Origin of the sequence: Enterococcus sp. DIV1411a (genome assembly GCF_050531945.1) — a bacterium.
GTDB classification, from domain to species: Bacteria; Bacillota; Bacilli; order Lactobacillales; family Enterococcaceae; genus Enterococcus_B; species Enterococcus_B faecium.
In genome coordinates this window covers 560,344-618,014 of sequence record NZ_CP172892.1, presented here as the reverse complement: position 1 = coordinate 618,014, position 57,671 = coordinate 560,344, and the positions used below count along the sequence as shown (strand labels likewise).

44 protein-coding genes, 8 pseudogenes, 1 riboswitch and 2 other annotated features (2 of these 55 only partly in view) are annotated in these 57,671 nt (G+C 38.3%); of the genes and pseudogenes, 16 read left to right on the top strand and 36 right to left on the bottom strand.

The features are described 5' to 3' along the window. The 5 genes and pseudogenes from IGJ87_RS02900 to IGJ87_RS02880 form a co-directional block, all read left to right on the top strand. On the top strand, positions 1–214 hold the 3' portion of the coding sequence (locus IGJ87_RS02900; RefSeq protein ID WP_002287086.1) for a DMT family transporter. 107 nt of this gene lie to the left of the window's left edge; only the last 214 of its 321 coding nucleotides appear in the window; its start codon lies off the left edge, out of view; it ends in the stop codon at positions 212–214. Positions 215–367: 153 nt separating this feature from the next. Continuing rightward, positions 368–562: pseudogene (locus tag IGJ87_RS02895) on the top strand (ATP-binding cassette domain-containing protein); the annotation flags it as partial. A 60-nt stretch (positions 563–622) separates the two neighbouring features. Beyond that, a protein-coding gene (locus IGJ87_RS02890) for an IS3 family transposase (RefSeq protein WP_086956687.1) occupies positions 623–1,785 on the top strand; the annotation gives its coding sequence in 2 pieces (ribosomal slippage) (positions 623–899 and positions 899–1,785; 1,164 coding nt in all). A 47-nt stretch (positions 1,786–1,832) separates the two neighbouring features. Next, a complete protein-coding gene (locus tag IGJ87_RS02885; RefSeq protein WP_372656281.1) occupies positions 1,833–2,642 on the top strand; it encodes an ATP-binding cassette domain-containing protein in 810 nt (269 codons plus the stop codon). Further along, positions 2,639–3,412 carry an ABC transporter permease subunit gene (locus tag IGJ87_RS02880; protein ID WP_089030385.1) on the top strand — a complete coding sequence of 258 codons (774 nt, stop codon included), beginning with the start codon at positions 2,639–2,641 and terminating at the stop codon, positions 3,410–3,412. Before IGJ87_RS02885 ends, IGJ87_RS02880 begins: the two co-directional genes overlap by 4 nt. Positions 3,413–3,592: 180 nt before the next feature. Here the strand turns inward: IGJ87_RS02880 and IGJ87_RS02875 are convergent, their stop codons facing one another. Then, complete coding sequence (locus IGJ87_RS02875) at positions 3,593–5,017, bottom strand: basic amino acid/polyamine antiporter (protein WP_002287090.1); 1,425 nt, start codon at positions 5,015–5,017, stop codon at positions 3,593–3,595. A gap of 214 nt (positions 5,018–5,231) precedes the next feature. Between IGJ87_RS02875 and IGJ87_RS02870 the strand changes: the two genes are divergently transcribed. Together IGJ87_RS02870 and nrdI are read left to right on the top strand one after the other, a co-directional pair. After that, positions 5,232–6,551 (top strand): IS1380-like element IS1678 family transposase, encoded by a 1,320-nt coding sequence (locus tag IGJ87_RS02870; RefSeq protein ID WP_000202380.1) that lies wholly within the window; start codon positions 5,232–5,234, stop codon positions 6,549–6,551. A 360-nt stretch (positions 6,552–6,911) separates the two neighbouring features. Then, positions 6,912–7,358, top strand: coding sequence for a class Ib ribonucleoside-diphosphate reductase assembly flavoprotein NrdI (nrdI, locus tag IGJ87_RS02865; protein WP_002287091.1), 447 nt, complete (start codon positions 6,912–6,914; stop codon positions 7,356–7,358). Between the two features lie 64 nt (positions 7,359–7,422). Here nrdI and IGJ87_RS02860 read toward each other — a convergent pair whose 3' ends face one another. From IGJ87_RS02860 to IGJ87_RS02835, 6 genes are all read right to left on the bottom strand, one after another. Continuing rightward, a complete protein-coding gene (locus IGJ87_RS02860) occupies positions 7,423–9,405 on the bottom strand; it encodes a glucose PTS transporter subunit IIA (RefSeq protein WP_221685656.1) in 1,983 nt (660 codons plus the stop codon). Positions 9,406–9,418: 13 nt separating this feature from the next. Then, positions 9,419–10,315 (bottom strand): N-acetylmuramic acid 6-phosphate etherase, encoded by an 897-nt coding sequence (murQ, locus tag IGJ87_RS02855; protein WP_002287094.1) that lies wholly within the window; start codon positions 10,313–10,315, stop codon positions 9,419–9,421. 2 nt (positions 10,316–10,317) lie between these two features. After that, positions 10,318–11,379 (bottom strand): DUF871 domain-containing protein, encoded by a 1,062-nt coding sequence (locus tag IGJ87_RS02850; RefSeq protein WP_002291589.1) that lies wholly within the window; start codon positions 11,377–11,379, stop codon positions 10,318–10,320. A gap of 210 nt (positions 11,380–11,589) precedes the next feature. Further along, complete coding sequence (locus IGJ87_RS02845; protein WP_002296174.1) at positions 11,590–12,117, bottom strand: histidine phosphatase family protein; 528 nt, start codon at positions 12,115–12,117, stop codon at positions 11,590–11,592. 66 nt (positions 12,118–12,183) lie between these two features. Then, entirely contained in the window at positions 12,184–13,686 is a 1,503-nt protein-coding gene (eat(A), locus tag IGJ87_RS02840; protein ID WP_002291593.1) for an ABC-F type ribosomal protection-like protein Eat(A), read from the bottom strand. Positions 13,687–13,943: 257 nt separating this feature from the next. After that, positions 13,944–15,065, bottom strand: a complete 1,122-nt coding sequence (locus tag IGJ87_RS02835) for a glycerate kinase family protein (protein ID WP_002291594.1) — start codon at positions 15,063–15,065, stop codon at positions 13,944–13,946. A gap of 125 nt (positions 15,066–15,190) precedes the next feature. Here IGJ87_RS02835 and IGJ87_RS02830 point away from each other — a divergent pair, with 125 nt between their 5' ends. Beyond that, complete coding sequence (locus IGJ87_RS02830; protein WP_002323721.1) at positions 15,191–16,132, top strand: 2-dehydropantoate 2-reductase; 942 nt, start codon at positions 15,191–15,193, stop codon at positions 16,130–16,132. A 149-nt stretch (positions 16,133–16,281) separates the two neighbouring features. On the opposite strand, the gene IGJ87_RS02825 is transcribed toward IGJ87_RS02830, so the two are convergent. After that, on the bottom strand, positions 16,282–17,178 hold the full coding sequence (locus IGJ87_RS02825) for a hypothetical protein (RefSeq protein WP_002323722.1): 897 nt from the start codon (positions 17,176–17,178) through the stop codon (positions 16,282–16,284). 268 nt (positions 17,179–17,446) lie between these two features. Here IGJ87_RS02825 and IGJ87_RS02820 point away from each other — a divergent pair, with 268 nt between their 5' ends. Both IGJ87_RS02820 and IGJ87_RS02815 read left to right on the top strand, forming a co-directional pair. Beyond that, a complete protein-coding gene (locus IGJ87_RS02820) occupies positions 17,447–18,787 on the top strand; it encodes an amino acid permease (protein WP_002296179.1) in 1,341 nt (446 codons plus the stop codon). 215 nt (positions 18,788–19,002) lie between these two features. After that, complete coding sequence (locus IGJ87_RS02815; protein WP_002299975.1) at positions 19,003–19,446, top strand: DUF305 domain-containing protein; 444 nt, start codon at positions 19,003–19,005, stop codon at positions 19,444–19,446. Positions 19,447–19,953: 507 nt separating this feature from the next. Here the strand turns inward: IGJ87_RS02815 and nhaC are convergent. The 7 genes and pseudogenes from nhaC to mgtA form a co-directional block, all read right to left on the bottom strand. Continuing rightward, complete coding sequence (gene nhaC / locus IGJ87_RS02810; protein ID WP_002293307.1) at positions 19,954–21,372, bottom strand: Na+/H+ antiporter NhaC; 1,419 nt, start codon at positions 21,370–21,372, stop codon at positions 19,954–19,956. 402 nt (positions 21,373–21,774) lie between these two features. Next, positions 21,775–22,998 (bottom strand): M20 family metallopeptidase, encoded by a 1,224-nt coding sequence (locus IGJ87_RS02805; RefSeq protein ID WP_002323356.1) that lies wholly within the window; start codon positions 22,996–22,998, stop codon positions 21,775–21,777. Between the two features lie 30 nt (positions 22,999–23,028). After that, positions 23,029–23,868, bottom strand: coding sequence for a MetQ/NlpA family ABC transporter substrate-binding protein (locus IGJ87_RS02800; RefSeq protein ID WP_002306089.1), 840 nt, complete (start codon positions 23,866–23,868; stop codon positions 23,029–23,031). Positions 23,869–23,884: 16 nt separating this feature from the next. Further along, on the bottom strand, positions 23,885–24,565 hold the full coding sequence (locus IGJ87_RS02795; RefSeq protein WP_002293786.1) for a methionine ABC transporter permease: 681 nt from the start codon (positions 24,563–24,565) through the stop codon (positions 23,885–23,887). Between the two features lies 1 nt (position 24,566). Further along, entirely contained in the window at positions 24,567–25,640 is a 1,074-nt protein-coding gene (locus IGJ87_RS02790; RefSeq protein WP_002323358.1) for a methionine ABC transporter ATP-binding protein, read from the bottom strand. 55 nt (positions 25,641–25,695) lie between these two features. After that, positions 25,696–25,934, bottom strand: a binding site (T-box leader). 43 nt (positions 25,935–25,977) lie between these two features. After that, positions 25,978–26,211, bottom strand: a binding site (T-box leader). Positions 26,212–26,287: 76 nt separating this feature from the next. Beyond that, positions 26,288–26,959: pseudogene (locus IGJ87_RS02785) on the bottom strand (HAD family hydrolase). 86 nt (positions 26,960–27,045) lie between these two features. After that, positions 27,046–29,694, bottom strand: a complete 2,649-nt coding sequence (mgtA, locus tag IGJ87_RS02780) for a magnesium-translocating P-type ATPase (protein ID WP_002323359.1) — start codon at positions 29,692–29,694, stop codon at positions 27,046–27,048. Between the two features lie 341 nt (positions 29,695–30,035). Then, positions 30,036–30,210, bottom strand: a riboswitch (M-box (ykoK) riboswitch). A gap of 172 nt (positions 30,211–30,382) precedes the next feature. Between mgtA and ndk the strand changes: the two genes are divergently transcribed. After that, the gene (gene ndk, locus IGJ87_RS02775) at positions 30,383–30,820 is read left to right on the top strand and encodes a nucleoside-diphosphate kinase (protein ID WP_002293327.1); all 438 of its coding nucleotides are present in this window, start codon (positions 30,383–30,385) and stop codon (positions 30,818–30,820) included. Positions 30,821–30,841: 21 nt separating this feature from the next. On the opposite strand, the pseudogene IGJ87_RS02770 reads toward ndk, so the two are convergent. Then, positions 30,842–31,189 (bottom strand): annotated as a pseudogene (locus IGJ87_RS02770) (hypothetical protein); the annotation flags it as partial. Between the two features lie 95 nt (positions 31,190–31,284). Between IGJ87_RS02770 and IGJ87_RS02765 the strand changes: the two are divergent. After that, positions 31,285–32,238: an IS30 family transposase gene (locus tag IGJ87_RS02765; protein ID WP_002325884.1), complete on the top strand. Its 954-nt coding sequence runs from the start codon at positions 31,285–31,287 to the stop codon at positions 32,236–32,238. A 12-nt stretch (positions 32,239–32,250) separates the two neighbouring features. Here IGJ87_RS02765 and IGJ87_RS02760 read toward each other — a convergent pair. The 5 genes and pseudogenes from IGJ87_RS02760 to IGJ87_RS02740 all read right to left on the bottom strand — a co-directional run. Further along, positions 32,251–32,775: pseudogene (locus tag IGJ87_RS02760) on the bottom strand (helix-turn-helix domain-containing protein); the annotation flags it as partial. Between the two features lie 159 nt (positions 32,776–32,934). After that, positions 32,935–35,028: an LTA synthase family protein gene (locus IGJ87_RS02755; protein ID WP_002323772.1), complete on the bottom strand. Its 2,094-nt coding sequence runs from the start codon at positions 35,026–35,028 to the stop codon at positions 32,935–32,937. 475 nt (positions 35,029–35,503) lie between these two features. Next, positions 35,504–36,127 (bottom strand): hypothetical protein, encoded by a 624-nt coding sequence (locus IGJ87_RS02750; RefSeq protein ID WP_002293828.1) that lies wholly within the window; start codon positions 36,125–36,127, stop codon positions 35,504–35,506. Between the two features lie 158 nt (positions 36,128–36,285). Further along, positions 36,286–37,683, bottom strand: coding sequence for a glycoside hydrolase family 1 protein (locus tag IGJ87_RS02745; protein WP_002306082.1), 1,398 nt, complete (start codon positions 37,681–37,683; stop codon positions 36,286–36,288). 31 nt (positions 37,684–37,714) lie between these two features. Further along, positions 37,715–38,686: a LacI family DNA-binding transcriptional regulator gene (locus IGJ87_RS02740; RefSeq protein ID WP_002299983.1), complete on the bottom strand. Its 972-nt coding sequence runs from the start codon at positions 38,684–38,686 to the stop codon at positions 37,715–37,717. Positions 38,687–39,059: 373 nt separating this feature from the next. Here IGJ87_RS02740 and IGJ87_RS02735 point away from each other — a divergent pair, with 373 nt between their 5' ends. Continuing rightward, the gene (locus IGJ87_RS02735) at positions 39,060–39,485 is read left to right on the top strand and encodes a hypothetical protein (RefSeq protein ID WP_002299985.1); all 426 of its coding nucleotides are present in this window, start codon (positions 39,060–39,062) and stop codon (positions 39,483–39,485) included. 487 nt (positions 39,486–39,972) lie between these two features. Here the strand turns inward: IGJ87_RS02735 and IGJ87_RS02730 are convergent, their stop codons facing one another. The 3 genes from IGJ87_RS02730 to IGJ87_RS02720 are packed head-to-tail and all read right to left on the bottom strand — an operon-like array spanning position 39,973 to position 41,705. Next, a complete protein-coding gene (locus IGJ87_RS02730; RefSeq protein WP_002293834.1) occupies positions 39,973–40,674 on the bottom strand; it encodes a deoxynucleoside kinase in 702 nt (233 codons plus the stop codon). A gap of 15 nt (positions 40,675–40,689) precedes the next feature. Beyond that, a complete protein-coding gene (locus IGJ87_RS02725; protein WP_002293607.1) occupies positions 40,690–41,130 on the bottom strand; it encodes a nucleoside 2-deoxyribosyltransferase in 441 nt (146 codons plus the stop codon). Then, on the bottom strand, positions 41,130–41,705 hold the full coding sequence (locus tag IGJ87_RS02720) for a TIGR00730 family Rossman fold protein (protein ID WP_002293608.1): 576 nt from the start codon (positions 41,703–41,705) through the stop codon (positions 41,130–41,132). The genes IGJ87_RS02725 and IGJ87_RS02720 overlap by 1 nt, the downstream gene beginning before the upstream one ends. Positions 41,706–42,129: 424 nt before the next feature. Here IGJ87_RS02720 and IGJ87_RS02715 point away from each other — a divergent pair, with 424 nt between their 5' ends. After that, positions 42,130–43,449, top strand: coding sequence for an IS1380-like element IS1678 family transposase (locus IGJ87_RS02715; RefSeq protein ID WP_000202380.1), 1,320 nt, complete (start codon positions 42,130–42,132; stop codon positions 43,447–43,449). 189 nt (positions 43,450–43,638) lie between these two features. Beyond that, complete coding sequence (locus IGJ87_RS02710; RefSeq protein WP_080117030.1) at positions 43,639–43,839, top strand: hypothetical protein; 201 nt, start codon at positions 43,639–43,641, stop codon at positions 43,837–43,839. Between the two features lie 397 nt (positions 43,840–44,236). Here IGJ87_RS02710 and IGJ87_RS02705 read toward each other — a convergent pair. The 4 genes and pseudogenes from IGJ87_RS02705 to IGJ87_RS02690 all read right to left on the bottom strand — a co-directional run. Next, positions 44,237–44,713: pseudogene (locus tag IGJ87_RS02705) on the bottom strand (PTS fructose transporter subunit IIC); the annotation flags it as partial. Between the two features lie 161 nt (positions 44,714–44,874). Then, the gene (locus tag IGJ87_RS02700) at positions 44,875–45,576 is read right to left on the bottom strand and encodes a GntR family transcriptional regulator (RefSeq protein ID WP_002325857.1); all 702 of its coding nucleotides are present in this window, start codon (positions 45,574–45,576) and stop codon (positions 44,875–44,877) included. 107 nt (positions 45,577–45,683) lie between these two features. Continuing rightward, positions 45,684–47,126 carry a glycoside hydrolase family 1 protein gene (locus tag IGJ87_RS02695; protein ID WP_002325858.1) on the bottom strand — a complete coding sequence of 481 codons (1,443 nt, stop codon included), beginning with the start codon at positions 47,124–47,126 and terminating at the stop codon, positions 45,684–45,686. A 13-nt stretch (positions 47,127–47,139) separates the two neighbouring features. Then, positions 47,140–49,005, bottom strand: a complete 1,866-nt coding sequence (locus IGJ87_RS02690; protein WP_002318720.1) for a beta-glucoside-specific PTS transporter subunit IIABC — start codon at positions 49,003–49,005, stop codon at positions 47,140–47,142. A gap of 120 nt (positions 49,006–49,125) precedes the next feature. On the opposite strand from IGJ87_RS02690, the gene IGJ87_RS02685 reads away from it, so the two are divergent. After that, positions 49,126–50,079: an IS30 family transposase gene (locus IGJ87_RS02685; protein ID WP_002325884.1), complete on the top strand. Its 954-nt coding sequence runs from the start codon at positions 49,126–49,128 to the stop codon at positions 50,077–50,079. A gap of 134 nt (positions 50,080–50,213) precedes the next feature. Here IGJ87_RS02685 and licT read toward each other — a convergent pair whose 3' ends face one another. From licT to IGJ87_RS02645, 8 genes and pseudogenes are all read right to left on the bottom strand, one after another. Continuing rightward, complete coding sequence (licT, locus tag IGJ87_RS02680) at positions 50,214–51,044, bottom strand: BglG family transcription antiterminator LicT (RefSeq protein WP_002325860.1); 831 nt, start codon at positions 51,042–51,044, stop codon at positions 50,214–50,216. 309 nt (positions 51,045–51,353) lie between these two features. Beyond that, positions 51,354–52,067 (bottom strand): class A sortase, encoded by a 714-nt coding sequence (locus IGJ87_RS02675; RefSeq protein WP_002318718.1) that lies wholly within the window; start codon positions 52,065–52,067, stop codon positions 51,354–51,356. 67 nt (positions 52,068–52,134) lie between these two features. Continuing rightward, entirely contained in the window at positions 52,135–52,461 is a 327-nt protein-coding gene (locus IGJ87_RS02670; protein ID WP_002318717.1) for a nucleotide pyrophosphohydrolase, read from the bottom strand. A gap of 121 nt (positions 52,462–52,582) precedes the next feature. Then, positions 52,583–52,837: pseudogene (locus tag IGJ87_RS02665) on the bottom strand (winged helix-turn-helix transcriptional regulator); the annotation flags it as partial. A gap of 354 nt (positions 52,838–53,191) precedes the next feature. Further along, positions 53,192–54,385 carry a GHKL domain-containing protein gene (locus IGJ87_RS02660; RefSeq protein ID WP_430609803.1) on the bottom strand — a complete coding sequence of 398 codons (1,194 nt, stop codon included), beginning with the start codon at positions 54,383–54,385 and terminating at the stop codon, positions 53,192–53,194. Positions 54,386–54,521: 136 nt separating this feature from the next. Further along, a complete protein-coding gene (locus IGJ87_RS02655; RefSeq protein ID WP_002325863.1) occupies positions 54,522–54,899 on the bottom strand; it encodes a DUF3324 domain-containing protein in 378 nt (125 codons plus the stop codon). Next, positions 54,882–55,423 (bottom strand): annotated as a pseudogene (locus IGJ87_RS02650) (DUF916 domain-containing protein); the annotation flags it as partial. The pseudogene IGJ87_RS02650 and the gene IGJ87_RS02655, both read right to left, overlap by 18 nt. 19 nt (positions 55,424–55,442) lie before the next feature. After that, a pseudogene (locus tag IGJ87_RS02645) lies at positions 55,443–57,671 on the bottom strand (Ig-like domain-containing protein) (it continues 941 nt past the right edge of the window).

Sequence of the window (57,671 nt, the reverse complement as noted above, 5' to 3'; positions counted from 1 at the left end):
GATTGGAATGATTGCTAGTTTTTACTTTTTGTCAAAGGCAATCAAAAGTTTGCCGATGAGTCTCTCTTATCCTATCTGGACAGGGATTGGCGCAGTTGGTTCGGTCATAATTGGTGTGGTCTTGTTTCATGATAAGCTGAATCTTTCCACTTGGTTCTTTGTGGGGATGCTACTCATCAGTATCATTGGCATCAAGATTACTAGCGGCCACTAGACACTTGGAATAAGTACTGATCAGAAAAAATAAGCCTTTTTATTTAATATTCAATTTTTTTATGAACAAATAAGAAATAAGACTCATGACCTAGCGACTTCTCCACTCATCAGGTGTATGCTTGTACTATCTATAGAAAAGGAGTGAATATTTTTGAAAAGTCTTTCGGTCCAAGAATTATCCAAGAACTTTGGTCACAAACAAGCCCTCAGCGATGTCAGTTTTAGCTTATCCCCTGGCAAAATCGTTGGATTAGTAGGTCCTAATGGCGCTGGAAAAGCAACGATCATGAAAGCTATTTTAGGACTGATCCATTACTCAGATGGAACAATCTGGATAGGCTACAATTAACTAGACAGAAAAATTAAGGTGTGTAGACTAGAAGAAAACATACCAGGAGGAATTTTTATGTCTAAGAGAACACGAAGAACTTTTTCACAAGAATTCAAGCAACAAATCGTCAATCTTTACTTAGCTGGAAAGCCACGTGTAGAAATCATTCGAGAATATGAACTAACGGCTTCAGCATTTGACAAATGGGTAAAGCAATCTAAAACGAGTGGTTCATTCAAAGAAAAAGATAATCTTACGCCTGAACAAAAAGAATTGTTAGAACTACGTAAAAGAAACCAGCAATTAGAAATGGAAAATGATATTTTAAAGCAAGCAGCGCTGATATTCGGACGAAGAGACAAGTAATCGATGCGAATAAGCATCTTTACCCTATATCAGCGATGTGCAGAATATTAGGTCTATCACGTCAGTCCTATTATTATCAATCAAAACCAAAGAAAGACGAATCAGAACTTGAAGAAGTAGTCGCTGAAGAATTTATCCGCAGCCGAAAGGCCTACGGCTCAAGAAAAATAAAAAAAGCCTTATCAAAACGAGGCATTCAGATCAGCCGACGAAAAATTAGTAGAATCATGAAAAATAGAGGATTAAAATCGAGCTATACTGTTGCTTATTTTAAAGTACATCATTCTACTTGCAATGAAGCCAAAACGACAAACGTATTGAATCGTAAATTCTTAAGAGACAACCCATTAGAAGCGATCGTAACAGACTTGACTTATGTACGAGTCGGGAAAAAATGGAATTATGTCTGTTTCATTTTGGATCTGTTCAATCGAGAAATTCTCGGCTATTCTTGTGGAGAACATAAAGATGCCGTTCTAGTAAAAAAAGCATTTAGCCGTATCAAACAACCTCTGACAGAGGTTGAGATTTTTCATACTGATCGTGGAAAAGAGTTTGATAACCAAGCTATTGATGAATTATTAACAACTTTTGACATCAATCGATCATTGAGTCATAAAGGCTGTCCTTTTGATAATGCCGTAGCTGAATCAACTTATAAGTCGTTGAAAGTAGAATTTGTCTATCAATACACATTTGAAACCTTACAACAATTGGATTTGGAGTTATTTGACTATGTCAATTGGTGGAACCACCTTCGGTTGCACGGTACACTTGGCTACGAGACACCGGTTGGTTACCGTAACCAGAGATTGGCGCAGCGAATCCTTGATAATGAGCTCGGATGTGCTAACGCTAGCGAGGCAGTCTAACTTTAACTGTTAGCTCCTGCCGAAGATCGTCACATCCGAGGAGGCTCATTGTCAAGGACAATCGGAATAGCATACGGAAAGAAGTTCTGCACCTTATAAAATTTGTCAAAAAAACTGTTGCCATTCCAATCTGTATTGGTGAAAATGAGATTTCTCCCTCTAGTCATAAAGGGTTGGAACAAGTAGGAGCATTGATCGAATACCCGGGTATCTATCCATTCTTAACAGGCTATGATCATCTGAAGTTATTCTCTGAAACCAACGATGTATCTGCTATCGACACTATCGTGAATCAGCTCAAGATGGAAAAGTACATTCACAAAAAAGCGAAATCCTACTCGTTGGGAATGAAACAAAAATTGGGAATTGCTCTTGCCTTACTGAACCATCCGTCTATAGTTATTTTAGATGAGCCGATGAACGGTTTGGATCCACAAGCAACAAGAGATGTGCGAAAAATCATTACCGACTTGGCTACTCAGGGCACCTCTTTCTTGATCTCCAGTCACTTACTCAGCGAGCTTGAAAAAATGGTCGATGAGCTGATCCTGATCAATCAAGGAAAGATCATCAAACAATGTACAATGGCTGAATTGAACCAAACAGCGCAAGATTTCATCGTTATCTCTACAACAAATGATCAAGCTGCTCGAACGATCTTGACAGACGCTGGATATCCCTTGGAAGATTCTGATAAAATCAAGCTTCTAAAAGAAAACGAAGAATTATTAGGAACTGTGATCCAGTTATTGTCTGCAGAAAATATCCATGTGACAGACGTCCAGCATCTGACGAATGATTTGGAATCTTCTCTATTGGAAATTCTGGATTCAGTAAAGGGGGAAGAAGAAAAATGACATTGCTTGTAAAACAAGAATTATTTAAATTGATCAAGAAAAAGTCAACTGCTGTTTTATCTGTTCTATTAGTTGTTTTGCTCATAGGAACAGCACTTCTAGCCAAAAAATACACGACGATCATTGATCCAGTTGAAATGACTGCTCAGCTTTTTAGTGCCACATCTTGGATTGTCTTTATCATGATTGCAGCTGCAAGCACGATCATTTCGATGGAAGTACAATATGGTACATTGAAAAATCTCCTTTATCGAAAGTATTCTCGAGGAGAAATATTAGTAAGCAAATGGATCACATTAGTTATTTATTCTGTTTATTTATACCTTTTAGCTATTATTGTCACTGTGTTGATGAAACTGATTCTTTTCCCTTCGATTTCCTTCACGGAGAAGGTTTCTACTGGTCAAACACTGATCCAAAGCTTGTTCACTTATACTTTGGGTAGTTATATCGGTTTATGGCTGATTTTAAGTTTAGTGTTGATGATTGCTTGCTTTATCAATAGTTCCGGTGCATCCATCTCAGCAGGAATCGTCTTTTATTTTGCTTCGTCAATCATATCTGGTATCCTTATCGCACTCATCCAAAAATGGGAGTGGATCAAATGGAATCCGATCAGTATGTTGAATCTGCAAAACCAAATTGGAAACGAAGAGATCATGAAGCAATTGACTCATCTTTCTACTAATCAAATGCTGTTCGGTAATTTAGCTTACATCGTTTTGTTCTTAGCATTAGGATATCTCGTATTTAAGCGAAAAAATGTATGATGACTCATCAAAAAAGAGGTTGTGAAAGAGACGTTCAGCCTTATTGCCGATTGGCTGTCTCTTAAACACCGTTTATTCTGAAAAAGGAGCTGTGACAACATTTGTGTCACAGCTCCTTTCCTAGTATGTTTTTGAATAAACGACAGGCTCACAACCTCTCTTTATACTTCTTTTATACTTCTATACGTGAAGCATCCCAGTGGCAAATAAAACCATTGCAATCACTCCGACCATCGTCACACCTATAAGTAAAATCTTATCTAAGTGGATATGTTGTACAGGCTCGTTTTGCTCCTTACGTGCTTTGAGGTAAAAATAAATGCCTGGCAAGAAAAGAACAAGAACAAGCATTACTTCATTAAAGGCTACGACTAGCATAGCCCATACTTGAAAGGCACTTGCTAAAAGCCCTACTAAAAATTGGACCCATTCTTTCCGCTGATAAGAAAGTTTCATTTGGTACAATCCTAAGAAAAGCCACGTGAAGAAAATAGCTGCTGTACCAAGTGTGTAAGCAAAGTTATAAGCACTGTCAGTGAATAATAATGAAAGTAAAAAGACATTCGTACATAACGTCGTCAATACGATAGCATAAGTTGGTGCCCCATTTTTGTTGAGTTTTCCCCATGCTTTAGGCAAAAGTCCGTCTTCAGCCATGTTTCCCATTGTTTCAATCGGTAAGATCGTCCATGAGAGCCAAACACCAACTAAAGAAATGATCAAACCGCCGTTGATCACGACTGCTCCCCATTTACCAACCATCATTTCAAACACATAGCCCATAGCAGGCTGCGCCTTGATCGTTTGCAGCTGATTCATCGTCATTGTCCCATATGGAAGCATGGAAACCAAGACGTAAATAATAATCAAGCCGAATATCCCTAGAATCGTTGCTTTCCCAACATCTGATTGTTTTTTTGCTCGTGAACCTACGACAGAGGCTCCTTCAATACCAACAAATACCCAAAGCATCACCATGATGCAACTCAATACTTGACTGGAAAACGGGATCGGCTGTCCATTCGCATTCAATATAATGTCGCTAGAAAAGTTATCAATGAATTGTTGGATCGAAAACGTGCTGATAGCTACTACAATAAATAAAAATAATGGCACTAATTTACAGAATGTGACGATAGCATTGACGAAACTAGCATTTTCGACTCCCCGATTCACTAGCCATGCATATCCCCATAAAAAGACTGTACTCATCACGATCGATGCCAGATTTTGCCCACCTTCAAATACTGGGAAGAAATATCCTAATGCGCTCATCAACAATGTTGCAAAAGCTACGTTGCCTAACCAGCATGTGAGCCAGTAACCCCAACCGCTGATAAAACCAGCGAAACGGCCAAAACCTTCTTCTGCGTAACTAAAGATCCCGCCTTTTAAATCTGGACGTTTTTTATTGATATTATTGATCGACAAGGAGAGCATCAACATTGCTGTTCCTACGAGTACCCAACTGAAAATAGCTGGGCCGCCAGCCGATCCGGAGATGTCCGTCATAATACCAAATACGCCACCTCCAATCGCTGAACCAATTACTAAGGCAGCAAGTGGAATTAAACCAATTCCTTTTTTCTGTTGCTCTGTATCCATGTAAGCATCCTCCAAAATAAAACCGCTTTTATCAAAAAGTATAACAAACCTTTTTTATTCCTGAATAATTCATACTTTTAATTAAAACCATGTGAAACTGCCTCACGGCAGCTTACAATTACTTTTTCATCTTCACCCGTTAAGTGATGAAAAAAGAACCCCTTTCTGCTATGGTTAAAGTGACTAAACCAACCAAAAGAAAGGAGTTCTTTTCATGACTAGCTTACACAAAAACCAAGTAAAATTCAATTCAAATATCACTATTTCTCATACAGGTGGTCAATTATCGAGTGATTCGGGTCTCGTCCTAGTGAAAGAGCTGATGAACATCTTTGGTTTTTCTGAACTGGCTAAGCAACACATTCACATTGAAGACGAACGAGCGTATTTTACTCATGACAACTTATCCATACTTGAGCAGTTCATTATGCAATTAATTGCTGGTTACTCAGCTGATTCTGCAGCTAATCTCCTGAGACAAGATCCTGTGTTTAAAGCTGTTTTAGATAGGAAAGAACTCGCTTCTCAATCTTCACTTTCCCGATTTTTAGATCGACTATCTGAGGAGAATATCCATGAACTTCAAGCTTTGAACCAAGAACTTATCGATAAAGCACGCCTCATCCGTAATGATACGGAATTAATCATTGATTTAGATTCGACCCATTCAGATACATTTGGTCACCAAGAACAAACGAATTATAATACACACTACCAAACCTATGGTTACCATCCATTGGTAGCTTTTGACGGATTGACTGGTGACTTCTTAAAAGCTGAACTACGTTCAGGAAATCAATATACATCAAAAGGCGTAAAGGAGTTTCTCACACCTTTATTAGAGCACTATAATCACTCTCTACCAAACACTGACATCTTGGTTCGTGGAGACAGCGGGTTCGCTACACCTGGTGTGTATGATTCGTGTGAATCAAAAAAGAGTCATTATGTTATTCGACTGAAGAATAATCGTAGACTAGGTCAAATAGCTGAGAAATCAGTACTTTATGGCGATAATCAAAAGTGGGAAGAACGAGAAGTTCAGTACTTCTCGACCACTTATCAAGCACAATCCTGGTCACAAAGTCGTCGCGTGTGTATACGCTCAACACGTGAAGCGGGCGAACTACTCTTTCGACATGAATTTATCGTGACGAATCTATCAGAAAATGTTTCTCCTGATACCATCTTTTCTATCTATGCCAAACGTGGCACAATGGAGAACTTCATTAAAGAAGCGAAAGCTGGCTTTTACTTTGACAAAACAGACAGTCCTCGCTTTTTGGAGAATCATGTCCGAATGATGCTCAGCTTGATAGCTTACAACTTAGTCAACTTCTTAAGAACGATTGGCTTTGAAGAAGTCCAAAAGGGAATGACCATTCATTCTATTCGATTGAAGTTTCTGAAAGTTGCTGGGAAATTAGTCCAAACGGGTAGACGAGTCTATCTCAAATTATCTAGTTATCATGTGTATCAGAATGAATTCTACAGGGTCTTTGCTCGCCTGAGGCGAGCCAGTCAATGGATCTAATCCAACAATCTAACGATTTTTTTACTGGGAAGTTATCCAGGGAGAAGTATGCTCAAAATGCCTTACACCCAAAATTTATTCCTCAATATTTTTGAACAGTGAATGTTTGAAGTAACTTTTTAGTCAAAATCAGTTGATAGGGATATTAGTGATACATATTTCAATAAAATGTGCCAAAGAATTAAAGCTATGAATTATTCAGGTTTATTTTTACTTAATTAATAAAAACTTTAATAGAAATATAATTCTACCGGCTTTTTTCTCATTATACAAGCAAAGCGCCTAGTCCCTTTCCAAATTACACCACCAAAAAACTTAAAAAAGATGCTATACTAAAAGGAAAGAATTGGGGGATGATCCATGAACATTTTATATATATCGATTTCAGGAAATACGCGTGCCTTTGCCAAACATCTAGCAGAATATGCTGAAAAAATGCATGCAGAAGATCCTGTCAATCCTGAAGTTACTTTAAAAGAAATCCATGAAAATAGTGATTTTACGAAAGAAACAGAACCATTTTTTACTTTCGTTCCTACTTATTTAGACGGCGGAAATGGTTTAGATAACGGTGATACAGAAATCTTGACCGAAACGATGCGTGAATATCTGGAACATGAAGACAATCATAAACTTTGTCTTGGTGTAGTCGGTAGCGGGAATAAAAACTTCAATAATCAGTATTGTCTAACAGCCAAACAATATGCACAAACATTTGGCTTTCCTTTCTTGGCAGATTATGAATTACGGGGAACACCATCTGATGTGACACGAATTTATCAGATTTTAGCAGAAAACAATAAATAATAAAAAAGAAGAAGCTGAAAAATAGATTTCAGCTTCTTCTTTCGTTTCTATTGTTTCTATCATATTAAGCTTTGACATCCATCACAGGTGCTTTTGCTTTTGCTTTACCTGTTTTTTCCAAGACAAAGTTTTTTACACGATCCATATTGGTTACCAAGACGATCATGGATGTTTCTTTGCCTACTGCTTTGATCGCTTCTAAGTCAGCTTCTGCTACAAGCGTATCAGGTGTCACTTGCTGCCCTTCTGTTACTTTCACATCAAATGGCGTACCGCCTAAGTCAACTGTGTTGATTCCCATATGAAGCAAGATTTCTAAACCATTTGGCGTTGTGATCCCAATAGCGTGTTTCGTTGGGAAGACAGAACTGACTACCCCAGTAACTGGAGAATGGATATGTCCGTTTTCTGGTTCTACAAAGTAGCCTTCACCCATCATCTTTTGTGCAAAAACTGGATCACTTGCTTTATCTAAAGAAACAACTGTTCCGTCAGCAACTGATGAGAGGATAGTCACACTTTCAGCTGAAGTTTGAGGTACTGCTTTTTCAGGCACTTCATTTACTGTGGCTGTTTCAGTCGCTAATTCTTCTTTTTCTAAACGGTCTTTAGGAATACCGAAGAAGAATGTAGCAACGAAGCCACCAGCATAAGCTGCCAATAATCCAAGGATGTAGCCTAACCATTTACCGTCAGAGATCAATGGGATCAAAGCGGCTCCTGAAGGTCCAATAGCGATAGCCCCGACATTTCCGATCATTCCGATCACTGCCCCGCCGATACCTCCACCGATACAAGCAGTAATAAATGGGCGTCCTAGAGGTAATGTTACTCCGTAAATCAATGGTTCGCCGATTCCTAGGATCCCGACTGGTAAAGCTCCTTTGATCATTTCTGTTAATTCTTTATCTTTTTTGCAGCGAATCCATAATGCCAATGCTGCACCCACTTGTCCTGCACCAGCCATCGCAAGAATTGGAAGCAATAGCGTACGACCAGTTTCATCAATCATTTGCACATGGATTGGAGTCAAAATTTGATGCAGTCCGAACATAACCATCGGCAAGAATAATGTGCCTAGAACGAAGCCGGCAAATGCTCCACCAACGCCAAGTACCCAGTTGATCCCACCGACCATGCCATCAGAAATGAAACCTGCTAAAGGCATGATGAAGAAAATTTCAATCAGACCGATGGCAATCAATGAAAGAGTTGGTGTAACGATGATATCTACCGCATCAGGTACTACTTTATGCAGTTTTTTCTCAACGATTGACAATAGCCAAACAGCGAAGATGACACCTAAGATCCCACCTTGTCCAGCTGCAAGAGCTTCACCAGTAAATAAGTTTTTCAGTGGTGCTTCCGGATTCATCCCTGTCAGCATCACAACGGCCCCGATAACTCCACCAAGAGTTGGTGTTGCACCAAAAACTTGTGCAGCATTGATACCTGTATAGATAACTAGGTAGCTAAACATCCCGTTTTTCAAGATGTTCATCACATCGATATATTGTTGCCATGTTGCTGCATCAAGTGTTCCGGCTGTGACTAAGTTTGCTAAAACTGCGGCAATCCCTGCCACGATCCCAGTACCGACAAATGCAGGAATCATTGGCACAAAGATATTAGAAATGTCTTTTAATACCGATTTGATTTTAGATGGTTTTTGTTTCGATTTTTGTGCCGCTTTCATTTCTTGTGCCCGTTCGTTTACACGGTCTTTTCCAGATGCTGATGAATTTGCTGTAGCTGCACTTACAGAAGGAAGTTTTTCTCCTAATTTCACGCCTGCCAAATCAACCATTTGCTGTGCTACTTTGTTCACTTTCCCAGGTCCGATGATGACTTGAAGCTGTTCATCTTCTACTACACCAAGCACTCCTGGAATCGCTTTTAATTCAGAGACATTTACAAGATCATCATTGATGATCTTCATACGCACACGAGTCATGCAGTGGACAATGCTTTCTACATTGCCCATGCCGCCTGCCCCTTTATAAATTTGTTTTGCCAGTTCTTCCAAAGTCAGTTCGTTTTTTGCCATGGTCTTTTCCCCCTCATAAGGTCCCTTTTACAAATCCGTTTGCTTCAGCTAATTTTGCTTGAGCTTCCTCTTTATCACTATTTGTCAAAATCATGACGATAGCCAGCTTAACATTTTGATCTGCTTCTTCAAAGTACTTTTCAGCTGTTTCGTAATCAGCTTCTGTCGCTTGCATGATGATTCGTTTTGAGCGTTCGATTAGTTTTTCATTTGTTGGTTTGACATCGACCATCAAGTTATTGAATACTTTACCTATACCAATCATACTGATAGTAGAAATCATATTCAAGATCAGTTTTTGTGCTGTTCCTGACTTCAATCGAGTAGAGCCTGTCAAAAATTCTGGACCTGCATCGACTTCGATTGGGAAATCCGCGTGTTTACTGATTTCGGCTTGTTTATTGCAAGAAATCGTTCCTGTGACAGCACCGATCGATTTTGCGTAATCTAATCCACCGATCACATATGGTGTACGACCGCTAGCTGCGATACCAATAACTATATCATTTTTTGTCAAATTCAGCTTGATTAGATCTTCTTGCCCTAGCTCATAAGAATCCTCGGCCCCTTCGACAGCTACAGTCATTGCTTCTTCTCCACCAGCAATTAGACCTATGACCATTTCCGGTTCTACACCGAATGTCGGTACGCATTCAGCAGCATCTAACACACCTAGTCTTCCACTTGTTCCGGCTCCCATATAAATCAGGCGTCCACCTTTTTTAAAGGATTCAATCGTGTTAGCAATCACTGGTTCGATACTTGTCAGTTCTTTTTCAACCGCAGCGGCCACTTTCTGATCTTCTTTGTTCATTAGTTGAACGGCTTGAGAAATACTCATCTCATCTAATCCAAAAGTTTCTTGGTTTCTGCGTTCCGTTGTTAGGTTCTCTAAATTGATTTTGCTCATTTTTATCTTCCTTCTTTTCTTATAAATTGATAGTTCATACCAGCTTTGATTTGGTTGATCAATGGTAGCTCTTCTTTGATAACTTTGGCTACTACATTCACTTTTTCATCCGCTGGCAAATCATATTTAGTTAATTGGATCTCACCCATATAGCGCAAATACTTTTCGTTATCTAAAGTAATAGACCCTTTCATACGCGTAGCTGTATTTCTTGCTGGGATAGGCGGAATCTCTCGAAAACGTGCATCTGCGCTTCGTATGACATCTCTTGCATCGTCTTGCCGATTCGTATGCTTCCCTAATATATATTCGTAAAATTCTTCATCTACAGGTTCCGTATGGAGCAAGACTGTCTGTTCTTTTTGGAAAGAAGCAAATTGCTCCTGAACGTTTTCTGACAGACCTGCATCTCCGATGTAAACAATATCCGTGTTACTTGCTAATAGATCTAGAGCGCCTGCAAGAGGATGGACCCCGCGATGTTCTTCCAAAGTCGGCAATCCTTGATATAGTGGGCCTCTCAACTCTGTATCTCCTGGTACAAAACCTTGGACAAGGAGACCTTGAATTTTGAGCCATTGATTTTTTTTCTGATACCATTCTTTGTCCAGCCCTGTTTCGGGACGTGGATAATAATTATGCCAAGCTTCAATCTGTGAGAAATCAGCTTCTGCTTCTTTCAATTCATCGATATCTTTAGGCGTGATCGTGCTAGCATTCAAACTGATTTTCAATTGATGTGACCAGTCGGCAATCTGCTGATTGGAAATATGATAATCCATTCTTAAACCTGTTACACCAATTGCTTTCAAAGGCGTGAGATCTTCTAATGAAAAACCAGCTCGTTCCAATGCCTCTCCTGAAATATCGACCATCAATTCTAGTTTATTCTTTTTCGCTTCGCTTCCTAGTTCGATCAATCGCTTTTGATATGCCGAAACATCATCTTCTGGTATATGCATGGAAGTGAAAATACCGACAAAGCCATTGGATGCCATTTGGCGGATATACTGTTTCTTCTCTTCTGACAAAGAATCGTTCATAAATATTGAAAAGCCAAACATATTATCCCTCTTTTTCTGTATCCGTCTTCATTTCTATGACTAGAGTATATATCTAAAGAAATAAAATTTCAACACTTTTATTAAAATAATTAAATTTCGTTTCTAAAGGTTGAGTTTATATTACCAAAAGAATTGTCATAACCTAAAAAAGGCACTGCTAAGCAAAAGCAGTGCCTTGAAATATTTTATTTAAATAACACAAACACATAATTACTCATAAGAAACCAATTCTGTATTATCTACCATGAATGTAAAGAACCCCTCATTAGGCATCGGATGAAAATAAGCATTGATCACTCTTATCAAGGCATTATGGCAAACTAACAGATAGACATTTTCTTCGTCTTCGATGCATTCTTTCAATAAAGGAACGATCCGTGCATACACATCTAAGACTGACTCCCCATTTGGGAATCGTACAGCGAACGCTAAACGTGCTTTTTGAAAGTTCTCATCTTTGCTTGGCAGTCCATCATAATCCCCAAAATCCATTTCTACCAATCGTTCATCAACGGTCAGCGGCAAGCTGAGACGATCAGCAACTGCTTGTGCTGTATCTCTTGCTCGTTGAAGAGGGGAATGGATGATTTTCGTGATTGGAACAGGCAAATCTACTACCTTTTCTGCTAGTTTCTGTGCCTGCATCTGTCCTTTTTCAGTCAGCGGCACATCTGCCCGTCCGCAAACTAATCCTTGTGCGTTCCAAGTTGTTTCTCCGTGTCTCGTTACATAAAGCATGTGATTCTCTCCTTCGTTGGCAAAGTTCCCCTTAACCATACCTTGTTGTTCTTGAGATTACAAGGGTTAGATTTTCTCAAGAGAAATAATCTCAGTAGATACTTTATCCAGGAAGGTTTGATCATGTTCCACTAGTAACATGGCAGGTTTCACGTTCAAGATCAGTTGTTCTAATTGTTCTTGATTGAAGACATCCAAATAATTCAATGGTTCATCCCATATATATAGTTCAGCTGGCTGTGATAAAGATTTAGCCAATTCCACTTTTTTCCGTTGGCCCATACTCATCTGCTCGATCTTGTTATGAAAAACATCTCTTTCCATCCCAAGCTTTCGGAGGTTGTTCAAAAATGCTTGGTAGTCTACTTGGTTTTTCTCTGCAAATTCCGCCAACGTTCCTCGATTGTCTTCATAATTTTGGCGTACATAACTAATGCTCAGATGTTTTGGCTGGGATTTTTCTCCTATAACCTTGCCGTTGAATGCCCCCAGAAGATAATGGATAATGGATGACTTTCCTGCACCGTTAGGTCCTGAAATCGCCACCCGCTGATGAGGCTCGATTGTAAAATGAATTGGCTCGAATAACAGATTTTCATACCCTAATTGAAGATCTTCTACGCTTAAAAGTCGCTTATGGTGAGACGCTTGGCTATTCATCGTCAAAGAATCGATATATTCGATATCTTTTAATAGTTTTTCTTTCTCGCTGATCTGGGTCTCCATCCGATTCACGATTGCTTTGGATCGTTTCATCGTCCGTGCAGCATCAGCACCCACTGCTCCTTTATTCACTCGTCTAGATTCAGTATCGATGAATCCGACTTGTTTCTTTGTTTTATCTCCTTCTCGGGAACGAGACCATTCGGCTTTTTCAGCTGCTGTTTTCTTTAGCCTACTGACTTCTTTTTTCAATTTTTCATTTTGAGCCATTTCAAATTCATCACGAAGTTTTTTCTGTTCTTCATAGATAGAGAAATTCCCTTGATAAAGTTCCAGTTGACTTTTTTCGATTGCTAAAACATGGTCCACTACTTCATCGATAAATCCCCGGTCATGGCTGACCACGATGAAGCCTTGTTTTTTCTTTTTCAAATAAGCCGCTACTTGTTTTCTACCAGAGATATCCAAATGATTCGTTGGTTCATCGATTAACGGGAAATGAGTGTCATCCACAAATAAAAGTGCCAGTAGGACTTTTGTCTTCTCTCCCCCTGATAGTGTGCTGAATTCTCTCCATAAGATTTCAGGATCTGTTTGCATCAATTGGAGCTCTCTTTCGATTTCCCATATCTCAAAATCCGTAATATCATTTAACACGTAATAGGTTAAACGTTCTTTATCTTTTGTCTGTTGCGGGAAATAGACAAATTCTTGCTGATGGATTACTTGCCCTTGATAAGGTAGTTTGTTTTGTAGAATATTCAGTAAAGTTGTCTTTCCTCGACCGTTTCGTCCGATAAGTCCTAGTTTCCATTGTGTGTCAAAATTTAGATTTGCTTGTTCAAATAATAATGTGCCTTGGCTGTCGTAGCCGAATGTCAGATTTTTTATTTCGATTTTAGACATTTTCCATCACCTCGCAAAAAAAGACCAGTCCTATTTTCAGAACTGGCTAAAGAGGATGCAAGGGTTGGGTACACACAAAAAGACCCATACATCGAAAAAACCAAGCCAATCCCGAAAATCTGCACACTGCTCCCTTGTCTCCACAAGGTACAGTCTGAATGCAGCTTTCATCAATCGACTTAATTTTTCAATGCACGGATCCCTCACTTTGTCCTATATTTGAAATTACGATAGCATAAAGAAAATGATTTTGTCAACTACTTCGGGAGGATGGTGAAAAATCTGCTAAGTGTCTGTCCTAAGATTTTTGTTTTTTCTAATGTTTGCCTGTGTTCCATTGCTTCTTCTAAACCTATTGGACCCAAATGAATACTTAAGACAATTGGGAGAAAATCAGAGAGTCCTTCTAGCTCTTGGTCTCTACTTCCGCAAATAGCGATGATTGGTTTTCGATATTTTTTTGCAAGCACTGCTACACCGTATGGAACTTTTCCGTGGATCGTTTGCTGATCGATCCGCCCTTCTCCTGTAATGATGACATCTGCTTGTTCGATCTTTTTTTCCAATCCAGTGATTTGGCTGACTAAATCGAAACCAGAAACCATCTTCGCTCCCAACAAAAAAAGGGCTCCACCAATACCGCCTGCTGCTCCACTTCCTGGAATATCATCTAAATCCACCTCCCAGAAATCTTTTATTTGCTGAGCAATCTTTCCTGCTTGTTTATCTAAGAAAGCTAGCGTCGTATCTATTCCTCCTTTTTGTCTTCCAAATTGCCAAGCAGCTCCTTGTTGACCTGTATATGGATTGGTAACATCTGCAGCGATAATCAATTTTACTTTAGAAACAAGAACGTTTCTTCGATCAAAATGAAGTTTTTTAGTAGATAATAAAGGATTTCCTTCTGTGTACCCTTCTAAAGAAGCACCCAAGGATTGGAGTAATCCTAGACCACCATCGCTACACCCGCTTCCTCCTAAAGTGACAATAATTTGTTCTACTTCTTGAAGCAGTGCATCTTTGATAAGTTCTCCTAAGGCATAACTGGAAGCAAGTCGGATAGTTTGATCCGTTGGTTTATCAAGTAGATCTAACCCCAATGCTTGTGCAGATTCGATGACTGCGGTATTTTTTCCTTGCCAAGTTGTCAATAAATAGCTGATTTTTCGCTGACGGAATAAGAGATCCATCCCATCAATGGTACGCCATGTTCCCCCGAGCGCGTAATAGATTGCTTCTGCAGTATTTTCTCCGCCATCTGCAATCGGCACATTGATTTTTCTTCCTTTACGATCTTCCCAGCCATTTAGAACTGCCTGATTTAGTTCAAATGAAGAAGCACTTCCTTTAAATGAATCAATTGCCGCCAAAATATCCATCTGTATCCCTCACTTTCTTCTTAAGTAAGACACTTTTTTTCATTTTTTTCAAACAAAACAATGCTATTTTCTTCCATCTTTCTATATACTAAAAGGGAACTCATTGAATAAAGGAGAGAAAAAACATGAAAATCGCAATAGCTGGGGCCGGAGCAATGGGCAGCCGAATCGGATTGATGCTACATCAAAGCGGAAATGAGGTCCTCTTGATCGATCGTTGGCCTGCTCACATTGAAGCCATTCGTACAAATGGGTTGATTGCTGACTTTAACGGTAAAGAAGTGGTCGCAAAACTGCCAATCTATTCACCAGAAGAAATCATCGAAAGCAACGAACACGTGGACTTGATCGTAGCATTAACAAAAGCGAATCAATTAGATGATATGTTTCGTTCGATCCAATCCATTATTACTGACAATACTTATGTTTTGTGTTTACTAAATGGATTAGGTCATGAAGATGTACTGGAAAAATATGTGCCAAAGAAAAATATCTTATTTGGGATCACGATGTGGACAGCTGGTCTGGCTGGTCCCGGAAAAGTCACATTGTTAGGTGATGGAGAAATCGAACTAGAGAACTTGGAACCAGAAGGCGAAGCATTTACAAAAGAAGTTGTAGAAGTCTTTCAAGAAGCAAAATTAAATCCGATCTATAGCCATAATGTTCGTTATTCCATTTGGCGAAAAGCTTGTGTAAATGGAACATTGAATGGTTTATGCACGATTTTGGATTGTAATATTGCTGAACTAGGCGCGCAAAAAGCGGCAGAGAGCATGGTTCGAACAATCGTATCTGAATTTGCTTCTATCGCAGCAAAAGAAGGAATCATACTAGATCAAGAAGAAGTGTACCAACATATTGCTTCTACTTATGATCCTGACAACATCGGGTTGCATTACCCATCTATGTACCAAGACCTGATCAAAAACCATCGTTTGACTGAAATCGACTACATCGATGGTGCCGTTTGGCGAAAAGGACAAAAATATGATATTGCTACACCATATTGTGCCTTTTTGACCCAATTAGTCCATGCAAAAGAAGGAATCCTTGGCGCAGAATAAAAGGCTCTCTGATGAGAATCAGCTGAATCAGCAGCTGGTTCTCTTTTTTTAAGCCCAATGAAAGATCAAAAAGAAAACACAACTCTCATGATGCCATAAGAATTGTGCTTGTTTGTTTCGGTACATAATATCTTCAAAATGTAGGTTTTTTATTTATTTTCAACAGAGGAGAGGTCATATTCGTATTGCTCATAAATAGTGGAATCGTTAGTGATAAATCGTTTTGCCCAATTTTCTGCATCATAAAATTCCAATAGCTCTGATGGGATTGGCTTAAAAGGTGTATGCAGAAATTCCGGTAATTCATCTAAATCACGTTCTCGAAGCAAAAAAATATTTTCAGGACGATAAAAATGATAATGAGCAATCGCTTGATTATCCGTTACTAGTTTCTTTTGAAAATACATAGATTCAAATGTCCGCAAAGTCACTCCTTGCTGACCCTCCCGCAACAGTTCCAGAATCCCGCGCGATTCCCCTGTTTTTTTCAGGTACTCTTCATAAGTAAGATATCCAGGTTGTTCATTCCCTCGATGTGGAAGAATGAAATAGTTGGTCGTAACATCTCTTTTTATAAATTCCTGCTTATAGCTTTCTGCTCGTTCTTTTCTCCCATTATTCGTTGCACCAAAAAATAGATCCGTCTTTGGTTCGCTAGAAGAAAAATCCATATGTTTCGAATAAAATGAACTATTATGTTTCAGCCCAAGTTCTTTTGCTTCCAAAAAATCAAAATGATAAATCTCATCGATTGCCGGTTCATCTTGTGCCTGCTTCAGCATCGCCTCGTGTTCTGCTTTGAAGTGATTCCAAAAAAATAACACAATTTTTGCATTGGTAAATGGGCGCACGCGTCGAGCCATCTCCATATCAAATCCATAATCTAAAAAAACGATCAGCTGATAATTTGCCAACTGTTGTCTAGCTGATTTAATGAATTCCGACTGTAGTAAATCTTTTCCGGACCAAACATCTAAAGAGCGGATGGAAGGCAAAAAATAAAGTGATTTATTTTTTGCAACTAGCAGTACGTCATTTTTGTTCATCTTTTCCGCCTCACTTTCTCTGTCACTTTTTCCTATGATAGCCTGTTTAAATAGTAAAAAGCCAGTAAAACGCTTCCTATATTTGTATGAAAATTTAACATTTGTATGAAAATATGATGAAATAAATCATTCTTCTATTAAAATTCGCCTAAAAGTTTTCTGAATAGTTGTAATTGTCTGAAAATTTGTTATCATTAGTCATTGTTAAATATTGCTATTTATTCTTAATATAAATTTTGATTGTGAATTTAAAAGAAAGAGGTCATTTATGGAAGATAAAAAATTGAAAAAACAACTTAGCTCCAGACATATCACCATGTTAGCTTTAGGTGGAGCAATCGGTGCAGGTCTATTTAAAGGAAGTGGCGAAGCGATTGGAATCGCCGGCCCTTCTGTATTGATTGCTTTTTTGATTGGTGGACTGATTTTATATATCGTGATGAAAGGTCTGGGAAAAATCGTTTTAAGCGGTGGCGACACGCATCACGGATTATCCGGTTTGATACGCCCTTATCTAGGTGCTCATTCTGCTGATTTTACTGATTGGGTCTACTGGTCTATGTGGATTATCAATATCATCGCTGAAGCTGTTGCAGCTGCTTCCTTTTTGCAGTTGTGGTTCCCGCACATTCCAGCCTGGGTATTTGTTTTTATGTTGGCTGTTTTGACTACGATCATCAATCTTTATTCGGTACGGTTATTCGCAGAAACAGAATATTGGCTGGCTTTTGCTAAAATCAGTGTCATTATCTTACTGATCATTTTTGCTACTTATCTTGTCGGTCAGCAAATGTTGGGCACAGGCGTTTTCCCTACCCTTCAGCAATTGACTGACCATGGTGGGTTTACTCCTCATGGTATGAAGGGAATCATCAGTTCTTTGCTTGTAGTTATCTATTCTTACGGCGGTTCTGAACTGATTGCTATCACGGTAAGCGAAGCAGATGATCCTAAACGTGCGATTCCTAAAGCCATCAAAGGTGTCATGGGAAGAATCATTTCCTTTTACATCATTCCTTTGTTTTTGCTTTTGATTCTTTTTCCTTGGAATACTTTAGCAGGTACGAATGTCAGTCCTTTTGTGATGGTATTTGAAAAAATGAATATCCCATTTGCAGCGGATATCGTCAATTTTGTTATTGTCCTTGCTTTGTTCTCATCTATCAATTCGGGTGTGTATGCATCTTCAAGAATTTTGTTCTTCCGTTTGAAGGATCGAAAAGGTTCCTCTAGAAAACTAGCTGTTTTAAACAAGCATCAAGTACCGCAACGTGCTGTTTTATTTTGTACCAGTGTTCTTTATCTTGGTGTAGCTCTTTCTTATTTTGTCGGTGACAAATTATTTGGCTATCTGGCAGGTTCCCTTTCGTATACAGTATTATTGATCTGGATCATTATCAGTGCGGCATCCTTTGTACTGGCACTAAGGAAAGGAACGTTATGGGACAAAGGAATCAGCTTTTTTGCATTAGCTGTCTTAGGGTTGATTTTCCTCGGTATCCTATTCACGAACTCCATTGGGGTAACTGTATTGACCGGTTTGCTTTACCTGTTCATTTATTTCAGTTATCAAAAAAAGAATGATGCGTTCGTCTTGACGAATGAATGAAACCAATAGAGAATTTTATTCTATTTATATTGAATAGCTAGAGCTATTGAAAAAAGGAGCTGCGACAAAAATTGTTGCAGTTCCTTTTTCCGAATAAACAGTCTCACGACCTCTTGGTAAACGGTGTTCAAAAACCCTCTGTGCAAAATAATTGATTGTTCTCCATGCTCATGACATGATAGAAGAAAGGAATGAAAAAAAGGAGTTTGTTTTAAATGAAAAAGTATTGGAAGTTTTTGTTGATGATCGGTGTTTCAACGGTAGTTATGTTTGGTATGATGTACTTGAATGTCTATGCGCTCGATCATATCTTCTTCAGTCGTACACGAGTATTCATGGCGTTGATGATGGGTGCAGTCATGGCAGTCATCATGCTGTTGTTCATGTGGAAAATGTATGAAAACAAAAAGATAAATGTTATGATCTTAGCCGCTAGTCTTCTTGTTTTTGCCGGTTCCTTGTTTATGGTACGAAGCCAAACTACTGTCAACGACACAGCTTGGATGAAGGCCATGATTCCTCATCATTCTATCGCTATCCTGACAAGTAAACGAGCTGATTTAAAAGATCCTGAAGTAAAAAAATTAGCGGAAGAAATCATTCAGGCACAAGAAGAAGAGATCGACAAAATGAAAAAAATGATCAAAGAAATGGAATGACCATTATCCGTCCAAATAAAAAAAGAGGATGTTCCAGAAGTGATCAGCTTCAAGAAATAAGAAGAAGCTACTTCTGGAACACCGTGAATAAGGGGTTGTGAAAAAGCTGCCCTGCATCAAGTAATAAGAACAGCCAAACAAAAATAGCTTCTCCTATTTTTCGTTTGGTTAGGCTTATTACCGCAGATGCAAGCTTTTGAACACCGTTTTATTAAGAGGTTGTAAAATCAGCGTTCTGACCTGAGTATTAGAGAAACAAATGGCAAAATAGTTCCTCATATTTTGCCATTTTTTGAGCTAATACCGAGGGTCAGCTGATTGAACACCGTTTAGTGGAGAGGTTGTGAAAAAGTCGCTTAGTTTCGCGTATTAAGAAAAATTTTGTGAAAATGGCTTTCCACATTTTTGTATAAATTTGGCTTAATACCGAGAAACTGGCTTTTGAATACCGTTTATTCGTAAAAAGGGATTGTGACAAAAGTCTTGTCACAATCCCTTTTTATGTTTTTATTGTTCTAATTGCGCTGTCTTGCTTACTGCTTCTTGCGGTTTCACAAATTTTTTTGAGATTCCCCAACCTGTGAAGGCACTGACCATCGAAAACACAGGAGAAAGCAAACTGAAAAATACGAATGGCAAGTAAGTGAGTGTAGGAATACCAAATGTACTTGCTACGAAACTTCCGGCAATTCCCCAAGGCACTAAGTAGTTGATTACTGTTCCACCATCTTCTAGCGTTCTACCTAATACAGTTGGATCAAATCCTGCTTTTTCATAAGTTTCTTTAAATGCATTACCAGGCAGAATAACAGATAGGAATTGTTCACCAATAAAAATATTTACTCCGATACTTGTCATCAATGTTGTAAAAATCAATTTTGGTGTGTTCGTCATCTTTCTTGATACTCGTTCCATCACGGTTGAGATCAAGCCAAATTCGATCAACAATCCACCTAATGACAAAGTTAGAATAATCAATGACACAGTAGGCATCATACTTTCGATTCCTCCGCGGCTAAGCAGTGAATCGATTTGTTGGTTTCCAGTATTTGAAACAAACCCTGATTCGATGACCCCAGCCAACTTCGTTAAGGAAGTTTGTGGGTTTTGAATAAAAATCATTCCTACTGCTACAGCGATATTCAACAAAATCGTCAAAATTGCCGGCACCTTTTTCCATGCACACAGTAACATTAAAAATAAAGGAATCAGTGACCAGATTGAAATAGTAAAGTTTGCTTCTAGAACATCAGTCACTTCACGAATAGATGAAAGACTTGCGGCTTTACTTGTGTGTCCTAAAATCATGAATAAAAAGAAAGAAACAACAAATGCCGGAACAGTTGACCACATCATATGCTTGATGTGTTTGAACAAATCGGCATCAACAATAGCTGCTGCTAGATTTGTTGATTCGGATAATGGAGACATCTTATCTCCAAAAACGGCACCTGAAACAATAGCTCCAACAACCAGCGCTGGATTTAGGCCTAGTGTTGTCCCAATACCGAAAAATGCAATCCCAATCGTTGACATAACAGTAAAGGCACTCCCTACAGCGCTACCTACGATTGCACACACAACAAATACAGAAGGGACAAACCACTGGACACTGATCAATTTGAACCCAATGACCATTAGAGTTGGAATGATCCCTGCTTGTATCCATACAGCAATCAATGAACCGACTAAAATAAAAATAAAGATTGGGATGATTCCTGGTTTGATGCCATTGATGATTCCTTCGTGCAGCCAATCTGTCGGATATCTTTTTATCACTGCATACAACATGACCATTCCGATCGCTGCTAAGATCGTGATATTAGGTGAGACCTTTAATCCGACAACGCCAATCGCAATGCCTAAAACAATAACCATTAATACAAGTGTTGCTTCTAAAAAACTTGGTGTTCCTTTTTTTCCCATGATAATCTCTCCTTTTTTAGTTGTTCTTATGTTCTAAAAAAGTTAAGATATCGGATTACTCCGCCGCAATTCATCCGCGATTCCTCCTTTATAAAAATAAAAAGACCTGTTTTAAACTAAGGACGAATGACTCCGCGGTACCACCTTAATTAAAAACAGATCTGTTTTTCACTTTCAAACTTTTATTCAAATGTATGGACTTTCCATGTAATTCGTCAATTAGGCTTGATCGGTTCACAGCGACCACCGACTTTCTGAACAAAACACCTAACCGCTACTGCGTGAAAAGTTGACTTGTATGAAGTTTACCTTCCATAAGATCATTTGTCAATGAAAAAGAAAATATTTTTTCATTTTTCTGAAAATTATTTTTATAACTTTCACACACAAGTTTATTTTTTACTAGAAAGTAGCACCCTCTTGTTTTTTTCTTGCTACTATTTCTTGATGTTCTTGCTTGATTCTTTCTAATAGCTTTGGCTCTTTCAACAGATCAAGAGCTGTATTGGCGAGTAGTTCTGCTGCAATCGCAATAGAAGCAAGGCCTTTGTCACTTTTAGCAGCAGCTTTGAATTCTTCTGTGTGTCCGGCAATATATGTCTCAGAGATTGCTACCGTAGGCTGGATTGTTGGTATGACTTGGCTGACATTTCCTACATCAGAAGAACCGAGACTTGTTCTTTGTTCCGTTTCTATTTCTTCATCTGGAACACCTGCTTCTTTTGCATGCTGGAAGAATAAGTCATCAAAAGAAGGAGTAACGATGACATCATCAACTGCATTTTGGAACAATCCAAACTCAAAAGTCGTGCCCGTACTTATCGCAGCACCTCGTACGATATTTTCCACTTTTTCATATACCTTATCTAATGTTTGCCGATTTCCTGCACGTAAATAGAAACGTCCAGCAGCGTAATCTGGAATGACGTTGGCAGCTACTCCTCCGTCTGTAATGATCCCATGGATATTGACATCTTTTGGCAATTGCAAGCGTAGAGCGTTGATTCCATTAAACACTTGGATCAATGCTTCCAAAGCATTTACTCCTTTTTCAGGTGCTGCTGCTGCATGGGAAGCGACACCGTAAAATTTGATGTCGACTGGATCATTCGCTAAAGATTCTGTCGTTTTCCCATAACGAAAAGCTGGATGGACGCATAACGCTACATCGACATCCTCAAAAAAACCTTCTCGAACAAAGCTGCCTTTAGCTGATCCGTTCTCGCCCCCTTCTTCCCCTGGGGTGCCATATACACGGATTTCTCCACCAGTTTCATCAATAAATTGCTTCACTATGCTGGCGGCTAATACGGAGTAAGTACCAAACAAATTATGCCCGCATGCATGACCAATACCTGGTAAAGCATCGAATTCTGCCAAAAAGGCAATTGTGGGACCGGGTTTATTGGAAATATAACGTGCATCAAAGGCTGTTCGGTGTCCAGCTATTTCTTTTTCTACCCAAAACCCTTCTTTTTCTAATTGTTTAATCAACGCTGCTGAGGAATAAAACTCATAGTTACTTACTTCAGGATGTTCGTGGATATCTAGAGCAAGTGCTTGATATTCTGGTAAACGATATTGGATTAGATCCTTCAATTGGTTTGTTGAGATTGTTGTTGTCATAAAAAATTCCTCCTATGCTAGTCATTTTTCTTATTTTCTCCCGAATGTTTCCCATGCAGGCACGCTTGATCCTTTTGATGTTTTCTCGATTACTTTGACTGTGTCTTCTGTTTGATAAGCGTCTACTATTTTTTGATACGTTTTATTTTTTTCATCTTCTTTTCTTGCAACGATGATATTCACATAAGGACGTGCATGGTCATCCACTGGTTCTAAGAAGATGGCATCAGAAGCAGGATTAAATCCAGCATCTACAGCTACACCGCTATTGATCACTGAAATGTCTACATCCGACAAAGCACGTGCTGTTTGTGAAGCATCTAATTCAGAAATGTCTAGATTTTTTTTATTCTCGGTAATATCAGAAACAGTGGGCGCTTGTCCTTTTGCCTTATCCACTTTGATCAATCCAGCAGTTTGCAATAACAGAAGAGCTCTGCCGCCATTTGTGACATCATTAGGAATTGCTACTTTTGCTCCGTCTTTGATATCAGCTACATCCTTCAAAGTGTTAGAATAAATTCCCAGCGGTGCATTGACAGTATTTCCGATCGATACTAAATCAGTTCCGTGTTCTTTATTGTAATTGTCTAAAAAGAATTGATGTTGGAAAGAATTCAAATCAATCGATCCATCTGCTAAAGCCGCATTTGGTTGATTGTAATCTGTAAATTTCACGTATTCCAAATTAATGTTCTCCTTTTTCAAACGGTCTTTCACGTTGTCCCATACATCTGTATCTTCTCCAATAATCCCTAGTTTTACGGTAGTTTCTTTTTTGTCAGTTGTATCTGCTTTTCCTTGGCTACACCCTGCCAACCAAATAATTGCTACAAATGTAATGACTACAAAACGAATAATTTTTTTCATTTTTTCTCCTCCACTTTCAATGTGTAATTTTTTTAATCAGTTGATTACTGATAAATTGACTTAAAAAAACTAAGATTAGAATCAATAATGTAGCCACAATCGTTACATCTGTTTGGAATCGATTATACCCTCTCGATATAGCAAGATTCCCTAATCCGCCTGCACCTACTGCTCCAGCCATGGTAGTCAGTCCGATCACGTTGATGATAGTCAACGCCGAGACCCGAATGATACCAGGCAAACCTTCTAACAAATACACACGTAAAATAATACCGATTGGACTGGTTCCCATCGCTTCTGCCGCTTCGATCACCCCAGGATCAACTTCTAGCAGTGCGTTCTCGATTTGACGAGCAAAAAACGGAACAACTCCAAAAATCAATGGCACTAAAGCTGCTTTCGCACCAATCGTCGTTCCAACTAAGAAACGAGTAGTCAATGCTAAAAGAGAAAGCAAGATAATGAAAGGGATGGAACGAATGATATTGATCAGCTTATCAAGTATTTCAAATAGCAGACGGTTAGCTAGTAATCCATTAGGGCGTGTCACTACTAACGTCACACCTAAGATGATTCCGATCATCCCGCCAATGAATGCTGTCCAAAAAGACATATATAGTGTTTGCTTCGTCGCTTCGACAAATTCATCCGGAATCAAATAAACATTGGGCAAATATGTTTTAAAGAAATCAGTCATTTTATCTTCCTCCTTCGATCACTTTGATACGACTATCTAATTCGTTTTTTTGTAAAATATTTATTTTTACACCAGATTTGATCAAATAATCCAATGCTTTTTGCCGCTGTTTGGTTTCTCCAGCTAAAGTAACGATCAAACTCCCTAACGGCGTTTCTTGTAATAACTCTACATTGCCATATAAAATATTCGCTGTTACTTGATATTTGCTGTACAGATGAGCGATTAGAGGTTCGTTCGTCTGATTTCCAATATAACTTAATTCCAACAGCCATTTATTGGCGATCTGATCGGCAAAAGCAGAATGGGCAATGATCGTTTCTAATGCTTGGTCAAGATGAGTAGCTGTTCGAATAAAATCTTTGGTCAATTCTTCTTCAGGATTGCTGAAGATCTGGATGCTGCTACCTTTTTCAATGATTCTTCCATCTTCCATAACCGCTACCTTGTTGCAGATTTCTTTGACAACTTGCATCTCATGAGTGATCAGGACGATTGTTAAACCTAACTGGCGATTCAATTTTTTTAACAATGCAAGGATCTGAAGGGTCGTTTTCGGATCAAGTGCACTGGTTGCTTCATCACATAATAATACCTTAGGTTCATTCGCCAAAGCTCGTGCGATTGCTACTCGTTGTTTTTGTCCCCCCGACAGTTGTTTAGGATAAGCAGATGCTTTTTCTTCCAAACCGACAAGTTCCAGTAGTTCATTCACTTTTTGACGACGTTCCTGTTTCGATTTTCCAGAATACTTTAAAGAAAAATCAACGTTGTCAAAAATAGTTCGGCTTTCCATTAGATTGAAATGCTGAAAGATCATACCGATGGCCTTTCTTTCTTTTCGCAATTCTTTGGGAGAGAGCTGACTCAAATTCGTCTGATTGACAATGACTTCTCCTGCTGTTGGTTTCTGCAGCAAATTCATCACACGAACTAACGTACTTTTCCCTGCACCTGAGTAACCGACGATTCCATAAACATCGCCTTTTTCAATCGTTAAATCTACAGAATCTACTGCCTGTATCTCTTTTTCTTTTTGTTTGAAACATACAGAAACATCTCGCAATTCAATCATTAAAATTCCTCCTTATCTAAAAAAAGCGTCCTCAAGAAAATGAAAATGTCATTTTCTTGAGGACGCTTTTTTGCGTGTTACCACCTCATGTTCAAGCTGTGTTCACACACAACTCCTCTTCAAGTACGATCATACTCTAGCAAGATATCGGTCGCAGCCGTCATCGCCTTACATCTATGCTCGGGATGAATTGCTCGATGGCCATTTTCCAATAGTCGTTCCTTGCTTCTTCTCAGCTACCGAAGCTCTCTGTCAAAGGTTCTTCTATCGTACTTACCATTTCAATGCAAATAATATTCAAAAAAAAAAATCCTTTTACTAACATAAACTATGTCAGTAAAAGGACGACGTATCGCGGTACCACCTTTTTTCGGAAGTTTCCTTCCCTCAAGCCCAACATCTCAAAAAGAGAGATTGGCGTTCGTTTTAACGGTCGAACAGTTCCGAATTTGCCTACTTATCGACAAATTATTCTCCAAGGCCATTTTCAGCTTTTCTTACTTGACTCTTCTCACCAGCCAGAGCCTCTCTGCAAAGTTTCCAAACTTACTTTCCTTTTCAACGAAATCGATATTTTGTTGTTGGGATTAATCTACATGAGGAAAACTGAAAAGTCAAGTACGAAATTCAAATTATTTTTTCTATATTTATTTTTCTGTTTTTTTATTTAACATTTCAATAACAGTTCGAAGATCTTTTCCTTCCGCAAGAAGTTTCAATTTTTCCTTTTCTTCGACGGTATAATTTCGGACAAAACTGGAATCAGGTATCAAAACAACGCCTAATCCTGCTCGTGAAGCAGCTGTTGCTCCTACTAAAGAATCTTCCACTGCAAAGGCTGAACTAGCTTCTAATCCTGTTCGTTCCAAAGCTGTCAGATAAGGAATCGGTGAAGGCTTGTTCTCCGACACTTCGTCTCCGAATGTAAACGTGTCAAAGTAATCAGCTAATTTAAAGTGATCCAAGATATCTGTTGCTCTTTTCGTAACAGTGGTCGTAGCAATGCCTAGTTTCATATGACGTTCTTTTAAGTCTGCCAATATTTCTTTTGCATATGGTTTTAAGTGGATGGCTCCGCTTGTCAGCTGTTGATAAAAATATTCTTCACGCTTCGCTCGGACTTCCTGTACTTTTTCAGGGCTACCTGCTGCTTTCACTAAAATATCAAAACTTTATTTCCAGTTTTTTCCGCCCCAAGCGTCAACGATTTCTTTTGGGATATGGATATCAAATTGCTGAAATCCCCAAAGCCAGCCATCACGATACGTTTTTTCTGTGTCAACTAACAAACCATCTAAATCAAATATTGCACCTTTCATCTATACATTAATCCTTTCCAAAACAATACACATAGTTTAGCACGACTGGTCCAAAAAGAACAGAAGCAAAGAACCATCCTTCTCGTTTATAAGAGTTCTTGGAATCGACGGATATAGATTTTCTTCACAGCTGTCACAAGCGCCAGATAAGCGATGACTGTAGCAAATAACCATAACCAGTAATTGCCAGGAAGTGGCATCAAGCCTAATTCAGTACCAAAACTTGTAAAAGGAAGGACAGAACCGACAATAATTCCTAATGTAGTGATAACAAACATGGCAAATGTTGCATTGCTTTGGATAAATGGTACTTTCGGTGTACGCAGTGCATGGAGCACTAAGGTTTGTGTCCATAGTGATTCGACAAACCATCCTGCATGGAATAATGCGATGAAAATCACTTGCTGTGAACTATCCAATGTATGGAAACTTCCGCCCACTACAGCAGGACAAATAACAAAATACATCAACAAGTAAGTAGTAATATCAAATATCGAACTTGTTGGGCCAAAGTAAACCATGAATTTCCCAATACTAGATGCATTCCATTTTTTTGGCTCGTCCAAATATTCTTTATCCATCCGATCCCATGGCAAGGAAATGCAGGAAACATCATAGATCAGATTCAAAAACAGAAGTTGTAAAGGCAGCATTGGTAAAAATGGCAGGAACGTACTTGCAATCAGCACGGAAAACATATTGCCAAAATTAGAACTTGCTGTAGCCTTGATATATTTCATGATATTCCCAAAAGTTTCTCGTCCAGAAAGAAGGCCTCTTTCCAAAATCGTCAAATCTTTTTCTAAAAGGATCACGTCTGCAGATTCTTTCGCAATATCCACAGCTGTATCTACAGAAATACCGATATCAGCCACTTTCATTGCAGGAGCGTCATTGATACCATCTCCTAAAAATCCGACAGTATGACCATTTTTACGTAAAGCTGTCGTCAAACGTGCTTTTTGCTGAGGATTCAATTTTACGAATACTTCATGGTCTTCAGCTACTTGTGCTAATTCATGATCACTCATTTCCGAGATTTTCTCACCGGTAACCAATTCATTGATCTCTAGACCTACTTGACGGCACACTGAACGTGTAACTAATTCGTTGTCCCCAGTCAGAACTTTTACAGCTACACCATGTTCTTTCAGAGCTTTCAACGCTTGTTTCGTTGTTTCTTTTGGTGGATCAAGGAAAGCAAGATAACCAATCAAAACCATGTCTGACTCATCTTTGACTGAAAATTCTCCAACGACGCTTGGATTGGTCTTTTGTGCGACACCAATCACTCGTAAGCCATCTTCATTAAGTGACTGTACTTTTGCAAGTACGGCTTCTTTTCGTTCTTTTGTTAATGGTGTAACAGTACCGCCAAGATCAATAAATTTAGAAATGTTCAGCATTTCTTCAATCGCGCCTTTTGTGATCATTTGTGTTTTACCAGCTGGATCAGCAACCACAACACTCATACGGCGACGTTCAAAATCAAAAGGAATTTCATCCACTTTTTGATAATTGATCTTATCTGTATCTAAAGTTTCTGTTGCTTCATCAATGATAGCCACATCTAACAAATTTTTCAGCCCTGTTTGATAGTAGCTATTTAGATACGCATGGCGCAAAACACGATCATCTTCATTTCCTTCACAATCCATATGATATTCAAGAATGATTTTATCTTGTGTCAATGTCCCCGTTTTATCCGTACATAACACATCGATTGCACCAAAGTTCTGGATGGCATTCAAATTTTTGATCACTGTTCCTTTTTTGGCCATCACACTTGCTCCTTTGACCAAATTCGTCGTAACGATCATTGGAAGCATTTCAGGTGTTAGACCAACTGCTACAGATAGTCCAAAAAGAAAAGCTTCTAGCCAATCCCCTTTTGTAAGCCCATTGATGACGATAACTGCTGGAGCCATCAATGACATAAATTTGATCAGTAGCATGGATGTTTTATGGATGCCTAATTCAAAGCTTGATTGAATTGGTTTTTCAGATAGCGTTTCTGCTACATGACCAAATAGTGTTTCATTTCCAACAGAAACAATGATTCCTTCCGCACTTCCACTGATGACATTACTTCCCATAAAGACAAGATTTTCGTAACTTGTTTCGCTTTGCTGATCGTCTTCACATACTTTCGCATGCTTTTCTACTGGATAGCTTTCCCCTGTCAATGCTGCTTGGGAAATGAATAAATCCTTTGCGGACAATAAACGCATATCCGCTGGTATCATATCCCCTGCTGAAAGCCGAACAAGATCTCCACAGACGATTTCTTCCATAGGAATCTCTGTGTACTTTCCATTACGTTTTACAGCTGCCGTTACTTTCACAAGTGATTTCAGTTTTTCAGCCGCTTGATTGGAACGTACGGACTGAATCAACGTCATTGTCCCGCTGACGATAACCATAGTGAAGATAATGGCTACACCGAAAAGATCTTTATCCCCAGGAGCTGCTAATACATATTCCGTGATGAATGAAATAATTCCTAATGCGATCAACACTAATGTAAATGGCGTGATGTATGCTTTCAATATTTCTACGATGAATGGTGTTTTTTTGCCATATGAAATCGCATTTTCACCGTAATTTTCTCTTGAACGTTCGATTTGTTCTTCTGTCAATCCATTTGCTGATGCATGGAATAGTTCAAATAATTCTTGTTTCGTTTTTCCAGCAAAAGCTGCATAGATTTTTTGTGTATCTTTCTTTTTTTCCATCTCAATCTCTCCTTTGTGTCCAAAAGACAGCTGTTCTCGCTGCTTTTGGTCTTTAGCTATTCATCGGATCGATAGAGAAAAAACTGAAAGGGGCTGAGAACAGATAGATAATAGCCCTGGCCTTTCCTCTAGATCCTTGTTTTTCGAATGACTGTCATCCATTTGTTCTCATCTCCTTTACTAAGTAATTTTAATTCATGACTTCCAATCATTTTTCGAATAGTTATTTTCCCAATTAGACCACCTCCTTTTTATTTTTCACCGATGGGGATTTGCGGCAACAAAAAAACCTCTCGCCAAATACTCAGCGAAAGGTTTGAAAAAGCATATTAAAAAAAGCTTCTCAGATCTCATCGTTGAGTTTTGACACTGTACAACGTAAAAAGCAGATACCTGCTTTTAGCTACCTTATGAAAAGCCTTATCTCGACAATTCCTGTTCTACCCATTGGCGTCTCTCGACGTTTTTGGGCAGTAGCCTATGTTTGTATAGGAGCCTCACCTAACAAATCTTATTCGGTTTTCCTTCGTTAATATAACAACTAAAAAAGAGGATGTCAAATCAATTTTCCATGTTTTTCATACTTTTTTTAAAATACACGCGTTATATTCCTGTCTCACGCGGTTTTATTTGTCTCATTTTCCACCTCCCGCTATAATAGAAATATAGTAGGAAACGAGGTGCTGTTATGGAAAGAACACTTGTTATTATCAAGCCAGACGGCGTGAGACGCCATTTAGTCGGAAGCATCATCCAACGTTTTGAAGCAAAGGGACTGGCCATTGCTGAAATGAAGTTTGAAACTATGACTCCTGAATTAGCAAAAGAACATTATCAGCACTTGACTGAGCGCAGTTTTTTTGATGAACTGATCGATTACATGACTTCCGGTCCTGTCGTTTATCTTGTCCTGGTCGGCGAGGAAGTGATCGATATCGTCCGTAAGATGGTTGGAGCAACAAAAGCTGCCGATGCTGTTCCAGGTACGATCCGAGGAGACTACGCGCTGCCGGGGACTGAAAACATTATTCACGCTTCTGATTCCCGTGATGCTGCGGTAAAAGAGATCGCCCGCTTTTTCCCGCCATTCGATATAAACAAACCGTCTGAAAAAGCGGCGAAGTGATACAAATTCTAAACTGCTGGTCTAGTTGCTGGGTTCAGCAATGGCCAGCAGTTTTTTCTCTAAGGACCTCCGTTGATTCTTTCCTAACATATATTCGAGCACTGTGAAGAATTCTTGGTAGTCTTTCGTCTTTTTTTCCCCTAAAGCAGCAGAAATCAATCTTTGATAATAATCTGCCATCAATGTTTCATAGATCACTGTACTTCTTTCTTTATGTGCTAAGCTCCGTTTCATATCTTCATTCACACTACGTGCCTTTTTCAACCGACCATTTTCTATATAAAACGAAGTCAGGTTCATTAAAAAAGTAAAGAGATACTGCTCATGATTGTTCAACTGTGCTAATCGTCGCATTCTTTTTTTGATTTCGCCGTTTGTATAATTAAGCGAGACAAATAAAAAAGCCATTTATGTTACACTCAAATTGTAATACCCGCTAAAGCATACAAGGAGAGTGAACACAAATGACTTATACCCATCTTACACCAAACGAGCTTGTAATGATAGAAGCATATTTTCATCAAGAAACTCCGGTTGCTATCGTTGCGAAGCAGCTTAAACGTGGACGCCAAACAATTTACAATGTCTATAACTTTCTCAAATGTGGTGGAACAGCACTTGAATACTTTGAACAATACAAAGAAAATAAGCGACGTTGTGGGAGAACCGAAATCATTTTTCCTGCTGAGGAAAAAGAATACATTGCAAAAAGATCAACTGAAGGTTGGACCCCAGACGTCATTATTGGCCGTGCAGAGCGAACCTTCTCTTGTTCAGTAAGTACCCTCTATCGCCGGTTTAAGACGGGAGAATTCAATGTTTTACATTTACCGATGCAAGGAAAACGAAAACCAAATGGTTATAAGGAAAAACGTGGAAAACAGGCATTCAAAAGAAATATTTCTGAGCGTAAAAAAGATTATGTCGTTTTCGAAGAAGAATTTGGACATTTAGAGGGTGATACGATTGTCGGCATCCACCATAAAAGTGCCGTCATCACACTCGTTGAGCGACTTTCAAAAGCCATTATCGCCTTGAAACCAGAAGGCCGTAAGGCAGTTGATATTGAAAATTCGATTAATGAATGGCTTCAATCCGTACCCAAAAATCTTTTCAAATCAATTACCTTTGATTGTGGAAAAGAATTCTCTAATTGGAAAAGTATTAGTAATACGAATGATATTGATATTTATTTCGCAGACCCAGGAACGCCTTCCCAACGGGGATTAAATGAACATTCAAACGGACTCCTCCGAAAAGATGGACTACCAAAAGAAATGGACTTCAACCAAGTCAATCAAGGATTCATCTCATCCGTTGCGTCCAAAAGAAACCATATCCCTAGAAAATCACTAAATTACCAAACACCATTAGAAGTTTTTTTGAGTTACGTAAATGGAAAGTTTTGTCTCGCTTAATTTGACAAATAATATTTTCAAATAATTGTTCTCAATGAACCGATCACTGAATATCCAAGGAAAATCAGCTAGAATAGATAGTTCAAATTGACCATAGTCTGGTATCTGCATCAAGTATTCTTCAATGATTCGGCATTCATAACGTAAAAATTCAAATTCTGTCTCAGATACTTCTGTTTTTTCGACCATGTGAAGATTCAAAACCAAATAATACAGATCTTCTGTTTTCTTAAAATGCCTACGGTTATTGCTGATCTCTTTATAAGGATCAAAGCTGTCTTCTTGTACCCGATCTAGCATTCGTCTTTTTTTCTTTAACTTTATTGGTTCATCCAGCTGGTTTCGCATCCATTCATATTCTGCAAGTGTCATGTTCATTCGCTCTAAAAATGATCTCAATGTTACAAATGACATTTTTTTCACTGAATTTGTCTCAATCCAGACTAGAGAAGTCTTAGAACAGATTCCTTCCGCTAATTGGGACTGTGTCAACTTCTTGTTGACTCGAAGTTTCTTGATCAATTCACCATCATACATAATAGTTCTCCTTTTTAATTTAAATTTTTCCACATTCAATAAATAGATACGTTAAAAAGGAAAAATACACGAAAAAAATAAAAAAATGTTTTTTTCATAAAAAATACCAACCTTCAAGCATTAGAATGTTGTCTAACTACTGAAGGTTGGTTTGATTGTTTATTGATTATCTTTTTGCTGTTCAACGTCTGTTCTTGTTACTGGATATAAGTTGGTTGTTGTTTTATTGCCATTTTTTGAAAAGACACTTGTCGAATGTTCGCCTTTTTGCTTTTCGATGGCTATGTTACGTTCTGCTTCATTTTTATAGTCATATTTTTTCGGATCGATCGTTTCAAATCCGTTTGGCACATAAAAACGCAAGAGATTTTCTTGATTCAGCTTATCTGAAAGACTTAAAGCAGACTTGACTTTTTCCTGATCTTTGGAAATTTCCTCGTCGATTCCTGCTGCTTTCGTATCGATGATTTCTCCTGTTTGGTTATTGTAAGCTTTTCCTCCTAAGATGGTGTATTTGGGTGTCACGAAGTTCCCATTTCGAAAAGCCACTACTTGATCATGCTGAGGAGATAATAAATCCGTACCAAAATGGAGATAGTCTTTATCATCGATTCCCAAGAGATGAAGTAATGTCGGCAAAACATCGATTTCTCCACCGTATTCGTGATTGACTGACCCTTTAGTATAACCAGGCATATGAATCATTAATGGCACACGCTGCATTTGTGCGTTGTCAAATTCATTCCATGTATCTGGGTCTTTTCCAAGAGCACTTGCTAAGTCTTTATTATCTGTATTTGAGATGCCAAAATGATCCCCATAAATCACAAAGATCGAATTTTGGTAAATAGCGGATTTTTTCAGGTACGTAAAAAATTGTTCCAATGACTGATCCAAATAATGTGCCGTTCGAACATAGTTATCTACTGTGCTATTTCCAGTGTTCAAAGATGGAAAATCGAAATTCTTATCATCCGTATAATAAGGCGTGTGATTGGTTACGGAAAGGAATTTCGTGTAGAACGGCTGTTGTAGATGTTCAAGATATTGGGCAGATTCACTGAATAAATCTTTATCTAATATTCCATAACCTAGCGTTTCATCTGATTCATCAAAATAAGATCGATCAAAGAAATTGTCATAACCTAAGTTTTTATATACATGATCTCTATTCCAAAAACTAGCTACATTCCCATGGAAAACAGCGCTTGTATAGCCTTGCTTTTGTCCAAGGATCGCTGGTGCGGCTTGAAAGACATTATCTGACCCAAGTTCTGTGAATAATGAGCCTTGAGGTAAACCAAATGTGCCAGTTTCCAACATATTTTCAGCATCACTTGTCTTTCCCTGTCCTACTTCATGAAAAAAATTATCAAAGCTGATCGTTGCTTGATTCTGGAAAATACTATTTAAAAACGGTGTGACTTCTTGTCCGTCTACCTTCATATTAATCAAAAACTGCTGGAAACTTTCTAAATGGAGAACGATCACATTTTTCCCTTTAGCGATCCCAAATGTTTCGGGATTTGGCTCTGCATAATGTTTCTTTGTATAATCTAAAACTTCATCAATCCCATTACTGCTTGCATGCGCGCGAACACTGCTAGTCATTCCTGTTTTGATTCCATCATAAATAGTATACGCATCGATTCCTAGATATTTGACAATATATGAACGGTCAAATGTTCGCTGCAGCAATTGTGGACGGTTGGCTTCGCTCAGCGCTAGATTTCCTGAAAAAATAAGCCCTGAAAGACAGGTCACAGCGATAGCCATCGGTTTGCTGACAGGTTGACTTTTGATAGGTATTTTCTTGATCGTCAACCAAACCAGTATCCCAATGAACGTAGCAATATCCAGCCAGTAGAGGACATCATGGGGTTTCATCAAAGAAAAGGAGCTTCCTGATAACCCTTGCGACACTTTCGAAAATCCCAATACAGATTTGACTGTAATGAAATCTGTGAATTCCCGATAAAAAATAATGTTCAAGTACAACAAAAGCGTGTTTAAAATATCAATGATCAAAAGAATGGCTAATGCTGGCTTTGGCTTTTTAATATACAAAGAAAGGCCAAAAAACAATAAGGTAGTTGCAATCGGGTTGATCCACAAGATAAAGTACTGGATCGTACCTTCCACACCTAACGAAAAATCTGCATAGTAAGCAATAATCGTCTTCATCCAGAAAAAGAAAACAGCTGTCAAAACGATTGCTAAACGATTTTGGCACAATTTTTTAAGTTGTGTCACGTATATCACTTCTCTCTATTCACATTTTTCCTTATTTTGCTCCTGAAAAATGAAAATTCCCTAAAAAAGTTGTTATCTTAAGTTTTTTTTATTCTTTCTAAAGATTATTCCGTGCACTTTTCACAGCATAAAACCGCTGTGATATAAGCGATTGAAACAGTAAGGTGATAAAAGTCTTGTCGCAGCTCCTGTTTAGTTGATGCAGGACAGCTTTTTCACAACTTCTTCTTTAAACGGTGTTCTCCTGCCAACTCCTCGGCCACAAGTCACAATATTTATAAAACATGAGAAGCTGTTTTTTGAAATTGTTCCTTGTGGCTCAGAGTTAAACGGCAAGCTCAAGACCTCTTGATACACGGTGTTCAATCAGCTGACCTTCGGTATTAGCTCAAAAAACGGCAAAATATGAGGAACTATTTTGCCGTTTGTTTCTCTAATACTCAGGTCAAAACGCTGATTTCACAACCTCTGTTTTTCATTGTCCATAGGATTGATATTGTCCTTGTGATGACTCATTCGTAATAATTGAGGCTTGATTTTCTTCACTTCCCGTTATCGTTTGTCCACTGCCAGAATCTGAAGGACTTGTTCCTGTCGACTCGTTTTTTTGAGAAGAGACAGTTGTTTTCTTGACTTGTTCATTTGTCTTTTTCCATTCCGCTAAACGATCGGCGACCACTTTTTTGTCTACTTTTTCAGAATAAGCGGTGATCACTTTTCCATTTTTCAAACGGGCTACTTTGTCGCCATCATGAGTCAAAAGCAAAACGGTCAAATGCTTGTCTTTAAATTGATATTGTCTGAGAGAAATCGCACTAAGTACGTCATCGATATTAATAAATTGATTTTCTTCTTTTCCTTTTGGCAAATAGATGTCCAATTCGCCTTTTTCGTAATTGGCAGTTATTTTATACTCCGCCCACCAATAAGTTGAGAATTCTTTTTTGAAATTATCTACTGATTCTTTGCTTGCTACGATTTTTTCTGTTTCTTTCTGAGCAAGATCTGCTGTCATTTTTCCTGAAAATGCTGCGGATAAAATAAGCAGTAAGAAAAAACCGAATAACCAAAAGAGAAGAAACGGTCTTTTTTTCCTCATGCTTTCCTCCACTCCTATTTAATTTTGACTATTCTATTATATACAAAAAATGAAATAGAAAGACAAAAAAGTTGAAAAAGATCGTAAATAATTGAACTTCTTTTTCACAAAATGGTAAGAATGGAGAATTTCACGCATTTGCTCTCAACTATTCTTTCTTAAGCCTCAAATCCGTTTTTATCTGATACGTCTTTGAACCAGTGACCCGATTTTTTGATTGTTCTTTTTCCATCTTGTGCTAAGTCTACTGAAATAAAGCCATATCGATTCTTATATGCATTGGTCCATGACCAGTTATCCATACATGTCCACATATGATAGCCTAAACAATTGGCACCTTCTTGAATTGCTTGATGAACATATTTCAGATGAGATTGGACAAATTCGATCCGATAATCATCGTGGATCATGCCATCTTCTTTGATAAATCGTGCTTCGTTTTCTACACCCATACCGTTTTCAGAAATAAAGCAGTCGATATTTCCATAATGATCTCGTACATTGATCAAAATATCATAGATTCCTTGTTCATAGATCTCCCATCCGCGATAAGGATTCATTTTACGACCAGGCATTTCATAATTGTCGAAATAATCCTCAGGCATTGGACCGTTTTTAGTATCGATTGGTGTTTCTTTTGCTTTTACCCGGCGTGGCTGGTAATAATTGATACCTAAAAGATCTACTGTATTTTCTTTGATGACCGTCAAATCCTCTGGATGGATCACAGGCATGAGATCAAGTTCTTTTACTATCTCAATCAATTCACTTGGGAACTCGCCTTTTACAGCTGGATCAAGGAATGAACGATTGAAGAACGCATCTGCTATTTGCGCTGCTTTAACATCTTCAGGGTTTGATTCGTCTCTTGGATAGCTTGGTGTCAGATTCAAGATGATACCAATAACACCACCTTGCTCCATTTCATGGTAAGATTTGATGGCTAACGCTGAGGCCAACGCTTCATGATAGCCAACTTGGATCGCTTTTTTCATATCTGACTCTTCTGGATAATGCCATCGATATAAATAACCTGCTTCGACTGGAACGATTGGTTCATTATGAGTAAACCATTTTTTTACTTTCGAACCGAACAATTCAAAACAACTTTTGGCATATTTTTCATAGGCTTCAACCGTTTCTCGGTTCAACCATCCGCCTTTTTCTTGCAGATACATCGGCATATCGAAATGATACAGATTCACAAAGGGTTCGATACCGTTTTCAATCAACTCATCAAAATAACGATGATAGAAACGAACGGCTTCTTCGTTGATTGTTCCAGATTCATCAGGTATCAAGCGGCTCCATTGGATAGATGTTCGAAATGAATTATGCCCAGTCTGTTTCATCAACTGTACATCCTCTTGATACTTCGTATAAACTTGTGAAGTTTTTTCAGGTCCTACTTGGTCAAAGAACTTTTGCGGTTCTTTTTTGTACCAATAATCAAAAATGTTCTCTCCTTTTCCATCACCTGAAATCCTTCCTTCTGTTTGTGGGCCACTTGCTGCAGAACCCCACCAAAAATTTGCTGGAAATTGATATTTTTTCATCAAAGCACCTCTTTTTCTTTTTTAGTTCGTTTTAGTTGATTCCATGTATGATATTTTCCATCACAATTACTTTTTCATTTTCTTCCTCTTCTTTTTTGATTCGTTTCAACAGCTGTTCTGCGGCTTGTTCCCCGATTTTATCTGTTGGTGGTGTAATCGTGATTTTCGGAAGGATGCTCAAATCGTTTTTATCCAAATAATCATAATGACTAAACGCAATATCCTTCCCGATTCTGATACCTTCTTGATTGAAACATTCGATAGCACCGATCGACATATTATAATTGCTGACAAAAATCGCTGTTACTCCTTTTTCTAATAATTCTTTTGCCCCATAATAGCCACTTTTTCTAGAATAGTCTCCTGTAAAGACCTCTAATTGGATCGATGGATCATTTTGTACCGCTTCTTTTGCTCCTGCTAAACGTTCTCTTGCTACGTAGTCTGTTTGAGTGGCAGCAATAAATCCGATTTTTTTATGTCCTTGTTCACCATGATGAGCGATCACTTTTGCTACACTTTCTCGATCATTCACTAATATTGTATCAATACCTGCTGGTCCTTCTGGGCAATTCAATGCGATAACTGGAATACTCATTTTTGTGAGCATTTCAAATCCAGACCACTCTTCTTCGGATAAGAAGACAATCAGCCCATCGATCACATGCTTCATCAGGTATTCAATTTTTTGTTCAATTTTTTCTGGCTGATCGGCAAACCCGCTTAATAATAAGCTATACCCATTTTCTTCAGCTACTCTTTCGATCCCTGAGACAACTTCCGACCCAAAACGGCTGGAAATCCCGTTTATCAAAAGTCCAATAGAGAAGCTTCGATTATTCTTCAACCCTTTAGCAATGATGTTTTCTTTATAGTCCAACGCTGAAATCGCTTCTGCTATTTTTTTCATGTTCTTTTCCTTCAGTTGCTGACCATTCAAGTAACGGGAAACTGTTCCCACTGAAACACCAGCCATCTTAGCCACGTCACGGATCGATGCCATACATTCTCACTCCTGCCAGTTACATTTGATTTCTCTTTCTTGTTGTTCGATTATGATGACCGCTTTCTTTGCATAGTGTTGCTTGTCATCAATATCCATATAACTAAAGTCTTCAGTAGAGCAACTTCCTCTCACTATTAATTATACTTAAACAAGTATTTGAACCGGTTCATTTTTAATATAGCATTTTTTTAAAAGATTGCAACACTTTTTTAAAACGCTTTCCGAAAATGGCGAATTTTTTGCCTTTTTAAAATTTTATTCTAAAATTTACTCTATTTGTGGGTGTTTTGTGCGTTTTTCTCTTCCATCCGTTTGAAGTTTTACTTTCCAATGGTATAATTTCTTTATCCTATCAAATGGGGGAAGTATTTTGAAGAAATTAATCGTACTATTTATTTTGTCTGCGGGACTTTTGACATTGACTGGCTGTAATTTGTTTGGCGGCTCTGACCAATCCTCGGATGAAACAACCGATTCTTCTGTCTTAAAAGCGGAAAAAGCAGATATCACTAACAGTGTATATACGCTAAAAGTACGTAAAGATATGGATTTATCCGCGGGACAGTTGACATTTACAGATAAAAAAATGGAATGGACACGCACGTATCAGACACAAGAAACTGATTCTTCTGAATCATCTGAAGAAAAAACAGTGCTGACAGACATCAAGATTACTACCAAAGATGACGAATATATTATTTCAGGAAAAGAAAATAAAAAAGAAGCAACCATCACATTTACCAAAATCGGTAATTACCGTTTGAAGGATGAGGATGGCAACATCTACAGTCTATAGTGCCGTCTGTTGGATCTTCTTTTGTTTCTCCCCTTCTTTTCTGCTATAGTAAAGAAGCAAGATGATTGTAAAGGAGACGAAATGGATGATCGATAGTCCTGATTATTGTACATGTAATAACAACAAAAATATCCATACAGAATTTAATGACCAAGGAAGCTTGAGCATATGCGACAACTGTCACAAACTAGTCAAAGATTCATTTAAAACATTTGAATCTTATCCTGTTCAAAATTATGTAAAAAGTAGAAGAAGATAAACAAATCCAAGCAAAACTCACTATGGCTGATTTTTATGAACTTCAAACTCAGCTTCTTCCTTTGATCAAGCTTCATCAGTAAAACAAACAGTGGATCATTTCAGTTTACAAATCAAAGAGTAAAGATTTATTTATTTCAAATATTTGAATATAAAATAACCAAACGATAGAAAGGCTTATTCTACATCACGTAGTAATTTTTCTTTCCCGTCGTTTGGTTTTTTATTTTTAGCCTAATTCTTGACCTTTTGCATGCTGATTATCCGTAAAATATTTTCCAGCAGGCTTTCCTTCCAATTCAGCTAATTTTTCTTGGATCTGACGGATCACCTTTTTTGCATCTTCTGGATTTTCTACAAAATCGAATTTATCCCCATCCACTTGTATTTTAGGACATACATCAAAATCTTCATACCATTGATTATAGCGGGTGTTCAACGTTTCGTAATAGGTATATAACGTTTCATCGCTTTCTAGCTGTTCATAGTCACGCCCACGTTTTTTGATACGTTCTAGCATCGTGTCCAAAGAAACTTTGATATGGACCATCAAATCAGGCCGTTTTTTTGGAGCAACATCATCTAACTCGTTTAGCATCGTATCTAATAAGCTATCGTACTGCTGTACTTCGATATCCGTTACCCGACCTAAATCAGCGTTTAGATGGAACAACAGGCTATCTTCATAGATGGATCGGTCTAGCACATTGTCATCGTTCACTAAAGCATTTTTCATTGCTAAAAATCGCTTGTTCAAAAAGAAGATTTGCAATAAAAAAGCGTACTGCTCAGGATTTGAATAAAAGAGCGGCAATACTTCGTTATCTTCGACATTTTCATAAAATGGTTTAGAATCAATCTCTTTTGCAAGCATATCCGTCAAACTGCTCTTACCTGCACCAATCGTTCCTGAAATCAAAATCACTGACATACAACCCTTCCTCTTCTATAAGTACTCGCCTACGTAAGTTTCAACAGGCAATGTTTCAAAATCATATTCACGTACAGCTTGGTCTGATTTTAAATACGTATGGAGACTTTGTGTAATCATCAAGTTCGTAGGTACCGTCTCTTCTTGTACAATGATCATCGGTTTTTTCAACATAGTTGCCACACCTAATTCGTAAGCCGTTCCTGGATCGATTGTTTGATGCTCAAAGTCAAGGATAGCAACAACAAATTCTGCATTTGTCAGTTCTTCCATATCTTTTTCGTATACTTCCTGCGCCCATCCAGCGCTGAATAGTTCATAATTGCTTTCTTGGTGATGACGTGGAGAGTAGAAACTTGTGACTGTTTTGTTTTCCTCCAACGCTTTTTCGATACGACTTACTCGATCGATTTGCTCCTCTGAAAAAAATGGTCCTGCTAAATATATTTGACTCATTATTTTGCCTCCTTCAATAATAACTGATTTTTAATAGATACTGCTCGTAATTCATTGACCAGTTCCAATGGATTGTTGGAAAAGATTACTTGATCCAACCATTTTTTATCCATAAAATCCTCTTTTGCAAAAGTTTCTAATAATTGTTGCAAGCCGCTGTAATAACCGCCAATATTCAATATTCCGATTGGCTTGTCAGGCGTCAGACCGATTGCTATCCAAGAAAGAAGTTGTGAGAATTCCTCCAATGTACCTAGACCTCCAGGGAAAACGAGGACAGCATCTCCCTTTTCAAATAATAATACCTTTCTTTCATCGATCGTTTCTGTAGGAATAAATGTAGTAACATCTTTTCCAGGCAATTCAGTTTCAAAAAGCCCATTCGGATAGATACCTGTGACTTTTCCGTTATTTTCCAGTACTGTTTTACTAATCACTCCCATAATCCCGGAGTATGAACCACCGTAAACCAGTTCGATTTCTTCTTGTGCCATGTATTTTCCTAACGTTTGCGCAATAAATTTGTAACTTTCTTTATTACCAAAACGGGAACCGCAAAAAACAGTAAGTTTCATAAAAAAACACTCCCTAACTCAAAAGTCTATCTTCATTCTACACGTGTTTTTTTAAAATAAAAGACTAGATTTTGTAGTTTTTTAGTGGTATATAGGATAGACACCACTATATATAGTATTTAGAAAAAAATCATTTTTCAGCTATTTTATAGATAAAACAAAAATAAATAACGTGTTTTCATCGATATGAAATGACTTACTTATAGAAGATACTGGGATTTCGTCCTATATGCCAATAACGTGTATTATTTTAAACAACAAATACTTGTCCTGAATAATTCATACTTTTAATTAAAACCATGTGAAACTGCCTCACGGCAGCTTACAATTACTTTTTCATCTTCACCCGTTAAGTGATGAAAAAAGAACCCCTTTCTGCTATGGTTAAAGTGACTAAACCAACCAAAAGAAAGGAGTTCTTTTCATGACTAGCTTACACAAAAACCAAGTAAAATTCAATTCAAATATCACTATTTCTCATACAGGTGGTCAATTATCGAGTGATTCGGGTCTCGTCCTAGTGAAAGAGCTGATGAACATCTTTGGTTTTTCTGAACTGGCTAAGCAACACATTCACATTGAAGACGAACGAGCGTATTTTACTCATGACAACTTATCCATACTTGAGCAGTTCATTATGCAATTAATTGCTGGTTACTCAGCTGATTCTGCAGCTAATCTCCTGAGACAAGATCCTGTGTTTAAAGCTGTTTTAGATAGGAAAGAACTCGCTTCTCAATCTTCACTTTCCCGATTTTTAGATCGACTATCTGAGGAGAATATCCATGAACTTCAAGCTTTGAACCAAGAACTTATCGATAAAGCACGCCTCATCCGTAATGATACGGAATTAATCATTGATTTAGATTCGACCCATTCAGATACATTTGGTCACCAAGAACAAACGAATTATAATACACACTACCAAACCTATGGTTACCATCCATTGGTAGCTTTTGACGGATTGACTGGTGACTTCTTAAAAGCTGAACTACGTTCAGGAAATCAATATACATCAAAAGGCGTAAAGGAGTTTCTCACACCTTTATTAGAGCACTATAATCACTCTCTACCAAACACTGACATCTTGGTTCGTGGAGACAGCGGGTTCGCTACACCTGGTGTGTATGATTCGTGTGAATCAAAAAAGAGTCATTATGTTATTCGACTGAAGAATAATCGTAGACTAGGTCAAATAGCTGAGAAATCAGTACTTTATGGCGATAATCAAAAGTGGGAAGAACGAGAAGTTCAGTACTTCTCGACCACTTATCAAGCACAATCCTGGTCACAAAGTCGTCGCGTGTGTATACGCTCAACACGTGAAGCGGGCGAACTACTCTTTCGACATGAATTTATCGTGACGAATCTATCAGAAAATGTTTCTCCTGATACCATCTTTTCTATCTATGCCAAACGTGGCACAATGGAGAACTTCATTAAAGAAGCGAAAGCTGGCTTTTACTTTGACAAAACAGACAGTCCTCGCTTTTTGGAGAATCATGTCCGAATGATGCTCAGCTTGATAGCTTACAACTTAGTCAACTTCTTAAGAACGATTGGCTTTGAAGAAGTCCAAAAGGGAATGACCATTCATTCTATTCGATTGAAGTTTCTGAAAGTTGCTGGGAAATTAGTCCAAACGGGTAGACGAGTCTATCTCAAATTATCTAGTTATCATGTGTATCAGAATGAATTCTACAGGGTCTTTGCTCGCCTGAGGCGAGCCAGTCAATGGATCTAATCCAACAATCTAACGATTTTTTTACTGGGAAGTTATCCAGGGAGAAGTATGCTCAAAATGCCTTACACCCAAAATTTATTCCTCAATATTTTTGAACAGTGAATGTTTGAAGTAACTTTTTAGTCAAAATCAGTTGATAGGGATATTAGTGATACATATTTCAATAAAATGTGCCAAAGAATTAAAGCTATGAATTATTCAGGACTTGTTTCTTTTATTAACGAAAAAATCATTTTGTTCTCGTGTTATGTTTCACTGATAAATGATGTTTCTCTAAATAAAAAAGCCGACGAACTAAACGATCAAAATTTGATCATTTTTGTTCATCGGCTTCTCCTAAAAATCTTTTTGTTAACGATAAATAGCTGGATTTGTAAAAATATCACTTGAATCGTCACTGCTGGAAGAAAATTCAGTGATAACCGCACCTGTTACGCCTGCCTGGAACTAGTGTTTGATATTGGGCTCGAACGTGTACTGATCTCTAGCATGAAGAATAATTTCTTTTTTTACTGTATAATAACTTTCTTTCCTTTTTGGAATAGTACAGGAAAGTTTTTTTGTTTCCTTTCCTTCGACATAAGGTATACCAGACCTTTTCGACAACGAAAGGTTCTCATTTTTCCTTCATCGTCATTTCAAGGAGGGTGCCGATGCTCTGGACAGTTTCGATCGCTCCTAAACCAAAATCTGTATATTCGATTCTTTCTAACTCTGATTCTTTCATACCATTCCTGCCTCAAGGTACATCTATTGTACTTTTTTCTTGTAATCCATTCTGCCTCTCCTAACTAATTGTCAAATCATCCCAAGATATGTCTTCTTCCTCTTTTTCTTCTTGGATGATTTCTGCATTCGGATCTACTGGTTTTTTCAATAATAAAATGGTTATTCCTGTGACAAAAGAACCAGCTAACAATGCACCAATGAATGCCCATGGTCTGGTCATCGTAGCGACTGCAAACATTCCCGATGCCGGAATACGGCTATCTGCGCCCCAAAACATGCTTAATCCGCCACCTACTGCCCCACCGACTCCCGTTGCTATGACATTGCGTGCCAAGTCGTTCAATACGATAGGGAAACATCCCTCTGTGATCTGACAGATCCCCATAGGAAAAGCGGTCTTCAATGTATCGATTTCTTGACGATTGAGTATATTTTTACGAATGATTTTCCCTAAGAAATAAGCGATCGTCAAGCCGAATGGGGTTACCATCGAAGCTAAAATCAATACAGTGATTGGTTCATAGATTCCTTCTGAAAATCGTGCCACACCCCCTTATCCAGAATAAATGGTAATCCAGAAACAGCCGTGTATCTGCGGTAATAAGCCTAACCAAACGAAAAATATGAGAAGCTATTTTTGTTTGGCTGTTCTTATTACTTGATGCAGGGCAGCTTTTTCACAACCTCTTTTTTTATTTATGTTTCATAATCAATATGGTAAGGATGCAGCTCCGTATGGTAGACCGCCTCCGAATATTCAATCATTTCCCCAATTTGCGTAGACGATTTCCGTATCCGTTTGATGCCGATCTGTGCGTCTGTTTTCAGAATTCCTTGTTCTTCTTCTGTTAAAAATACTGCCGATAAATCATCAGAAAATGAGTCAATAGTATATCCTTTTTTCGTCAGCAAACGATACAAAGATTCTTTGCCAAATTCTTCTCTGCTGAATTGCATCATTTCTTGTGGAAGATAATGAACAAAATAAATATAAGGCTGATTGTTCAAATAATATAAGCGCTTAAAACAAACAGCTTGCTCACCGAAAAAGGAAAACAAAGGATCTTCCTTCTTTATATGGACCAATTGCAAATCCAGCGTTTCTTTCCGGACTTCATATCGGGAGTTCTCCAAGATTTGCGTAAAGCTTGCCGCTTTGGATAATCGATTGTAAGGACGATTGCTTAGAACCGTCGTCCCACGACCACTTTTCTTTGCGACATATTCATCTGATGCCAGCAGTTCGATTGCCTTTCGGACAGTGATTTTGCTGACTTGAAACAGTTCTTCTAATTCACTTTCTGTCGGCAACATCGAACCGACTGGATATTTTCCTGAGAAAATATCTTCTTTAATTTTATCTGCGACTTCCAAGTATAGTACACGTGTCCTTTTCATAACGTCACCCTTTGCTTTACTATTACTAAAAGAATAGCACATAAAAAATAAAAAAAGAACACAAATCACATGTGAGAAGTGTGTTCTTTTTCATTCAGCTGCTTTAATTACAAGTTTACGCCATTTGAGGCAATTACTTCTTTATACCAATCAAAAGATTTTTTCTTTGATCGATTCAGTGTCCCATTTCCTTCATCGTCTAGATCCACATAGATAAAGCCGTAACGTTTACTCATTTCTCCTGTTGATGCACTGACAAGATCGATACATCCCCAAGGCGTATAGCCCATCAAATCTACACCGTCTGCTACTGCATTAGCCATCGCTTCGATATGACGACGTAAATAATCGATCCGATAATCATCAATAATCGTGCCATCCTCTTCCATATGATCAATGGCTCCAAGACCGTTTTCAACAATGAATAATGGTTTCTGGTAACGATTGTATAATTCATTCAATGCGATTCTCAGCCCTTCTGGATCGATCTGCCAGCCCCATTCACTTGCCTCAAGAAACGGATTTTTTACTCCTCCCAGCAAGTTCCCTTCTGAAGTTGCTGCTTGTGGATCAGTCTCATTGATTGCCGTAGACATATAATAACTAAATCCGATGTAGTCCACTGGATATTCTTTTAGCAACTGGAAGTCTTTTTCCGTTTGCTCTAATTTTTCCGGATCGACTCCATATTTTTTATGGGTACGCGCTGTGTATGCAGGGTATTCTCCACGTACTTGGACATCCGTGCAGAAAAAATTGAATTCTTGGTTTTGGATCATTGTTGCTGCCTGATTGACTGGATTGGCATCGATGCTGTAAGTTGTTGCATAGATAATCATGCAGCCGATTTGGATATCCGAACGCAATTCGTGGCCGATTTTTACGGCTTTGCTACTTGCAACGAATTGATTATGCCATGCTTGGAAAATATTTTGGTACTCTCCTGCTCCATTGCTTTTTACTAATCCTTGACTTAAAGCTGGAAAGTGAAAGGCCGAATTGATTTCATTGAAAGTCATCCAATATTTGACTTTACTGCTGTATCTCTCTAATACTGTCTGAGCAAATCGTTCATAGAAATCGATCAGTTTTCGATTTTTCCAGCCACCGTATTCTTTTGCCAAATGAAGAGGCATTTCGTAATGAGAAATCGTGATCACAGGTTCAATATCATATTTTAAGCACTCATCAATCAGCTGATCATAAAATTCTAATCCCGCTTCGTTAGGAGTACCTTCGTCTCCAGTTGGAAAAATTCGTGTCCAGGCAATCGAAAAACGATAACATTTGAATCCCATTTCCGCAAACAAGGCAAGATCTTCTTTGAAACGATCGTAATGATCGATTCCTCGATGATTCGGGTAAATATATTTTTCTTGATCAATCGTCCAGTCAAATTCTTCACTGCCGATAATCGCAAAGCGCTGCTTACCTCCAGGCATAGCATCTGCAACGGATAGCCCTTTTCCGTCTCGATCATAAGCCCCTTCTAATTGATTGGCAGCAGTTGCTCCACCCCATAAAAATTTTTCTGAAAAACGTGATTGCATCCTGATTTCCTCCTTATTTTACAATTGCCAGAACATCTTCGTTTGCAATAATCTCTTTTTGGTCTAATTCAAGTATATCGGCAAATGCATCAGTATTCGTAATGACAACTGGAGTGATTACGCTATAGCCAGCTGCTCTAATTGCTTCGATGTCAAAACGAATCAATAAATCTCCTGCTTTGACGAGATCCCCTTGTTTGACTAAGATCTCAAAGCCATTCCCATTTAATTCTACTGTATCCATCCCGATATGAATCAAAATCTCCGCTCCGTCAGTCGTTGTGATCCCTACAGCATGTCCAGTTGGAAAAATAGTCGTGATCTCTCCGTCTGCAGGTGCAACTAGTTCTCCTACTTCTGGATCAATAGCGATACCTTTTCCCATCACGCCAGAAGAAAAAACTTGGTCTGGTACTTCACTCAATGGCAGTACTTTACCCGTTAAAGGACTTTTTAAGGTATGCCGTGCTGAAGTAATCGGTTCTCCTGCATTCGCATGTTTGTTTTCTAATTGATTGTCTTGTGTTTGTTCGTCAAATCCTAAAATCAATGTACCTACGAATGCAAGAACAAAAGCAATTCCTGTAGCTATTACTGCTACTGTCACATTTGACTCTACACCATCCACCGTACTAATGAAAGTCGGAATCGTCAATAAGCTGACCAAACTGCTGGAGAAAGCTTTTACTCCGGAAAATCCGATAATAGCTCCACCAATACCTCCAGAAATACAAGCGGCAATGAATGGTTTCTTCAAAGGTAATGTCACACCATACACAGTTGGTTCAGTGATTCCAAATAACGAAGTCACTGTAGAAGAAATCCCTAATGCTCGAAGTTTCGTATCTTTTGTTCGCAATGCTACAGCTAAAGCAGCCCCACCTTGTGCCAAGATGGCTGGAAGAAGCATTGGCATCAATACATCAAACCCATATTGTTCGATATTCAAAAACATGATCGGTACGAATCCCCAATGCATGCCGAACATCACGAATACTTGCCATAAACTTCCCATGATTAGACCTGCTACGATTGGACTAAATCCATAAATCGAGTTGAAGAGACCGCCTAAAGCATTACCGGCAACCGTCCCGATTGGTCCTAAAGCAAGAAATGTTAATGGAACCATCACTACTAAAACGACAAGCGGAACTAAAATCATTTGCAGAAATTGCGGAATCACTTTTTTTACGAATGGCTCTAATTTACTTTGAACCCATACGGCTAGAATGATTGGTATGACAGAAGAAGTATAACCAGATGGTGAAAGAATCACTGGGATCCCAAAGAAACTGATAGCTTCTCCCGCACCAGCAACTGCTGTGATAGCTGGATACACAAGTGCCATAGCAATTGCTACTGCTAAAAACTGGTTGGCTTTGAACTTTTTAGCTGCTGTAAAAGCAAGCATGACAGGTAAGAAGGTAAAGACACCATCTGCTGCAGCAAACAATATTTGATAAGTACCGCTATCAGCTGTCAGCCAGCCCATCACCGTTGCCAATGATAAGAATCCTTTCAATACCCCGGCGGCTGCCATCGCCCCTAGAAAAGGTGTAAATATACTAGAGATAATATCGATCAGACGATTCAAAATATTTTTGGACTCTTCTTTTCCATCCTCCGAAACTGCAAGACCTTCCTCATCCACGATCGATTGATAAACATCTGCTACATTACTGCCAATCACTACTTGATACTGACCGCCACTTTGGACGACTTGGATCACGTCCGGGTCTTCTTTTAACTTTTGCGTATCTGCTAAAGATTCATCTTTTAATCTGAATCGCAACCGCGTAGCACAATGTACTAAACTTTTGACATTCTTTTGTCCTCCTACTGCTTCCCATACACGACGACCAACTGCTTGATTATCCATTGTTTTTTCCTTCTTTCTTTTTTACGCCGTTTGTATAATTAAGCGAGACAAATAAAAAAGCCATTTATGTTACACTCAAATTGTAATACCCGCTAAAGCATACAAGGAGAGTGAACACAAATGACTTATACCCATCTTACACCAAACGAGCTTGTAATGATAGAAGCATATTTTCATCAAGAAACTCCGGTTGCTATCGTTGCGAAGCAGCTTAAACGTGGACGCCAAACAATTTACAATGTCTATAACTTTCTCAAATGTGGTGGAACAGCACTTGAATACTTTGAACAATACAAAGAAAATAAGCGACGTTGTGGGAGAACCGAAATCATTTTTCCTGCTGAGGAAAAAGAATACATTGCAAAAAGATCAACTGAAGGTTGGACCCCAGACGTCATTATTGGCCGTGCAGAGCGAACCTTCTCTTGTTCAGTAAGTACCCTCTATCGCCGGTTTAAGACGGGAGAATTCAATGTTTTACATTTACCGATGCAAGGAAAACGAAAACCAAATGGTTATAAGGAAAAACGTGGAAAACAGGCATTCAAAAGAAATATTTCTGAGCGTAAAAAAGATTATGTCGTTTTCGAAGAAGAATTTGGACATTTAGAGGGTGATACGATTGTCGGCATCCACCATAAAAGTGCCGTCATCACACTCGTTGAGCGACTTTCAAAAGCCATTATCGCCTTGAAACCAGAAGGCCGTAAGGCAGTTGATATTGAAAATTCGATTAATGAATGGCTTCAATCCGTACCCAAAAATCTTTTCAAATCAATTACCTTTGATTGTGGAAAAGAATTCTCTAATTGGAAAAGTATTAGTAATACGAATGATATTGATATTTATTTCGCAGACCCAGGAACGCCTTCCCAACGGGGATTAAATGAACATTCAAACGGACTCCTCCGAAAAGATGGACTACCAAAAGAAATGGACTTCAACCAAGTCAATCAAGGATTCATCTCATCCGTTGCGTCCAAAAGAAACCATATCCCTAGAAAATCACTAAATTACCAAACACCATTAGAAGTTTTTTTGAGTTACGTAAATGGAAAGTTTTGTCTCGCTTAATTTGACAAATAATATTATTTAAAAAATAAAAACCCAGATTGAAAAAAACAGTCACAAACATTCGTGAACCTATTTTTTCAATCCAGGTTTTGCCTGCCATACAGTAACAATCCTTATGATTGGATGCTTTTTTTCTAACTTACTACTCTTTGAATATGGATCGTCAAATAAATCTGCTCTGCGATCCCCATTTCCTGTTTTTGCGTTTGTCGAAGATACTCATTGATCCGTTCGACACAATGAAACGCTTTTGGATACTTTCCTTGAACTAATGCGTAGAGAAATTCATCTTGTTCGTCAGATCCTTCCCCTTTGAGATAACGCTGGGCAAAAAACTGCAGATGAGTAATAATACGCTGATAATTCAAAGATTCTTCATCGAACACGATGCCGAAGAATTTACTGATGATACTCAGTATATCTCTTACCATTGTGGTAGCGGTCATCGTCACTTGCATGTCTTCGTTTCCTTGTTGGCTATTCACAAAATGAAAGGCAATAAAACCGGCTTCATCCTCAGAAAGTTCCACACCCGTCTTTTGTTTCACGAACAAAAGAGCCTCTTTCGCTGCTTGATATTCTTTCGGATAAAATTTTTTTGTTTCAAATAATAATGGATTAGGCAGTTGGATATTTTCTTTTGCTCGTGTGATCGCATAATGAAGATGATCGGTCAATGTCAGATAAATATTAGGCGAAAATTCAACTTTTAGTTTATCTTCAGCCAGTTCGACTACTTGTTTGACCCATTCGATCTCCTCTGCCGGAATATCAGCCATCAGCTGCTGGAATTGGTTTTTAGCAAAAGAATCTCTTAAAATAAATTCTTTTTGGACCGCTTCTGGCGAAATCTCGTCCCCAATCTTTTTTTGAAAAGCTAGTCCTCTTCCCATACAAACGACTTCTTCCCCGAATCCATTTTTCGAAATGACGACGTTGTTATTCAAAATTTTATCAATTTTCATTTTGCTTCGCCCTCTCAAGAAAAATAAAAAAACCTAGAATTCGCCTACTGTTTCTTAGCTGAATTCTGGTTTTGCCTGCCGTACAGTAACAATCCATTTCTTATTCAAAATCATCATACCATCGAATTTTTATTTATGCAAGCCTTTTCATATAAAAAATAAAAAAACTGGAACACAAGTCTATCTAGAAAACAACCAAATCAGAGATGCACCTCTTTGCGTTCCTCTTTTTTTCAGCAAATTGGTTTTTCCTTATCGATTCATATCCTTTGGCTGTTTTTAATCTGTAACGACTTATGTCCCAGTATCCTAAAATGTTTTTGTCTCTAGATTGAAAGCAGATCTCATATCATCTGTCGCATCTTTTATCGGTGTAACACTTTCCAGTTCTCCTTGTACAACTAGTCGCGTGACGGCATCCATGTCGCCACAAGTAATTAGTGTGACAATTTCTTTTCCCTCGACTTCATTCAGTAATTGGGTATCTGTAGGAGCAACTTTTTCTTTAAAAAATGTTTTGTATGTATACACATTTTCTAAATCTGTCAAATAGATCTTGGCACCCATCTCTAAATTTTCCAGCGGTGTAAACAACAATTCAGGGTTCGTTGCACGATGGCTTGCTAAGGCATAATTTCCTTTTCCCATTTCTTGATCTGGAGATAATGTTCCTGCTCCGTAAAGTAGTGACGTATTATCCAAGCCTTTGAAAATCGGTAAATTGATTGAAACTGAAGGGACTGCGATACTAGCAATCACTGGTAGATCTGTTCCTCTCATCTGCGACCTCATGACCCCTTCTGTCGTCATTGGTTCTACCGCATCAAAGTCAAAACTGACATCTTTATCGTTATTCTTTTTCAGATCTTCTTTTGTTACATTCGCTATAGCATATTTATCTCCTGTCTCTCTGACAAGATAATCCTTGATCTGTTCATTGAAAATCAAAGCTAGTCCTACTAATAACAAGAGGAACAAGAGGATATTGACTAGCCATCTTTTTGCTTTTCCTTTTTTTTTCATTTTCTCTCCCTCCAGACTCATTTTACTGTTTTTCTTTTGCTCTTTCCAACAGCCGAATGACACATTTCTAAAACTCTGTGTATTTTTTTCGTACACCTGCGCTTTTTTCTACAGGATATTTCAAATTATTTTTGATCAATTTTTCTTCAATGATCTCATCTAGATCCAGCTGAAGGTTGTCTGCCATCATGTATGAATAGATCAATACATCCGCCAGTTCTTCTTTGATTCGTTCTAATTGTGTTTCTTTTACTTCTTCCGGCGTTTTCCATTGAAAAAGTTCTAACAATTCAGATGCTTCCAAAGAAATAGAAATAGCCAAATCTTTTTCGTTATGAAATTGTCGCCAATTACGTTCGTCTCTAAACTGGTTGACTTTTTCCATGCTATTCATTTGCTTGCCTTCTTCCAATCATTTCTTACTTGATTAATCATACCATTTTTTTACATAAAAAATAGATGATGCTTTTAAAAAAACTCCTGTTTTCTTTTATTTAAAATAAATGTCATAGAAATCAATAATTTAGGTAGCCACCATGTGTATGCAGTAATGTGACTTCTTCCCCTGAGGCTTTTTGTTTTTCGATACGTTCTTCTCCCCAAACAGACATCGCTACTAGAATCTCTCTTAATGATTTTCCTTCTTCGGTGAGCGAGTACTCTACTTTAGGCGGGACTTGGTTATAGACTTTTCGATGGACAATGCCATCTTGTTCTAACTCTCTTAACTGCTGGGTCAGCATTTTTTGTGTGATCGTAGGGATTTTCTTGCTTCTCCACGCCTAAAATAAGCGATATTGCTCTTCCCTTTATCTGGTGTAAGCAAAGCAGTTAGCATTTTGACGATCGTGGGTTCCGCTTTTCACTTCTTATCTACTTAGTATCATGAAGTATACTTTCGTACTAATACTAAGTAGCGGAAGTGTCAACTACTTTGTTTAACTACATAGCAAAAGAAACAGAAGGGTGACAACGGTCATCACGCTTCTGTTTCTTTTGAATATGCTGTGTTGTTGTCTCTATCTCCGTGTAGACTTTCCTCAAGCTTATCCTTTGACAGTAAGTCAGTAGGCTGATTTGCTCTTTCTAGATGCCAGATACATTTCTACAAAAAAATAGTGATTCTATTTTGAAAATTCGATTTTTAGTTCTGCATTTTCGTAAACATCCAACATTTTTTTCGCACTGTATAGACCTAACCCGCCATTTTTTTTAGAGGTTTTTCCTCTTTTGACCATCTCCGATAGCGTCAAATTCGTCGGATTTGCCTTGTTCGCTATACTAAAACGTAATCCCTCTTTTTCTTCCAGCAGATTGATCGTAATCGGACTCTGATCGGCTACACGATGATCGAATGCGTTAGAAATAAAAATAGATAAACAGCGAATAAAAACAACCAGATCAATCGGGATTGTTTTCACTTCGACAGGAATAACTACTTGGATCGGGATTTTCTCCGATTCTGCTTTTTCTAGAAATTTTAAAAAGACACCCCTGACAGCTGGGGATACAATATTTGTTAGCTGTTGTATTTGCGGTTTTTCAAAAATAGCTGCAGAAAGATCTTCTAAGATTTCTAAAAATTCCAACGTTTCTTTTTTATTTTCCTGAAGAGTAATTTTTAATGAAAACAGTAGACTTTTATAATCATGTTTGAATTCCTCTAGATGATGGTAATATTCTTCATTTATTTGATACAGTTGAAGCGATTCCTGATGTTGTCTTTCTTTTACTTGGAAACTGATCAACATAATGGAAAAAAACAAAGAAAAAAAACTGATGACTATCGACAAAAGAGATAGAAGCAGATAATTAGATGAGCGGAAGTGAACACTTCCCAATACCAAGTAAATCACGCCCCAGCTTAATAAAATACAAATACCTCCAAAATAGTGTTCAGTTGGATAAGTAAAAAGCAAGTTGAGAAATCTCGTCTGTTTGTCTATACTTTTTACTAATAGATAGAAAATAAATGCGATAAGTAGTGCAAAAAAACTTGCTGTTCCAAGATGTCTCTTTCCTAAATAATCCATCAGATCAAAAACCAGAAAAAAGCTGAGTCCAGTGATAGCAAAAAAAAGATTACTGATCAAACAGCTGATAAACAGGTTTTTCGTAGTAAAATAAAAAAGAAACATCAATAATAAGCCAACTAGGTAAGGAAAGCTCACTTTAGGGATAGGAAATAAAAGTGTCACCACCATCAAAGCTATACAACCAAAGCTGTTTTTTACTAGCAGTTGTTTCGAAAAGAATAAATAGATACCTAAATCTAAAATCAAAGTAAAGGTCAAATAAAGTGTCACTGTTGCGACCATCTTATTCCTCCATTGTTTTGTTTCAAAATGTACACATATTTTTTTAATAGGAGCCTGCATATGAAAAAGTATTTTATCATATATCAGCCATCGCCAGTCAAATGTTTCTGGCTGATTTTTTAAATCAATATCCTTTTCATTCAATTGGTCCACTGGCATCATCAGTTATTTCAAAATCGGTATGGAGATTCCAGCGTTTTTCTTTCCAAGCACCCTTCACAACCGCTTGATAATGTCCCGGAGCTAATTTTTTTCTTTCTAATGGGACAAGTAAATCAAAATTTGTATTGGGTGCTACATCTATTTTTTCTTTTTTTATTGAAAGATAAGGCTCTTTTGTTTCTTTTTTGTAGATTTCAACCGATGTAGTCAAGCCGAACATATAAGAAGCATTTGGATTTTGAAGATTCGCCTTAATCACATTTCTTCCATCGCTTTGATCCGCATAAGCTTTTTTTAATTTCAAATTTGGGGAAGACTCTTTTTCGCTATTTCGAATCAAGATTGCTTTCACTTGAGAAAACTGATTGACGACACCAACTGTACTTTTGTTAGAAACGTTCTCTTTTTTTCTTGAAACGTGATTCCTCCTGCGACCACACCAGCCAGCTCTTTTTCTGGAGCTTTCAGTGAAAGTGTCTCAGTGACCGCACTTTGAGGAGGAACAGTTATTTCTCCCACTGTTTTTGCTAAGTTTTTCATATCATAACTTAATGTTTCATCAAATTTACTTTTTGATTCTCCATATTCGATCACACCGTTTGAATTCGTCGTAGCGGAGTGGATCAATGTCTCAACTGTTACTGATTTATCTGTTCGGTTAAAGACCGTGTAGGGGATTTCCTGTGTTTTCCCAGGCTCCATCCTTACATTTATATATGTTTTGTTCTTATCAATCTGATTAGCCGGTAATTCAAAATCTACCGCAAAATTGAATTCGGAGGCATGGACAGGTGTCTGCCAAAGGATGAATCCAAGGAGAAGGATCAGAAGTAAAGAGCAGTTGTTTCGATGACTTTTATTCCATATTCGATTCATCAATCATCCTCCTTGATCTTTATTCTGTCGGCGCATCTGCTAATGTCCATGTCATCTCTGCTGAGTAATTACCAGCTATCTGATTTTCTTTGGTTAAGACAAGTTTAAACGCCCGACCATTATTTAAATATTCTGAATAATCTGTTTACACATTCGTTGAATTTTGTCCTCTGACAATTTCCAGTTCTTCTTCATTCACTAATTGATACTCCTCAGCTTTCTTGAAATATAGGACATCCTGCATAGAAAATCCTGCATCGGTTGTGAAAGGCTGAGATAATTTTATCGTTAAGATCCATGGACTTTTTGTTTCTCGCTGATCATAAATCCATAATTTTTCCTGTATATCCATTTGGCCAAATGCTTCTTGCGTCAACCCAGTTGCTTTGATCTGACCACAATCGAGTTTGGGAGGGGCAAGAAATGAGAGACCACCTTCTACTACGATCTTCGTAGCAGGTGCAAAAGGCGGGGCATCATGATAAACAACTGGCGTATCACTTGGATTGTGATTCCCAATTTCATCGTTGGTACTTGGCTTGTTCTGCACACCCTTAGCAGCAGCTTCTCCTGCTTGGTCGTTTAATACAATTTCTAATACATCTCCTGCAAAAAGTTGATTTTCTGGGATAGAAAGAACAAATTTCCCTGTATCATCAATAGTTGTTTTGGACAAAACAGCTTGATTTTTTTCAATGAAACCAAAGCTCCTGCTTCGCCTGTACCTGTGATTGAGCGAGAAGCTGCATTGATCAATGTGGTACTTAATTTAGCAGGCTCAGGAGAAATCACATCGACTGTCGTTTTGGCAGAGTCCAGTTCTGTCACTTCTTGGCCGCCTCTTACTTTTTTAGCAGCAACTACTTGCACTTGATCCCCCGTTGTTAGTCTTTCTTCGTTGGGTACTTGAACCTCAAACAAACCGCCTTGTTTGCCTTCTCCCCACGGATTATATCCTGCCCCTTCATTTTCATCTGTTTGTCCTTGTGTGAGAGCAGTAATTTCTACAGGTGATTTCGTCGTATATGCATAAGTAATACGTAAAGTCACTTCTACTTCGCCTGTCCAAGCATCTCTTGGCTTTGCCTCGACACCTTCGGGAACAACGACATGCCCATAGATTTTTTTATCTGCATTCGTTGGTACTCTTAAGGATTCAATCATCGGAAGCTGGTTATTGGCACTGATTCGATTATAATTTTTCATTCCGGCACCTGTCTGAGCAAATTCATTTGTTAAACCTGCACTAGGGCTTGATACAAAATTACCTAAGTCGGTTCCATTGATCGATAAGTCTGTCATATCAGAAAAATAATCCGGATCTTTTTCAAAGTTATCGAACGTTGCTCCTGCCTTTCGCCATAAAGCAATTTCTGAATGAGCGATCTTCAAAGAAGAATCGCCATTTCCTTGAAATACCCAGCCACCTATGCCATTAGTCTCGCTTCCGATCCGTTTGTTTTGGAAATCGAAATAGGTAGGAGATTCTAAGTCTACATTCAACACATCCCCACTGATGATGCCAGTCTTATCTTCCCCAGTTTTCCCGACCATGACTAAATAAGTTTTTTCGCCAGCCATAAAGTTCAAATCAATATCTCCAGTTGTATCTACGGTAGCTCCGGAATCTGCGCGTATATCGATATTTGATTTTTCTCCAGTAACCGTAAAATCAGCTGACCCTGGACTTTCTAGAAAACCAGAAGCGTCATAAAATTGGATCGCTTGGTTTCCTTGATTGAGTCTGTTCACATAAGATTTGCCATCCCCTGCATTTCTTACCTTCAATGAGCCTCCATTAGTTACTGTTAGTTTTTGCGTACCGTTCTCAAAACGAACTGCGCTAGAACGACCACTTTGCTTATCAATATCGATGACTGATCCGGCTCCTTCTACGATAAAAGAAAGTCCTTTCCTTACAAAACGCATCCCATTGTTTCCAGGTTGGTCGCCATCTCCAGCCATTTTGACCGAGATTTGTCCACCACTTGATACATGGATTTGACTAGAATCTCCTTGCAGGCGAAATCCGCCAGTAGTCGCTGTATTGATTGTGATTTTCCCATCATTCGACACAGCGACTCTTGATCCTGAGCCTCTCATTTGGATAATTCCGCGATTGTTGTCGTTGGTAATATTGATCTTTGTATTTACCGAAAATTCACTTCCTGAGCCACTGACTTCAAATGTGACATTCCCGGGTAGCGTATCGACAGCCTCTCCTTCATCGCTGACTCCATCTGCCCGA

Bases quoted from the DNA above. Each gene is read 5' to 3' on its own strand.
- IGJ87_RS02880 (WP_089030385.1), top strand. From the start codon at position 2,639: ATGACATTGCTTGTAAAACAAGAATTATTTAAATTGATCAAGAAAAAG.
- IGJ87_RS02875 (WP_002287090.1), bottom strand. From the start codon at position 5,017: ATGGATACAGAGCAACAGAAAAAAGGAATTGGTTTAATTCCACTTGCT.
- IGJ87_RS02870 (WP_000202380.1), top strand. From the start codon at position 5,232: ATGACTAGCTTACACAAAAACCAAGTAAAATTCAATTCAAATATCACT.
- nrdI (WP_002287091.1), top strand. From the start codon at position 6,912: ATGAACATTTTATATATATCGATTTCAGGAAATACGCGTGCCTTTGCC.
- IGJ87_RS02860 (WP_221685656.1), bottom strand. From the start codon at position 9,405: ATGGCAAAAAACGAACTGACTTTGGAAGAACTGGCAAAACAAATTTAT.
- murQ (WP_002287094.1), bottom strand. From the start codon at position 10,315: ATGAGCAAAATCAATTTAGAGAACCTAACAACGGAACGCAGAAACCAA.
- IGJ87_RS02850 (WP_002291589.1), bottom strand. From the start codon at position 11,379: ATGTTTGGCTTTTCAATATTTATGAACGATTCTTTGTCAGAAGAGAAG.
- IGJ87_RS02845 (WP_002296174.1), bottom strand. From the start codon at position 12,117: ATGCTTTATGTAACGAGACACGGAGAAACAACTTGGAACGCACAAGGA.
- IGJ87_RS02835 (WP_002291594.1), bottom strand. From the start codon at position 15,065: ATGGATATTTTGGCGGCAATTGATTCATTTAAAGGAAGTGCTTCTTCA.
- IGJ87_RS02830 (WP_002323721.1), top strand. From the start codon at position 15,191: ATGAAAATCGCAATAGCTGGGGCCGGAGCAATGGGCAGCCGAATCGGA.
- IGJ87_RS02825 (WP_002323722.1), bottom strand. From the start codon at position 17,178: ATGAACAAAAATGACGTACTGCTAGTTGCAAAAAATAAATCACTTTAT.
- IGJ87_RS02820 (WP_002296179.1), top strand. From the start codon at position 17,447: ATGGAAGATAAAAAATTGAAAAAACAACTTAGCTCCAGACATATCACC.
- IGJ87_RS02815 (WP_002299975.1), top strand. From the start codon at position 19,003: ATGAAAAAGTATTGGAAGTTTTTGTTGATGATCGGTGTTTCAACGGTA.
- nhaC (WP_002293307.1), bottom strand. From the start codon at position 21,372: ATGGGAAAAAAAGGAACACCAAGTTTTTTAGAAGCAACACTTGTATTA.
- IGJ87_RS02805 (WP_002323356.1), bottom strand. From the start codon at position 22,998: ATGACAACAACAATCTCAACAAACCAATTGAAGGATCTAATCCAATAT.
- IGJ87_RS02800 (WP_002306089.1), bottom strand. From the start codon at position 23,868: ATGAAAAAAATTATTCGTTTTGTAGTCATTACATTTGTAGCAATTATT.
- IGJ87_RS02795 (WP_002293786.1), bottom strand. From the start codon at position 24,565: ATGACTGATTTCTTTAAAACATATTTGCCCAATGTTTATTTGATTCCG.
- IGJ87_RS02790 (WP_002323358.1), bottom strand. From the start codon at position 25,640: ATGATTGAATTGCGAGATGTTTCTGTATGTTTCAAACAAAAAGAAAAA.
- mgtA (WP_002323359.1), bottom strand. From the start codon at position 29,694: ATGGAAAAAAAGAAAGATACACAAAAAATCTATGCAGCTTTTGCTGGA.
- ndk (WP_002293327.1), top strand. From the start codon at position 30,383: ATGGAAAGAACACTTGTTATTATCAAGCCAGACGGCGTGAGACGCCAT.
- IGJ87_RS02765 (WP_002325884.1), top strand. From the start codon at position 31,285: ATGACTTATACCCATCTTACACCAAACGAGCTTGTAATGATAGAAGCA.
- IGJ87_RS02750 (WP_002293828.1), bottom strand. From the start codon at position 36,127: ATGAGGAAAAAAAGACCGTTTCTTCTCTTTTGGTTATTCGGTTTTTTC.
- IGJ87_RS02745 (WP_002306082.1), bottom strand. From the start codon at position 37,683: ATGAAAAAATATCAATTTCCAGCAAATTTTTGGTGGGGTTCTGCAGCA.
- IGJ87_RS02740 (WP_002299983.1), bottom strand. From the start codon at position 38,686: ATGGCATCGATCCGTGACGTGGCTAAGATGGCTGGTGTTTCAGTGGGA.
- IGJ87_RS02730 (WP_002293834.1), bottom strand. From the start codon at position 40,674: ATGTCAGTGATTTTGATTTCAGGAACGATTGGTGCAGGTAAGAGCAGT.
- IGJ87_RS02725 (WP_002293607.1), bottom strand. From the start codon at position 41,130: ATGAGTCAAATATATTTAGCAGGACCATTTTTTTCAGAGGAGCAAATC.
- IGJ87_RS02720 (WP_002293608.1), bottom strand. From the start codon at position 41,705: ATGAAACTTACTGTTTTTTGCGGTTCCCGTTTTGGTAATAAAGAAAGT.
- IGJ87_RS02715 (WP_000202380.1), top strand. From the start codon at position 42,130: ATGACTAGCTTACACAAAAACCAAGTAAAATTCAATTCAAATATCACT.
- IGJ87_RS02710 (WP_080117030.1), top strand. From the start codon at position 43,639: ATGAATTATTCAGGACTTGTTTCTTTTATTAACGAAAAAATCATTTTG.
- IGJ87_RS02700 (WP_002325857.1), bottom strand. From the start codon at position 45,576: ATGAAAAGGACACGTGTACTATACTTGGAAGTCGCAGATAAAATTAAA.
- IGJ87_RS02695 (WP_002325858.1), bottom strand. From the start codon at position 47,126: ATGCAATCACGTTTTTCAGAAAAATTTTTATGGGGTGGAGCAACTGCT.
- IGJ87_RS02690 (WP_002318720.1), bottom strand. From the start codon at position 49,005: ATGGATAATCAAGCAGTTGGTCGTCGTGTATGGGAAGCAGTAGGAGGA.
- IGJ87_RS02685 (WP_002325884.1), top strand. From the start codon at position 49,126: ATGACTTATACCCATCTTACACCAAACGAGCTTGTAATGATAGAAGCA.
- licT (WP_002325860.1), bottom strand. From the start codon at position 51,044: ATGAAAATTGATAAAATTTTGAATAACAACGTCGTCATTTCGAAAAAT.
- IGJ87_RS02675 (WP_002318718.1), bottom strand. From the start codon at position 52,067: ATGAAAAAAAAAGGAAAAGCAAAAAGATGGCTAGTCAATATCCTCTTG.
- IGJ87_RS02670 (WP_002318717.1), bottom strand. From the start codon at position 52,461: ATGAATAGCATGGAAAAAGTCAACCAGTTTAGAGACGAACGTAATTGG.
- IGJ87_RS02660 (WP_430609803.1), bottom strand. From the start codon at position 54,385: ATGGTCGCAACAGTGACACTTTATTTGACCTTTACTTTGATTTTAGAT.